This window comes from Ochrobactrum soli, from assembly GCF_003664555.1.
Taxonomy (GTDB): domain Bacteria; phylum Pseudomonadota; class Alphaproteobacteria; order Rhizobiales; family Rhizobiaceae; genus Brucella; species Brucella teleogrylli.
On the sequence record NZ_RCHH01000025.1, the window covers coordinates 1 to 41634 of the forward strand.

Genomic DNA, 41634 nt, shown 5'->3' on the forward strand with positions numbered 1-41634 from the left:
CCATTGCTTGAAAACTTCGCAGAAGACCGGCCAGCCGTCATCGACACCGAAATCCTTCGCGGCAATCTCGCGTTCGCGCGCGCCGGTGGCGGGCGTAATGCGATCCACCATCGAATTCGGGAAAGCGACATTGGCAGAAATCCAGTCGGCAAAGGCCGGGTCGCTCAGCTTGGCAAGCCCCGTCACGGCGTCTTCCGTCACATGCCCGTTGCCCGGAATGTTATCACAGGACATGACCGTGAAAGGCTGGACACCCGCCGCCTTGCGCAGTTTCAGCGCCTGAACGATCAGGCCGAACACGGTTTTCGGATGGTCCGGATGCGCGGCATCCGCCACGATATCCGGATGAGCCGGATCGAAGGTCTGGCTCGCCGGGTCGATATAATAGCCGCCCTCCGTGATCGTCATCGAAACGATGCGCGTATCGGCTGATGTCAGATAGGCCATCAGGGCCTTGCGCCCTTCCTCGGTCGAAATCGTCACATAATCGACCATCGATGCGGTGATGCGCGCGCCTGCATGATCGGCTTCCTGTTCCACAACGGTGGTCAGCCAGTCCTGGACTTTGAGCGTATCACGCATGGCATCGTCGCTACCACGCACACCGGCACCCACCAGCGCCCAGTCATGCCCCTCGCCGGTCGCAAACAGATCGTCCAGATAGACTGCCTGATGGGCGCGGTGAAAATTGCCGACGCCGAAATGCACGATACCCGGCTTCAACCCGGCAGGATCGTAGCCGGGCTTGTGCACCTTATCGAAGCTTTGAAGCGTTGCGCGCGATAGCTTGGTCATGACGGTATCCTCTATTCAATCGGGTACGAACTGGACTTTCATGGTCGCGGGATCGCCGCCATTTTTGGTGAAGAATGGCAGCATTTGCTCCAGCGGCAGCCGGTGGGAAATGAGCCGCGCCATAGAGCCACCGTTTGAAAAGTCCTGTTTCAATATGTCCAATGCCTGCGGAATGTTTCGGTTCAAAGAATGCGAACCGGCAATCCTGATCTGGCGACGGAAAATCTCGAAGGGTGCCACTGAAATTCGTGCGTCGGGCGCACAGACGCCAAATACCAGAACGGTTCCTCCATCGGCGGTGAAGCCGACCATGCTTTCGACCACCCCGGCTATGCCGGTGGCGTCGGCGACAAAATCAAAGCTGCGCTGGCGCCTGTCCAGCGCTTGCGAACCGGACACGACCGGCTCAAGCCCGAGGCTTTCAACGAAAGCCAGCCGGTGTTCATTGATGTCGGCGACCGCAACCTCGGACACGCCCTGCGCTTTCAGCGACAGGGCCAGCAACAGGCCGATTGGGCCTGCCCCGAAAACCAGCGCATTTTCAGTACCGTGCGGGCCAGTCTTCAAGCCTGCCGCGCCAAGCCCGTTCAGCACGCAGGCCAACGGTTCGGCAAGGGCCGCGATATCATAAGGCAGATCACCGATAGAATGGAGATGGCTGGCATTGACGAGGCTCATGCCAGCAAAGCCGCCATTATGGGTCACGCCATAAGCTTTCAGGTCGGAGCAGAGATTGGTCAGCCCCTTGAGGCAGGCGCGGCAGTGACCACAGGGAATATTCGGATCGACCGCAACGCGGTCGCCGACCTTCACATTGGTCACGTCTTCGGCGATGGCCATCACCCTGCCCGCATATTCATGCCCCGGCACCAGCGGAAAGGCACTCGACCCATAGCGGCCATGCAGGACATCAATGTCTGTGTGACAGAGGCCCGACGCCTTGACGTCGATCAGCGCGTGACCCGGCAGCAATGCCGGTTCCGGCAGATCGGCCATGCCTGCTTCGCCATGGCCGGTAAAATAGATCGCTTTCATTGCACTATCCCGGCCTCGCCTTACGCCATCCAGTTGCCGCCATCGACACCGAAGGTCTGGGCGAGAATATAGTCGCTGTCGGACGAGGCGAGGAACACCGCCATGCCGGTAATATCCTCCGGCGTCGCGAAGCGACCGATCGGCACCGACTTCGCCACGGCTGCTTTTTTCTCGCCCGGCTTCAGGCCCTCCCATTTGGCGAAATTCGCATCCACCACATCCCAATGTTCGCCATCGACCACCCCCGGCGCAATCGCATTGACGTTGATGCCATGCTTGACCAGAGCGAGAGCCGCCGACTGCGTGGCGGAGATGATTGCCGCCTTGGATGCGCAATAGAGCGTCACCAGCGCCTCACCACGGCGACCCGCCTGGCTCGCCATATTGATGATCTTGCCGCCGCGTCCGCGCTTGATCATCACATTCGAAACCGCCTTCATCATAAAAAGGGGGCCCTTGAGATTAATGCCCAAAACGCGTTCGTAGCTGTCCTCGGTCAGTTCATTGATCGGTGCCATGTCGAAGATTGCGGCATTGTTGACCAGAATATCGATGCCGCCATATTCGGCATCGATGGCGGCCACCACCTTGTCGATTGCGCCCAGATCGGTCACGTCCAGCCTCACCGCCTTCACGGATGGACCGATACCGCGCGCGGCTTCTTCCGCGCGCTCGATATTGATATCGGCAATGATGACCTTTGCACCCTCTTGCGCGTAGGCCGCCGCAAAGCCAAGCCCGATGCCACGCGCAGCGCCGGTGATGAGGGCAACCTTGTCTTTCAGTCTCATGGACTTTCTCCGATAATGTGATTGTTTTTCCTTACGCATTATCCGACGCAAAACCGCTTCGCGCTTTTGCTGGAAATGCTTCTTTAAAGATGCGTTTTCTTTTCAGACAGGATCAGCGGATGGCGGTCACGGCGCTGGAGCGACAGGCCATCGGGCGTAAAGAGATGCGCGTCGGCGGCATCAAAACCGAGCCGCGCCGTTTCATGCGCACGGGCCGTGCTGTTGCCGCCAGCTTCCGCCACGATCAGGCCGGAAGCGGCATCGTTTTGCACATAGAGATAAGTCTGGCCGCCAAGACGCTCGACCACCATGATCTCGCCTTCGAGAATGCCGTCATCCGCCGGATGCAGATGTTCCGGGCGAACGCCCAGCACAAGCGGCGCACCGGCGCTCACCCCTTCACCGGCAACCGGCACCTTGACCGAACGCCCATTGGCAAGCTGCACCGTCACGCCATCGCTATCGACGGCGCCCGCCTTGACCTCGATGAAATTCATGGTCGGCGATCCGATGAAACCCGCCACAAAGCGATTGACCGGGTGGTGATAAAGCTCCAGCGGTGAACCGACCTGTTCCAGCTTGCCATCGCGCAGCACGACGATCTTGTCGGCCAGCGTCATGGCTTCCACCTGATCATGCGTGACATAGATCATCGTCGCATTCAACCGGTCATGCAGGCGCGCCAATTCGATGCGCATCTGCACGCGCAGCGCCGCATCGAGATTGGACAGCGGTTCATCGAACAGGAAAATCTTCGGCTCGCGCACCATGGCGCGCCCAATGGCGACGCGCTGGCGCTGACCGCCCGAAAGCTGGCGCGGCTTGCGGTCCAGCAATTTGTCCAGCTGCAATGTCCTGGCAACACCTTCCACCTTGCGGTCACGCTCGGCCTTGCCCACACCTGCCAGCTTGAGCGCGAAACCCATATTGTCGCGCACATTCATATGCGGATAGAGCGCATAAGTCTGGAACACCATCGCAAGCCCGCGTTCATCCGGCGGCGTATCGTTGCACTGCTGCCCGTCGATCAAAAGATCGCCGCTGGTGATTTCTTCCAGCCCCGCAATCATCCGCAAAAGCGTGGATTTGCCCGAACCGGACGGCCCGACGAAGACCACGAATTCGCGGTCTTCGATGGCTAGGTCCACACCCTTGATGACATCGATATTGCCGAAGGACTTGGTGGCGTTATGAAAAGAAAGCGTAGCCATGGGGTTCCCTTTACTTCACGGCGCCGAAGGTGAGACCGCGCACCAGCTGGCGCTGCGTAACCCAACCGAAGACGAGGATCGGCGCGATGGCGAGCGTGGACGCTGCCGAGAGTTTTGCCCAGAAAAGCCCTTCCGGTGACGAGAAGGACGCGATGAATGCCGTGAGAGGCCCGGCCTGCGAGGCCGTGAGATTGAGGCTCCAGAAGGCTTCGTTCCAGCACAGGATGATGGAAAGAAGCGCCGTCGATGCAATGCCGGGCAGGCTTAGCGGCAGGAGCAGATAGCGTATCTGCTGGCCGACCTTCGCCCCGTCCATGCGGCTCGCCTCAAGGATTTCATGCGGCACTTCCTTGAAGAAGGAATAGAGCATCCAGACCACAATCGGCAGATTGGAAAGGGTGAAGATGATGATCAGACCGGTGCGCGTGTCGAGAAGCCCGGTATCGCGCGCCAGAAGATAGATCGGCACCAGAACACCCACCGCAGGCAGCATCTTGGTCGAGAGCATCCACAACAGCAGATCCTTGGTGCGTTTTCCCGGAAAGAATGCCGCCGCATATGCCGCCGGAACGGCGATCAGCAGCGACAGGATCGTCGCGCCAAGGCTCTCGATCACGCTGTTCATGGCGTAGCGGAAATAGTCGGCGCGCTGATTGACCGCCGCGAAATTTTCCAGCGTCGGCTCGAAGAACAACTTTGGCGGGGCCACCGCGTCGATCTCTGTCTTGAATGCCGCAAGCAGCATCCAGAGGATCGGGAAGAACATCAAAAGCGCCACGATCCAGCCGATAATCCCGGCGGAGAGCGCGGCTTTGTCGAACTTGCGTTTTGCAGCCATCGTTCGTCTCCCCTAATTATCCAGATTGCGCGCCACGGTTCGGATGAGGAACGCGGCAACGATATTGGCGAGGATGATGGCGACGACACCGGCAGCGGAAGCGCCACCGATATCCCACTGAAGGAGCGCCTTCAGATAGATGAAATAGGTCAGCGTCGTCGTGGCAATACCCGGTCCACCGGAGGTAGTGACGAGGATTTCCGCGAAGACCGACAGGAGAAAGATCGTCTCGATCATGATGACGACCGAGATCGGGCGCAGCAGATGCGGCAGGACGATATAAAAGAACATCACCGGCCCTTTGGCGCCATCAAGCCGCGCCGCTTCCATCTGCTCGCGGTCGAGCGACTGCATGGCGGTCATCAGGATAAGCGTCGCGAAAGGCACCCACTGCCAGGATACGATCATGATGATCGACGCCATTGGAAACTGTCCGAACCAGTCAATGACAGGCAGTCCGAGACTGCGCGAGATAAAGGCGAACAACCCGTTGACCGGGTGCATCAGAAGGTTTTTCCAGATCAGCGCCGACACCGTCGGCATGACGAAGAACGGCGCAATGACCAGAAGTCGCGCAATGTTCTTGCCCCAGAAATCCTGATCGAAAATCACCGCAAACAAAACACCCAGCACCACCGAAATGGCCAGAACCGAGCCCAACAGAATGAGCGTCTTCGTGATGGCCGACCAGAGCCCCGGATCGGACAGCAGGAACTTGTAATTCGAGAAACCGGCAAAACCGGTCACGAAGGGATTGATGAGATTGTAATACTGAAACGAGAACCAGAGCGTCATCGCCAGTGGAACGATCATCCATAGCAAGAGCAGGATGACGGCGGGTGCAAGCAGAGGTCCGGTGCGGACGCTGCGGCGCGATTTTGCGGCAAAGCGCGATTTGGTGCCTGTGGCCAAGGCCGGGTTTGCTGGCATGTCTGACGTTCCTCCCCTTCCCGCTTCAACATCCACCGCGCCCGAAAAGGTGCGGCGGATCGCGCGAAAATCGAGCCTGCTGCTCTCACTCAGGAGCGCAGCAGGCTGATGGTAACCGGATTACTTGATGTAACCGGACTGCGTCATGATCTGTTCGGCCTGCTTCTGTGCGCCATCGAGCGCCGCATCGACGCTTTGCTGACCGGCGACAGCCGAAGAGATTGCCTGACCGACAATGGTGCCGATCGCCTGGAATTCAGGGATCGCCACGAACTGGATGCCGGTATAGGGGACCGGGTCCTTGGTCGGCTTGGTCGGGTCGGCCGATTCAATCGCCTTGAGAACCGTCTCGGCGAAAGGCGCGGCCTTCTTGTACTCTTCATTGGCGTAGGTCGACTGACGCGTACCCGGCGGAACGGCAACCCAGCCTTCCGACTTGCCGACCAGTTCGACGTAGCCCTTCGAGGTCGCCCATTTCAGGAACGACTTTGCGGCTTCCGCCTTCTTGGTCGATGCCGGGATGGCGAGGTTCCACGACCAGGCCCAGGACGAGCCATTCGGCGTCACTTCGACAGGCGCCTTGGTGAAGGCCACCTTGTCGGCAACCTGGCTCTGCTTCGGATCGTAAATGCGGCCCGCAGCTGAGGTGGCGTCGATCCACATGGCGCAATGGCCGGTGGAGAACAGCGCCTGATTTTCATTGAAGCCGTTCGAGGTGATTCCGGGAGGGCCTGCTTCCTTCATCAGATCGACGTAGTAGTTGATGGCCTTTTTCCAGGTATCGGAGCTCATCTGCGGCTTCCAGCTCTCATCGAACCAGCTGCCGCCAAATGTGTTCACCAGGGTGGAAAGATAGGCCATGTTTTCGCCCCAGCCCGGCTTGCCGCGCAGGCAAAGACCGTACTGTTCTTTCGATTTGTCGGTGAGCTTGGTCGCGAATTCCTTGATCTCGGCATAGGTCGGCGCATCCGGCATTTTCAGGCCAGCGGCTTCGAACAGATCCTTTCGATAAAGGGTGAACGAGCTTTCCGCGTAAAACGGCACGGCATAAAGCTTGCCATCGACCGTCAGACCGGCGCGCACCGGCTTGATAAGATCGTCATAGTCGTAATCGTCGCCCAGATCATCGACCGCAAGAAGCCATCCGGCCTTGCCCCAGATCGGGGTTTCATAACCGCCGATGGTCATGATGTCGAACTGGCCGCTCTTGGTTGCGATGTCCGTCGTGACACGCTGGCGCAGCACGTTTTCTTCGAGCACCACCCAGTTGAGCTTGTTGCCGGTGGCCTTTTCCCACTCCGGCGAAAGCTTCTGCATGATGATCATATCGGCATTGTTGACCGTTGCGATCGTGAGCTCCTCCGCCCACGCCGAACCGGAAAACATTGCGACGCCAGCGGCAGACGCAATAAGCCCTGTCACATAAGTTTTGGTCCGCATTTCGTCTCCTCCTTTACGAATGCATAGCAAAATTCTTACATATGTAAAATTTATGGCGCGGCTCTCCGTAGCTTGTCAAGCACGGTTTTTGATTTTGATTTGCGCGCTGAAAAGACCATTCATTCGATTGTTTTCCTGGCCGAAACAACGGATTTTTCACCGCGCGATCTGACCCCGCGATTATCTTAGCACATTCAAATATGCGCTGCATCGTTCCAGATGTTCGTCATTGTTCGCTTGACCTTTGCTTCAGCCTTTGACAGTTTGACTTGGGCCCGCCGCGAAAAATTTCATGGCGGGTCTGGTTGGAGGAACATCCTGAAATTATTGGAAAACAAGCTGCAGACGATGTGTCGCGCATCTATGGGCCAGCGCATCTGGACCCGACCGATAGCAGGAGAATGTGAGCTGTCACTGCAAGAAATTGCAGCGGGCAGCTGACGGACAGGACAGAGAAACGTGCGCAAAACCATACGCACCATGGAAGACTTTTCGGAATTCGTCGGGCTGTCGCGCCCCACAGTTTCCAAATATTTCAACGACCCATCATCCGTCCGCCCGAAGACCCGCGAGATCATCGAAGCGGCCGTCAAGCAGTCCGGCTTTCGTCCCAATCTTTTCGCGGTGAACCTTAATCGTCGTCGCACGACAATTTTGGGAATCATCATTCCCAACCAGCTCGATCATTTCTACATGGCGATGACCCGCAGGCTGCAAACGCTGGCCGAGCAACGGGGTTATCTGACTGTCGTTCTGTCGTCGGATGGCAAGCCGGAACTGGAAAAGCGCGCGATTGAAACGCTTCGCTCGCTCAATGTCGCGGGCGCCATCATCGCACCGCTTGGCGAACAGTCGCAGCATTCCGCGCTGGCGCGTCTCGCCGACGACGTCCCCATCGTCTATGTGGATTCGCCGCTCGACAGCACCACGCCTTTCGTCGGCACCGACAACCAGAAATCCTTCCACCTGATCGTCGATTATCTCTGCCGTTCTGGCAGCGAGCCTTGCTATTTCTCGATGCCGATTGTGAACAACAACGCTCTCAAACGGCGCGAAGCCTATACGACGGCAATGGAAAAGCTCGGTCACGAGCCACGCATCATCGAACTGGAACCGAGCCGCAGCTGGGATTTCGAACAATATGCCTTTGAACAGACGGCGCGCATCATGCGCGAGAAGGCAAGTTTTCCGACCTCGACGGTGCTCTGCTCCAACGACCGCATCGCCTTTGGCGTTACGGGCGCGCTCTGGCAGGCGGGACTGAAAATCGGCAGGCTCAAGGATTGCGATATCCGCGTGGCCGGTCACGACAACAATCCGCTGTCGGAATATACCTGCCCGCCGCTCACTACGGTCGCACAGGATTATAACGAAATCGGCAGGCTGGCGATTGAGCTTCTGTTCCGTACATTGGGCGAAGATTCCGAAGATCGGCTCGAACTGCCCGAAAGCAACCGCATCCTGCTGAATGCTGAGATCAAGCTGAGAATGTCAGCTTGAATACGCAATTATCGGCAGCAATCACGCCGAACTGCGCATGATCAGATGGCTGTCGAGATAGCGAATATCCTCGCCGGTCGCGCTGCTGCTGTCCTGCTCATTGATGCGTGAAAACAGCATATCCAGACCAAGCTGCGCGATCTGGCGGTAATCCTGGGCAACCGTCGTCAGAGGCGGGCAGGTGAAGCGGCTCAGTGGGTGATCGTCGTGACCGGCGACACGCAGATCGCTGCCTTCCTCTCGCCCGACATGACGCCTGCGTTCAAAAGCTGCCGAAATCACGCCGAAGGCCAGACGATCATTGGCGCAGAGAACCGTGCGCGTCGGGAAACCGCCGCGGTCGAGAATACGCCCCGCCTCCTGATAGCCGAGCTCCTCGAAACTCCAGTTTTTCGGGGTCATCGGCAAAACGATGGGCTCGATACCGAGCCTTTCCATCGTGGCGATATAGGCTGCGCGGCGCTCCAGCGCGTTCTGGTTGACGGCAGGCATTTCCAGAAAACAGGGATGCTCGCCGGTCCTGCATAGATATTCGGTAATGTTGCCGATGCTGACGCGGTTGTCGGTGCCGACAAAGGGCTGGTCCTCGCCGATACGGCTATCCAGAAACACCACCGGCATCGAATCGGAAAGGCTGGACAGAAGCTTGGTGTCGGTTTCAAAACCGAGCGGCGCCATCAGGACACCGGCGATCTTAAGCGACATCAGCGAGCGCATGGCGCGTGCTTCAAGCTTGCGCTCGCCATGCGACGACAGAACGATGGTCCAATAACCTTCCGCAAGGCATCGCAATTCGATCTGGCGAATGATTTCGGCATAGAACGGATCGGAAATATGCGGAACGATGACGCCGATATTCTTCGGCTTCTTGCGGTTGAGGCTGACGGCGAAAATATTGGGCTGATAGTTGTAATCCTTCAGCGCCTTTTCGATGCGGGCGCGCGTGGAAGGCTTTACGCTTTCCGGATTATCGAAATATTTCGAGACCGTAGGACGCGACAAGCCGCTTGCCACGGCGAACTCCTCCATCGTCCTGATCTTGTTTTCAGCCATGCTCCGCTTTCCTCGGGCCAGTCCCGATCGGCGCCCACTCCACGCCTCAAGATTTTTCCATGCGTAAATTTATTTTTTCACAGAAGCAACCTGAATTTCACCGGTGCCAGCCCTTATTACCGCAGAAAATGCTGATATAAGGCAACACAACTGTTTTTCCCGCCGCTATTCGGGCGAAATTAAATCGTTATAATTTTTACACGTGAAAAATTATATATTGACACGTTGAACAAGCTCCATCATGTCTAATGAAGCTCGATAATGGGCTGAAGGCACCTGCCCTTCCGGGAGATTTGAAGACCGACGCAAAGTGCTGCGGTCCGATGAACCAGCAGGTAAGTCATCGTTCATGTCCCTGTTAGAAGGACCGCCCGGCAGACGCCGGTTCATACGGAGGAAATCATGTTTCGCACTTCTCTCGGCCGCATTCTCTTTTCCGGCGTCGCTCTGGCCATGATGGCGGGTTCTGCCTCTGCCGAAGGCGTTGGCGCATCGCTTCTCACCCAGCAGCATCCGTTCTACATCTCGCTCGCTGACGCGATGAAGAAGGAAGCGCAGGCAGAAAACGTGCCGCTCGAAATTTCTATCGCCAATCAGGACCTGAGCAAGCAGCTCGCCGATGTGGAAGATTTCATCACCAAGGGCGTCGATGTCATCATCATTTCGCCGGTTGACAGCAAGGGCGTGCGCTCGGCCATCAACAAGGCTGAAAAGGCTGGCATCAAGGTCATCACGGTCGATGTGCCTGCCAACAATGTGGACGTGACCTCCTTCGTCGGCACCGACAACTTTGCCGGTGGCGAACGCGCTGCCGAACTGATGGCCAAGACCATCGGCGAAAAGGGCAATGTCGCCGTCATCGATTACCCGACGGTTCAGTCAGTTGTTGACCGCGTTGAAGGCTTCAAGAAGGGCATCGCCAAGTATCCCGACATCAAAATCGTGGCGATCCAGCCGGGCATCACCCGTCCGGAAGCACTGGCGACCGCGCAGAACATCTTGCAGGCCAACCCGGATATCGTCGGCATCTTCGGCTTCGGCGATGATGCTGCACTTGCCGCCGCATCGGCTGTGAAAGCCGCCAAGCTTGAAAATCAGGTCAAGGTGATCGGCTTTGACGGCATGGAAGAAGCCCGCAACGCCGTGAAAAACGACCCGATCATGGTCGGCGTGATCGCGCAATATCCAGACCAAATGGGCAAGGTTGCGGTTGAAACCGCCGCCAAGGTCATCAAGGGCGAGAGCGTTCCGGCCAAGCAGCCAATCGTTCCGGGCGTCGTCACCAAGGACGGCGAAACCAAGTAAGACCGCGTGAAGCAGCGACACTCCTCCCAGTCGCTGTTTCCTTTTTGCGGTGGCGGCCCGGAAAGCCTCCCCTTTCCGGGCCGCCACCGCATCCCTTTAGACAGCACGGCTGTGCGGACCCGGCCATATCCGGTTCGTGGCAGACTGCAGCAAACGGAGCGTGGAGGCCTCAAAAGTGACAGATCCTGTGACAGCAACCCAATCCGAACAGAAGACGGCAGCGGATACGGTTCTGGAAATTCGCGATGTTGCGAAGTCTTTCGGCCCGGTCATCGCGCTGAAGCGCATGAACCTGACCGTGCGGCGCGGGCGCGTGCATACGCTGCTCGGTGAAAACGGTGCTGGCAAATCCACGCTGATGAAGATTCTGGCTGGCGTGTTCAAGCCGACCTCGGGCACGATTTTGCTCAAAGACGCGGCCTATGCGCCGAAGAACCCGCGCGATGCACGCGCCAGCGGGATCGCCATCGTCTTTCAGGAATTGAGCCTCTCCCGCAACCTGACCGTTGCCGAGAATATTTTCGCGAACCACGAGCCGAGCCGCTTCGGCTTCATCCGCGAGCGCGAGCTGAACGCGGAAGCGACCAGACTCGTTGCCGATCTCGGACTTCCGGTCGATCCGCGCGCCAAGGTCGGCGATCTTTCGATTGCCCAGCGTCAGCTCGTCGAAATCGCCAAGGGCTTGAGCCAGCCTGCCGATGTCGTCATTCTGGACGAGCCGACTTCATCGCTGTCCGACAGCGAGGCGGAAATCCTGTTTTCAATCATCGAGCGCCTGAAGGCCAAGGGCACTGCCGTCATCTATATCTCGCACCGCATGGAAGAAATCATGCGGCTTTCCGACGACATTACGGTTGTTCGCGATGGCGAATATGTCACGACCACCGAAAAGAGCGAGACCAGCATCGAGCGCCTGATCGCGCTCATGGTCGGTCGCGAGATGAACGACATTTACCCGCCGCGTGAAGCGCCGCGCCCTTCGGACGCCGTTCCGCCGATTCTCGCGACAAAGAACCTGTCCGTACCGGGCAAGTTCCACGAGGTCTCCATCGATGTGAAGCCCGGCGAAGTCCTTGGGCTTTTCGGACTGGTCGGTTCTGGCCGTTCGGATGTAATGAAGGCGCTGTTCGGGATGCTGCGGCCAACGGGCGAAATCAGGCTCGAAGGCGAAGCCATCACGCTTGCCTCGCCGACCGATGCCATTCGCCACGGCATTGCCTTCGTGACCGAGAACCGCAAGGAAGAAGGCCTTGTTCTTCCGCATAGCGTCGAGCGCAACATCAATATGGTGGGGCTCGGCCAGCTGGCGGGGCCTTTCGGCCTGATGCGTTCCAGCGCGGAACGCTCCGCCGCCAAGGCGGAAGTGCTGCGCCTTGCCATCAAGACCGCTTCCATCGACACGGTTGCCGGATCGCTCAGCGGCGGCAACCAGCAGAAGATCGTGCTGGCGAAGTGGCTGCAGACAAAGCCGCGCATCCTCATTCTCGACGAACCGACACGCGGTGTCGATGTCGGCGCGAAATTCGAAATCTATCGCATCATCCGTGAACTTGCCGCCAATGGCGCGGCGATTCTGATGGTTTCCTCCGAACTGCCGGAAGTGCTGGGCCTCAGCGACCGGGTGGTCATCATGCATAACAAGCATGTCGCCGCCATTGTCGATGCCGATGGCCTTACGCCCGAAACCGTCATGAGCTACGCAGCAGGAATGCACCTATGAGCAACGCCCAAAATATCCAGAAGAAAGCCGTGGACGCAGAAGTCCGCCGTTCGCTTTTCTCCTCCCCGCTGGTTCGCCAATATGGCGGCATCATTGTTTCGCTGGCCGTGCTTTGCGTGGTCTTCGCTGTGTTGAACCCGCGCTTTCTGGCTTTCAACAACTTCATGAACATCATGCAGCAGGTGGCGGTGATTGCCGTTGCCGCCTATGGCATGACCTATGTGATCCTGCTCGGTGAGATCGACCTTTCGATTGGCTCCATCATCGCCGTTTCCGGAATGGTGGCGGCGCAAGCCTTCTCCATGGGGTTCGGCTTTGTGCCAACCGTGGTTTTCACCCTTGCGGCGGGCGCCATCATGGGCGGCCTGAACGGAGTGCTTTCGGCAAAGCTGATGCTGCCCTCCTTCATCGTGACGGTCGCGACAATGGGCATCTATCGCGGCATGGTCAGCCTGCCGACCAATGGCGCGCCGGAAATCATCGAAAACGATACCTGGCTCGCCATCGGGTCGGAAAACTGGCTCGGCCTGCCGATCATCATTTGGATTGTCGGCGTCCTGTTCATTTTCAACTATATCCTGCTGTCGAAGACTGTGTTCGGTCGCCGCATCTATCTGTCGGGCGGCAACAAGGAAGCGGCGATTTATTCGGGCATCCGCGTCGACCGCATCAAGATCATCGTCTTCATGCTCTCCGGCGTCATGGCTGCGATCAGCGGCATTCTGCTCTCGTCGCGCCTGTCCTCGGCGCAGACTAATGCGGGCATGGGCTACGAACTCGACGCCATTGCGGCGGTCGTGCTGGGCGGCACCTCGCTTGCGGGCGGCGTCGGCACCATGGTCGGCACCATTCTCGGCGCGCTCATCATCGGCGTTATCAATAACGGCATGAACATGCTGTCTGTGCCTTATTTCTATCAGCTCATCGTCAAGGGCGTGGTCATTCTGGTCGCGGTCTGGCTCGATGTGCGCTCGAAATCCGTACGGACGTAATCGGTGCAGCATATGAAAAAGATCATCACTATCGGCGAAATCGTCGTCGAGATCATGGCCGTGGAAACCGGCAACGGTTTCAAATCCGCCATCCCGTTGATCGGCCCGTTCGCCTCCGGCGCGCCCGCGATCTTCATCGATCAGGCGGCCAAGATGGGCCAGCCTTGCGGCATGGTCAGCGCGGTCGGCAATGACGATTTCGGCGCGCTCAATGTCGAGCGCCTGCAAAACGACGGCGTGGATGTATCGGCCATCGGCGTGCATCCGACAGCCGCTACCGGCAGCGCCTTCGTGCGCTATCGCCCTGATGGCAATCGCGACTTCATCTTCAACATCAAGCACAGCGCATGCAGCGCGATTGGCCTGACACCAGAAGCTGAAACGCTGATCGAGACCGCCGATCATCTGCATATCATGGGTTCGGCCCTGTTCTCCGATGGCATCGTCTCGGCGATCCACGAGGCGACAATCCGCATCAAGGCGAAGGGCGGCACAGTGTCCTTCGACCCGAATATCCGCAAGGAAATGCTGGAATTGCCGGGCATGCGTCAGGCGCTGGCCCATGCTCTGGAAAACACCGACCTGTTCATGCCGAGCGGCCCGGAAATTTTCCTCTTCACCAAGGCGACCGAGGAAAAGGCAGCTGTGGAAGAGTTGCTGGCGCGGGGTGTCAAGGCCGTTGTGGTCAAGCGCGGCGCGGAAGGCGCCAGCTATTTCGACCAGTCCGGCGAAGTTTTCGCGCCTGCTTTCAAGGTCGATGAAATCGACCCAACCGGCGCGGGCGACAGTTTTGGCGCGGCATTCGTAACCTGCTGGCTGCGCGACATGGCCCCGAAGGAAGCTCTTGTCATCGCCAACGCCACCGGCGCACGCGCCGTCGGCGTCAAGGGACCGATGGAAGGCACCTCGACCATGGCTGAAATTGTTGCCTTTCTGCAGAAAAACGGAGTTCCAGCATGAGCGGCACGAACGTTCTGAGCGCACTTCCCGCCCGTTATGCAAGCGGCGTTCGCGGTGGCATCACGTCGATCTGTTCTGCGCATCCGCTGGTGATCGAAGCAGCCCTCCTCGAAGGCATCGCGACCGAGACCGACGTGCTGATCGAGGCCACCTGCAATCAGGTCAATCAGGATGGCGGCTATACGGGCATGACGCCTGCCGACTTCCGCCGCTTCGTGGAAGACATCGCCGCGCGCGTCGGCTTCGACACCAAGCGGCTTATTCTGGGCGGCGACCATCTCGGCCCCAACCCGTGGAAACATCTGCCAGCCGAAGAAGCCCTTGCGAAGTCGGATGTCATGATCGACGCCTTCGTGCGCGCAGGCTTCACCAAAATCCATCTCGATACGTCGATGGGCTGCGCTGGCGAGCCAGTCGCGCTGCCTGATACCGTCACCGCCGAGCGCGCTGCGCGTCTCGCCAAGGTTTCCGAAACGGCGGCCCGCGAAGCCGGATACGACCTGCCGGTCTATATCATCGGCACGGAAGTCCCGATTCCCGGTGGTGCGATGGAAGAAATCGAAGAGCTGGAGCTGACCAAGCCGGGCGCTGCCGTCGAAACCGTCGCCATTCACCGCAAAGCTTTTGCAGCACTCGGACTGGAAGACGCCTTTGCCCGCGCCATCGGCGTTGTGGTGCAGCCGGGTGTCGAATTCGGCAATGAGAATGTCGTCTTCTACAACAGCGAAAAAGCGACGGCTTTAAGCGCTGTTCTGAGCGAAATGCCGCAATTCGTGTTCGAAGCCCATTCGACCGATTACCAGCCGGTGGAAGCGCTTTCCGATCTCGTGCACGACGGTTTCGCTATTCTGAAAGTCGGCCCCGGCCTGACTTTTGCACTGCGCGAGGCTCTTTATGGTCTCGACCAGATTGCGGCATTCCTCGACAAGCTGCCGTATGAAGAAACCCTGCGCGGCAAGATGGAAGCGCTACTTCTGGCCGAGCCGAAGAACTGGGAAAAATATTACCACGGCGACGCGGAAGAGCTGCGGCTGCAACGCCATTTCTCCTATAGCGACCGCATTCGCTATTACTGGCCGCACCCGGTGGCAACCGCCGCCGTCGATTCGCTTTTGAAGCGCCTGGAAGGTCGCAAGATACCCGAAACGCTGATCAGCCAATATCTCGGCACGCTTTATCCGGCTGTCGCCTCGGGTGCGGTCGAAGCCACGCCGCATGCGCTGATGGTCGAAGCCGTCCGCAATGTCGTACGCACTTACGGCAAGGCTGTCGCCTAATTCTCGGAACAGCTTGCGCCTTGCGGCGCAAGCTGTTGGTCTATTTTCCCGGCGCAAGCCGCGCCAGAAAATCGTCGCACCAGCGTGTGACGTCATGGGTTTTGAGAAAATCCATCATGTCGTTATAGCGTTCCTGCCGTTCTTCCAGCGGCATGGACAGCGCCCGCGCAATCGCATAGGCAACGGCTTCCGTATCATAGGGATTGACCAGAACCGCACCATCCAGTTCCTGCGCGGCACCGGCAAAGCGTGAAAGCACAAGCACGCCGGGATCATCCGGGTCCTGCGCCGCGACATATTCCTTTGCCACGAGGTTCATGCCATCGCGCAGCGGCGTGACCAGCCCCACTTTCGCCAGACGATAAAGCCCGGCCAGCACATCGCGATTGAGAGACCGGTTGATATAGCGGATCGGCGTCCAGTCGAAGGTGGCGTTCGCCCCGTTGATGCGCCCGGCCATTTCCGCCACTTCCCGCTGCATATCCTTATATTCCGGCACTTCGGTGCGAGACTTCGGCGTCACCTGCAAAAAGGTGACATGGCCGCGATTGACCGGATCGATTTTCAGAAAATTCTCGAAAGCTTCAAGCCGGTTGGTGATCCCCTTGGAATAATCCAGCCGGTCGACGCCGATGATCAGATCGCGCCCGCTCATGCTGTCGCGCATGCGCTTTACGGAACTGCTGTTTTGCGTCTTCATCGCAATCTCGGCAAAGGCTTCGGTTTCGATGCCGATACCAAAACTGTCCACGCTGAAGCTTCGCCCGAAAGCCTCGAACCGCCGGGGTTCAATCTGTTTGCCGATCTTTTCCCGCCGCAGACCCCCGATGAAATTCTCCACATCGTTTTCCGTCTGGAAACCGACGAGATCGTAATAGGTCAAACCGCGAATGATCGCCTCATGCACCGGAAGCGTCAAAAGCAGATCGGCTGGAGGCCATGGAATATGCATGAAAAAGCCGATGCGATTTTCCACCCCGCAGCGCCGCAATTCTTCGGCCAGCGGGATCAGGTGATAATCATGCACCCAGATTGTGTCGTCGGGCTCGATTAGCGGCAGCAATTGCTGCGCGAACAGCCGGTTGACCCGAAAATAGCCCGCCATATCCTTGCGGGTATAGTCTATGAGGTCCAGCCGGTAATGGCAGAGCGGCCATAGCATGCGATTAGCGAAGCCGGCGTAGTATTCGTCGATATCTTTCTTTTGCAGGCTTAGCAGCGCATAGCTGATCGGCCCGACCTGTTTCGTTTCCAGTTGATGTGTCTCTCTGCCGGACAGTGTTTCACCGGACCAGCCGAACCAGACACCCCCTCTGACATTCAAGGCCGCCTGCAAGGCGACGGCCAATCCTCCTGCCGGGGCTTTTCCCTGCTTATCCGGCAGGGGAACGCGGTTGGAAACCACGACAAGGCGTCCCACTCCATTCTCCTTTCATCGTGTTAGAGCGCGTTTCGATCTGATTGAAGCAGATCGGCGCTCTAACATTTTTGTTTTTACGCACATCTTATCCGAAAACCGTTTCACACTTTTCGGGATGTGCTCTATTGCGTTCCCGCCATTTTGATCACCCAAGCCCGCAAGGCTTTCGGCGAGGCAACCGCGTCCGTGGACAGGTCGCTGATCGCTTCGCCCACGGCAATGCCCATTCCGCCCAAATCCATCGCCGCTTGCAGCATCGGTATATCCGTCAGATCGTCCCCGAACGCGACCGGAAGACGCCCGGCAAAGGCCTTGCTCTGCATCAGGCGGCGCAGAGCGACGCCCTTGTCGCCATGACGCGAACGCAGTTCGAAAACGAATTTCCCAGCCTGAACCCGCCAGTCGGGACCGGCCAGTTTTTCCGCCGCATCGATCAATTCACGCGCAATGTCTTCCTTCTCGGGCGCAAGCCTGAAGTGAACTGCGATCGCATTGCCTTTATCTTCCAGCAGAAGCCCGGCAATACCGGATTGCGTCTCACGAATAAAATCCTTGGCGCGCGCGAATTCTTCGCCCGGCTCCAGCTTTTCGACCTGCCCCGACGGCAGCCGGAACTCGGTGCCGTGCAATGCCGCGATAGCGCCTGAATAGGAAGGGAAACGCTTTGCCACGAAATCCAGCGGACGGCCCGTCATCAGCGCCACTGCGCCGGACAAACGCTCGCGCAATTTTTCCAAGGCGGTCACCAACGCGGGATCGACAACGACGCCGTCCGGCGTTGGTGCGATATCCAGCAGAGTTCCGTCGATATCGAAGAAAAGCGCATAACCGGAATGCTCCGGCGATAATGCCGCAAGCGAAATTCTCTCTGAATGGATCGTGGAGAGGTGCATAGGTTCCAAACCGAATACCCCGTCAAAAGTTCCACAATTCCACAATCTTATCCGCTAGCTTATGCGGTTTTCCGATCACGCCATGCGCGGCGTTTTCCGTTTGAACAGCACGGCAGCCAGACCGAGGATCAGCGTGCCCGCGATGAACAGGAAGGCTGCGGCGGCAATCGCCGGGCTGATGTTTTCGCGGATGGTGGAAAACATCTGTCGCGCCAGCGTGCGCTGGTTGGGACCGGCGACGAACAGCGTCAGCACAACCTCATCCAGCGACGTGGCAAAGGCCAGCACCGCGCCCGAAACCACGCCCGGCATGGCGAGCGGCAACGTCACCCGGCGAAACACAGTCAGCGGCGATGCTCCGAGACTTTCCGCCGCAAGCTCCACTCGCCGGTCAATGCCCGCAAGTGCGCCGGTGACGCTCACCATCACAAAGGGGATCGACACCACCGTATGCGCGACGATGACCCCGAAATAGGAATTGGCGATGCCGAGCCGCACGAACAGCAATTGCATGCCGACGCCCATCACCACCGCAGGCACCACCATCGGGAGCAGAAACAGCGTGCGGATTGGACCGGACAGGAACAGCGCCCGATTGCGCAGGCCAAGGGCTGCCATAGTACCAAGAACCGTCGCCAGCGTCATGGTGCCAAAGCCGATGATCAGGCTGTTGACGATGGCGCGTCGCCAGGCATCGGCTGTTGCCAGTTCCTCGAACCAGCGCATCGACCAGCTTGGCACCGGATAGGTGAGGAACACGCTCGACGTGAAGGCCAGCGGCAGGATGGCGAATAAGGGCGCGACCAGAAAAAGGACAGCGGCCACGCCGAACACGATCTTGACGGAGCGTCCCATGGTTATGCCCTCCCCCGCTTTTCGTTGGTCAGGCGACCATAGACCGCATAGAGCAGCAGGCAGACAACCAGCAGCACCATACCCAGCGCGCCAGCCATGCCCCAATTGGCCGAGCCGGTGGCATAATAGGCGATGATCGAGCTGATCATCTGGTCGCTCGGACCGCCGATCAGTGCCGGTGTGATGTAATAACCAATGGCGCTCATGAAGACGAGCAACATGCCGGACAGGATGCCCCGCATGCTGAGCGGCAGCAGAACACGCAGGAACGCCCGCCATGGCGGCGCACCCAGCGAAGCGGCGGCAGGCATCAGATTGTTCGGGATGGACACCAGCACGCTGTAGATCGGCAGAACCATGAACGGCAAAAGCACATGCGTCATGGCGATGATCACGCCCATCCGGTTGAAGATCAGCGGCAGTGGCCCGTTGGTGAGACCGAGCCAGATCAGCGTGTCGTTGATCAACCCCTTGTCCTGCAACAGAATGAACCATGCTGCCGTGCGCACCAGAAGCGATGTCCAGAGCGGCAGAAGCACGGCTGCAAAAAGGGCGCTTTTCACCCAGCCCGTGGCGGAAGCCAGCAACACCGCATAGGGATAACCGATGGCGGCGCAGGCCAGCGTGACCAGTGCGGCGATCCAGAATGTGCGCAGCATGATGGCGCGATTGGCCGACGTGCCCGCGGCCATGGAAACAATCTCGCCTGAACTGTCGCGTTCCATATCCACCGCCGCCAGCAGATTGCGGTCTGTGGTGGGGGACAGCGCATTGGCAATGGCCCGCCAATATTGTGGCTGGCTCCAGCGTTTATCGACTGCTTCCAGATCTAGCGCCGGATCGTCTTTCTCGATGGCTGTAAGCGTCTTGCTCATCAATGTGCGAAAGCCCGACTGGGCGCTGTTCAGGCGCCGCACCATATCGCCGACCGCCTGCTGATCGGTGGATGCCCTGAGATCGGCAACCAGCGCCTGTTTCATCTCCGGTGTCGGACCCGATTGACCGTCCCAACCGGCGACGGCCTCCGCCGTTTGCGGGAGAACCCGCAGCACCGCCGTGTCGGAGATTGCCTGTTTCATCATCACGCCAAGCGGCCACAGGAAAAACAGCGCAATGAAGATCAAAAGCGGCGCGATGAGCAGAACCGAGCGTGTGCTTTTGGCGGAGAGAACCGTCATGCGACAATTGTCCAGCAATCGGCTGCATTGAAATGCGCCACCACATCGACGCCCGGTTGCCATTCGCGCGCCTTACGGTCGAGGCGCACAATGAAATGATGCGCCTTGTCATCCAGCTGGATGCGCAGATGATCGCCCTGATAAACACTATCGGTCACGCGTGTGCTGAGATTATTGTCGGCCTTGGCCTCGCCGCCCAGTTCGATCCGCTCCGGGCGGATGGAAAGCAGCACATCTTGCCCCGGCGTCAGCGCGCCGGATGATGAGGCGTTCAACTCGGCGCCGTTCTTGAGGCGGATCAACGTTTTCGTTCCATCGACACGCTCCACCTTGCCTTCGGCCAGATTGGTTTCACCAATGAATTCTGCCACGAAACGGGTCTTCGGCTCGTCGTAGATTTCGCGCGGCGAGCCGATCTGTTCGATCTGTCCCTTGTTGAACACGGCGATACGGTCCGACATGGTCAGCGCCTCGCTCTGGTCATGTGTCACGAAAACGATGGTCAAACCGAGGCGGTTGTGGAGCGCGCGGATATCGAGCTGCATCTGTTCGCGCAATTGCTTGTCGAGCGCGCCAAGCGGCTCGTCCATCAGCACCACGCCCGGTTCGAAAACCAGCGCACGGGCCAAAGCCACACGCTGCTGCTGCCCGCCGGAAAGCTGCGACGGCTTGCGCTCGCGCATGGTTGAAAGCTGCACCATATCCAGCACTTTTGCGACCTTGTCGGATATCTCCGCCTTGCCAAGCCCGCGCATCTGCAATGGGAATGCGATGTTCTCGCCGACGCTCATATGGGGAAACAGCGCATAGTTCTGGAACACGACGCCCATATTGCGCTTGTAGGACGGAACATCGTTGATCGACTTGCCATCGACGACAAGCTTGCCGCCGCTCGGGCTTTCAAAGCCAGCGAGCATCATCAAAAGCGTGGTCTTGCCCGAACCGGATGGCCCAAGCAAACTGACGAACTCGCCGCGTGCTATATCGAGGTTGAGCCCGTCTATGACTTTGAAATCGGCGTAGGATTTACTGATATTCTCAAATCGAATTCGATAGTCCGTCAATGAATCACTCCAGTTGCCGGCATCGGAATATCCCGTCCACCCGATGGAGCGGGTCCAGTTTTAACGGAACCGCTCTATCTCTTTGTTATCTCGGCAGACGGGATGGCGATGGGTGTTCTCAGGCTAACCCGTTTACTGCGCCAGCCAGGCGTTGAAGCGCTTCGTCAGCTCTTCCGAATTGTCGATCCAGAAATCGACATTGAGCGGAATCGCATCCGTCATATTGGCTTCCGCCGTTGGCAGATCGGCTGCGAATTCCGCCGGAACCTTGCTCGCGGCGTCCTTGTTCGGCAGACCATAGGCTACATATTTCGGCAGCTTGACCTGATTTTCCGGTTCGCTGGTAAACGCGATGAAATCCATGCCTGCGTCCTTGTTTTCGGCGTCCTTCAGGACGACCCAGCTATCGACGGCATAGATGCTGCCCGGCCATACAACCTTGAAATTCTTGCCTTCGGCGCGGTTGATGCCGGTGATGCGACCGTTATAGGCCGAAGCCATTACAACTTCGTCGGAAGCCAGCAATTGCAGCGGCTGCGCCCCTGCTTCCCACCACACGATATTCGGCTTCAGCTCTTCGAGCTTCTTGAAGGCGCGGTCAACGCCTTCTGGCGTGCCCAGCACATCATAGACTTCATCCTTCTTGACGCCATCGGCGAGTAGAGCGAATTCCAGCGTGTACTTTGCGCCCTTGCGCAACGAGCGCTTGCCGGGGAACTTCTTTACATCCCAGAAATCCGCCCAGGACTTGGGGCCGTCCTTCAGCTTGTCGCCATTATAGGCAATGGCCGTGGACCAGACGATGGCGCCAACACCGCAATCATTGACCGCGCTGTCGAGGAACTTGTCCTTGCCGCCAAGCTTGTCCCAGTCGATCTTTTCATAAAGACCATCGGCGCAGCCGAGCGCCAGTTCCTCGGCTTCCACCTGCACCACATCCCAATTGGGCTTGCCAGCCTTCACCTTGGCCTGAACGACACCGTAACCGCCGTCCCATGATTCATCGAGCAGCGGCTTTCCGGTCTTTTCCGAAAACGGCTTGAAATAGATTTCGCGCTGCGCATCCTGATAGTTGCCGCCCCAGGAGACGACGGTCAGATCGCGCGCGGCAGCAGGCGCGGCATGAAAACCGGCCACAGTTGCAAGAAGTGCACCGGCATAGGCAAGGCGTGCCATTTTCATAATTTTATTTCCCCATTTGTTTCGACAGGTTCATCCTGCCGTAGTTGTAATGGGAACCATGCTAGCCCGATCATTTGTTGCGGGCAATAAGCTATTATCAGCCATAAGCGAAAGTGTTACGCACCGCTGACCGTGGCCTGATCTATATCTTCTGCGCCAGAATCTTATCAATGCGCCGACCATCCATGTCGACAATTTCGAAGCGCCAGTCGTCATATTCGAAGCTGTCGCCGACGGACGGCAAATCGCCCAGCTGCAACAGCGCAAAACCGGCAATCGTGTGATAGCCGCGATCTTCCGGGATTTCCGTAAAGCCCAGCCGATGAAAGGCTTCATGGGCTGACATCAAACCGTCGATCAGAAGCGAACCGTCCGTGCGGGTCACGATATCCGGCTCTTCATCATCAATATCGGGTATATCGCCCGCGATGACTTCAAGCAGGTCAGACTGCGTGACAATGCCTTCGAGGATACCATATTCGTCAACCACCACGACCAGCCGTACCGGACTTTTCTTGAAGATTTCCAGCACGCGGAAAATCGGCGTTGCTTCGTGCACCACGACGAGTTCGCGGATCGCCTTCAGTGGATCGACCGCATGACCGTCGAGTACCTGATCCAGCAGGTCTTTCTTGAGAACCATGCCGATGGGTTCATCAATGCTCTGATGGGCGATCAGCAATTGTTCGTGGCGACAGTCGCGGATGGTCTTGAGCATTTGTTCCTGACTGTCATCGGCATCGATCCAGTCGATTTCGCGCCGTGGCGTCATGATATCGCCAACGCGACGATCACCGATGGTCAGCGCGCGCGCCACCACCTCGCGCTGTGTCATTTCGATCAGCCCGGCCTGCTGGCTGGCTGCAACGAGCAGCTTGATTTCTTCGGGAGAATGAGTCGAACCCTCTCCGTTGCCGGGCTGCAAGCCACACAGGCGCAGCACCAGATTGCCCAGAGCGTTAAGCGTCGAAATGGCGGGCCAGAAGATGAAGGTGAACGCGCCGAGCGGGCGGACGACAAAAAGCGCCGTGCCCTCGCTGCGCTGCAAGGCGAGGCTTTTGGGCGCAAGTTCGCCTAGCACGATATGCAGCGCCGTAATGATGATGAAGGAAATCGCAACCGCGATGGCATGGGAACCGAAGCTTACCCAGTTGGTTGGCAATGCGCCCAAAGCGGGTTCTATGAGATGCGCAAGCGCCGGTTCGCCGATCCAGCCAAGCGCGAGCGATGAAATGGTGATACCAAGCTGGGTGGCCGCCAGATTGGCGTCGAGATGATCAACCGCGCGCATAAGGGCAGAAGCGTTGGTGCGCTTTGCCGCGACCAGTTCAGCCACCCTGCTTTTACGGACCGCGACCAATGAAAATTCAGCGGCAACGAAGAAACCGTTAGCAGCCACCAGAAGAAGAACCGCTACGATACCGATAACATCAGCCCAATACATGCTTGTCCCTATCGCGGGTTGCGACTCTTATTTTTACAGGAACACTATGCATGAGGCTGGGTCGCCGCTCAAGGAACGCTCGAATTTTACTGGCAATTCAATCAGGCGTCAGTCAACCACCGTCACGACTTTTGGCGCTCCGCCAATCGTGCCGATGATAGTTGCCGCCGGATAACCCGCAGAGTGGATCATTGCGAGAATGCGCTCAGCCGCATCCGGTGCACAGGAAACAAGCAGCCCGCCCGACGTTTGCGGATCGGTCAACAATTGCTGCTTCCAGAGCGGAGTATCGTCCGCCAGTCGCACGTCATCACCATAACTCGCCCAGTTGCGGGTCGAAGCGCCGGTGATGAAACCTTGTTCCGCAAGACGTGCGGCTTGAGCCAAAAACGGAAGATCACTGTATCGAAGCGTGATGCCGACATTGGACCCCCGCGCCATTTCAAGCGCATGACCGAGAATGCCGAAGCCCGTCACATCGGTGACCGCGTGCACAGCTTCATCCTTGCCAAGTTCCGCGCCGACCCGGTTCAACAAAGTGACGGAGGCCATCATCTCATCGTAACCGGCACCATCAAGAACCTGTTTCTTGAACGCTGCGGAATAGATGCCGACACCGAGCCCCTTGGTCAAAATGAGCGCATCGCCCGGCCTCGCGCCGCTATTCTTGCGCAGATTGGCAAGCTTGCAAGTGCCAACCACCGCCAGCCCGTAGATCGGCTCCGGCGCATCGATCGAATGGCCGCCCGCCACCGGAATTCCGGCTTCTGCGCAGATGCTGGAACCGCCTTTCAGAATATGGCGGATCATTTCGGCAGGCATTTGATTCACCGGCATGCCGAGGATCGCCAGCGCCATGATGGGCGTTCCGCCCATCGCGTAGACGTCGGATATGGCATTGGTTGCCGCAATACGCCCGAAATCGACCGGATCGTCCACCATCGGCATGAAGAAGTCGGTGGTGGCGATCACACAGTTCTCATCGTCAAGCTGCCAGACCGCTGCGTCGTCGCCGGTCTCGGTGCCGACCAGCAGCTGCTTGAAAGGTTGGATGGCGGGCTGATCAGCAAGCAGATTTTGCAACACGGCAGGCGCCAGCTTGCAGCCACAGCCGCCGCCATGCGCCAGAGTGCTGAGACGGATGGGCGATGCGATATCCATAGGTCCTCCTGAACCGAAAGCGGTTCCCGTGATGCTATTTCGTATCAGATCGTGATCTCGCGCGCCGTCATGCTATAACGGAAAGCGTCCGCGTCGAGACAATCGAGCCGCATGCTGGCGACCTCGGCTTGCGGATACATCAGGAAGCCAAGCTCCCCGCTCTGCGCAGATGGCAAATCGATATCGCTGCCATCATTGAAGGCAATCCAGTTGCCTTCCCATGCGCCGAAGAGCTTTTGACGAACGGCAACCACACGCGGATCGTCCGCTGTCAAACCGTCCTTCTCTTCTTCAAGCATGACCTTTCGCACATCGGCCGGATCGGTCGCCACCCAGCCGACGCCATCGAGATAGATTTCAGCACGACAATGTTGCGACTTGGTGATGACCTCGTTCTTTGCGCCAAGGCTCTTGTAACCGAAAGCGGACGGCGCCACCCGCACCCCGTAAAGGTCACGCGCGGGAATGCCAACAGAGCGCACCAGCGCCACGAACAGCGGGTTGAGATCGGCGCATTTGCCGCCAAGATCACCGCTCCTCAACATGGCGACGATATCGCCGTCGCCGCAGCCGCGCGTGGACGCGCGCCGATAGGTGTTGGCGACAACCCAGTCATAGATGCGGCGGGCCTTATCCTGATCACTTGCGGCGTCGCCGACAATCTTGTTTGCGGTCTCCCGAACAATGCCATCCACTGGTGCCAGCCGTGTTCCAGCCAGATATTTTGCGCGCTCGGCCTGTGTCAGCGGCACGGCGGTCGCCGATGCCTCAAGGCTGCTGGCGCGGTCACGGGTCGAGATGAGACTAATGATTTCCGCAGTCGGCGTTTCTTCACCCGGCGCCCATTCGAGATAGAGGAGGCCTACCCCGCTGCGTGGATCGCGATTGATCTGCGCAACCCTGGCATTTGTCGTCCACCGATTGCCTTCCGGGCGGTTCCAGTCATCCGCCTGAAAACCGGCCAAAGGCACCCATGCCCGAATGACATCCTTGGATGCGGTCGGGCTCACAGTTGTCCTGATCTCGAAACTGCGCCAGTTCGATGGCTTGGGCGTAAACGTGCCGTCATCGGCAAAGGCAGGGGCCGTGGCGAAGCTCGGCAGAAGGCTGAGGGCGGCGCAGGCCGCGCCGGATTTGAGGAGTTCCCGACGATTCATGACGATCCCCTTTCGTGGCCCCTCTTTAGGAGCCATGAGCTCTGTTTCTTACGAATATGCGGAGAAAGCGCTGCTGTTGCGCCCGACCTCGAAAGACCAGCGCATGCCAGGAATGATCTGTGATCAAGGCCCCGAAACTCGGGAGCAGCGGAAGAAGTCACACGCGCAGTCTGCCGTGTTTGTTTAACTCCGTCAATCAACCATCGAACAAGAGAAAGTCATCGTGAAGATTACATTCATGTATTAATACTTGAGTACGCCTGTCATGTTATATATAAATGGGCTTTGTTATTATATTTTTCGCCCTTCGGTTCGGTTGACAACTTCGTCTTATTGCGGTGAACTGCCAAAGTGAAAGTCAAGCCTGCCCGACAACGTGACCGGGAAAATTTCCCCTGCACGTCGGTTCTAATCATCAGGGAGGTATCGCACGATGAATGTGGAGCTCTCACGCCGCCAGTTTCTGGGCGGAACGGGAGCGGTGGTAGCGGCTTCGGCGCTCGGTTCTTTCGGCTTCGGTGCGGTGGAAACCGCCTATGCCGAATCCATCCGCCCCTTCAAGCTGGCCAATACGACCGAAACCCGGAATACCTGCCCTTACTGCTCCGTAGCCTGCGGCATCATCCTTTATTCCAAGGGTGATCTGCGCAAGGGCGAGAAATCCGACCTGATCCATATCGAGGGCGATACGGACCACCCGACCAATCGCGGCACGCTGTGCCCCAAGGGCGCGGCGCTCAAGGATTTTGTCAAGGCGGAGACACGCCTGAAATATCCGATGGTGCGCGAACCGGGCACCAGTGCATTCAAGCGGATATCATGGGAGGACGCGCTGGACCGGATCGCGCGCCACCTCAAAGATGACCGTGACGCGAATTTCATCGCGAAGAACGAGGCGGGCGTCACCGTCAACCGCTGGACGTCGACGGGCTTTCTCGCCGCATCCGCAACCACCAACGAAACAGCGTTTCTCACCTACAAGGTGGTGCGCAGCACAGGCATAGTCGCATTCGATAATCAGGCACGCGTCTGACACGGCCCGACGGTGGCGAGTCTCGCCCCATCATTTGGCCGTGGCGCAATGACCAACGCCTGGACAGACATCAAGAACACTGATCTCATCGTCGTCATGGGCGGCAATGCGGCGGAAGCGCATCCGTGCGGCTTCAAATGGGTGACGGAGGCCAAGGCCAACCGTGGCGCCCGGCTGATCGTCGTCGATCCGCGTTTCACGCGCACGGCATCGGTGGCGGATTATTATTCGCCGATCCGTCAGGGGTCGGATATCGCCTTCCTGCTCGGCGTCATCAACTACTGCATCCAGAATGACAAGGTGCAGTGGGAATATGTGAAGCATTTCACCAATGCCAGCTACATCGTCAAGGATGGCTTCGAATATAAGGACGGACTTTTCAGCGGCTATGACGAGGAAAAACGCGACTATGATCGCTCAAGTTGGGATTATGTGATCGGCGATGACGGCTATGCCGTTGTGGACGATACGTTGCAGCATCCGCGTTGCGTGTGGAACCTGCTGAAGCAGCATGTGTCCATCTACACGCCGGAAATGGTCGAGCGCATTTGCGGCACGCCGAAGGAGAAATTCCTGAAAGTGGCCGAGATGATCGGCGAATGCTCCTCGCCGACCAAGACTATGACATCCATGTATGCGCTGGGCTGGACGCAACATTCCAAGGGCGCGCAGAACATTCGCGGCATGGCGATGCTGCAACTGATCCTTGGCAATATCGGCGTGCGGGGCGGCGGCATGAATGCGCTGCGCGGTCACTCCAATATTCAGGGTCTGACCGATATCGGCCTGATGTCCAATCTTCTGCCGGGCTATATGAATATCCCGGTCGAGAAGGAGATCGACCTCGACACCTATATGTCGACGCGCAGCTTCAAGCCGCTGCGCCCGAACCAGACAAGCTACTGGCAAAACTACAAGAAGTTCTTCGTGAGCTTCCAGAAGTCCATGTGGGGGAGCGCCGCTGTAGCAGAAAACGACTTTGCCTATGACTGGCTGCCGAAGCTGGACGTGCCGAATTATGACGTGTTGCGCATCTTCGACATGATGAACAATGGCAAGGTCAACGGTTATGTCTGTCAGGGCTTCAATCCGCTGATGGCTGTGCCAAACCGCAACAAGCTGACCGCGGCCCTATCGAAGCTGAAATTCCTCGTCACGATGGACCCGCTTGAAACGGAAACATCGCGCTTCTGGGAAAATCACGGCGAGTATAACGACGTCGATACCGCATCAATCCAGACGGAAGTGTTCCAGCTGCCATCCACCTGCTTTGCAGAGGACGAAGGTTCGCTGACCAATTCCGGACGCTGGCTGCAATGGCACTGGCCGGGGGCGACACCGCCCGGTGAGGCGAAGACCGACAACTGGATCATGGCGCAGATCTTCATGCGGCTGAAAGCGCTTTATAGCAAGGAAGGCGGCGCACTCCCCGATCCAATTCTCAATCTGGTCTGGGAGTACAAGGACCCGGAAGAACCGACCGCCGAAGAACTGGCAAAGGAGCTCAACGGCAGCGCCCTGACCACGCTGATGGACCCGACGGACCCGAGCAAGGTGGTGCTGGAGGCAGGAAAACTGCTACCCGGTTTTGCCGTGCTGCGCGATGACGGTTCCACCGCGTCGGGCTGCTGGATCTATTCGGGTTGCTTCACCGAGGCTGGCAACAACATGGCGCGCCGCGACAATCACGATCCTGACGAGACCGGTGCCTATCTCAACTGGTCGTGGGCGTGGCCTGCCAACCGGCGCATCCTCTACAACCGTGCCTCCGCCGATCTCAACGGCAAGGCATGGGACCCGAGCCGTAAGCTCATCGAGTGGGACGGAACCAAATGGACAGGCTATGACGTGCCGGACATCGCGCCGACCGCCAAGCCACAAGAAGTCGGTCCTTTCATCATGAATGCGGAAGGCTCGTCGCGCCTGTTCTGCCGTGGCATGATGCGGGATGGTCCGTTCCCGGCCCATTACGAGCCGTTTGAATCGCCGATCGCCAATGTGGTTGCGCCAAATGTCCGGGGCAATCCGGTGGCCCGCGTCTTCAACAACGACTTCAAGCAGTTCGCCGATACCGCATCCGAGGAGTTCCCCTATGCGGCGACCTCCTATCGCCTGACCGAACACTTCCACTACTGGACCAAGCATGTGCATGTGAATGCCGTGTTGCAGCCGGAATTCTTCGTGGAAATTTCGGAAGAACTGGCCAAGGAAAAGGGCATCGCCAAGGGCGACTGGGTGCGCGTCTGGTCTAAGCGCGGCTCGGTCAAGGCCAAGGCGGTGGTGACCAAACGCATCAAGCCGCTCATCTGCGACGGCAAGACGGTGCATGTGGTCGGCATTCCGCTGCACTGGGGCTTCATGGGCGCTGCCCGCAAGGGCTTCGGCCCCAATTCACTGACCCCGTTCGTCGGTGACGCAAACATCGAGACGCCAGAATTCAAGGCGTTTTTGGTCAATATCGAGCGCAGCAGCGCGCCTGTTGCTTAGAAGGGATTGAAGAATGTTTCCACCCGTTCCCAATCCCAGTGTCCAGCCGCAAGCTCCGCGCTTCGGTGACAGTGACCTGATGCGGCGGTCGGCGTCATCCGTGACGCCACCTGCTGAACGCCAGACAGAAGTGGCCAAGCTGATCGACGTGTCGAAATGCATCGGCTGCAAGGCGTGCCAGTCGGCCTGTGCCGAATGGAACGATACGCATGAGGAGGTGGGCATCAATGTGGGGGTCTATGACAACCCGCATGATCTGACGCCCAACACCTTCACGCTGATGCGCTATACGGAATGGGATAATCCCGACACCGGCAATCTGGAATGGCTCATTCGCAAGGATGGTTGCATGCATTGTGAGGACCCCGGCTGCCTCAAGGCCTGTCCGGCGCCTGGCGCCATCGTGCAATATTCCAACGGTATCGTCGATTTCATCCACGATAATTGCATTGGCTGCGGCTATTGCATCAAGGGCTGTCCGTTCAACATCCCGCGCATCTCGGAAGTGACCCACAAGGCCTATAAATGCACGCTGTGCTCCGACCGCATTGCGGTTGGACAAGGCCCGGCCTGTGCAAAAGCATGCCCTACTCAGGCCATCGTCTATGGAACCAAGGACGAAATGAAGGAATGGGCCGATAGACGCATCAAGGATCTGAAATCCCGTGGCTTTGAAAATGCCGGGCTTTACGATCCGCCGGGAGTCGGCGGCACACACGTCATGTATGTGCTGCACCACGCCGACAAACCGGAAATTTACGCCAACCTGCCGAACAATCCGCGCATCAGCCCGGTTGTCGAAGTCTGGAAAGGCGTCTCCAAATATGCAGGCATGGCGGTAATGGGGCTGGCCGTCGCCACCGGCTTCCTGCATTATATTTTCAAGGGTCCGAATGTCGTGACCGAACATGATGAGGAAGAGGCCGAAAAGCTCACGGGAGAAAAAAGCTCATGAGCAAGACCGACTTTGACGATGTTTCCGCCAGCGATGACATAGAACCGGGCAAGCCGGTCCGCGTGCATCGCTATTCCGGCGGCGCGCGCATCAATCACTGGATCACCGCCATCAGCCTCGTGCTGCTGGCGCTTTCCGGGCTTGCCATGTTCCACCCTTGGCTGTTTTTCCTGTCCGGTCTTTTCGGCGGCGGTCAGTGGACGCGCACGATTCATCCATGGATCGGCGTCGTGCTGTTCTTCAGCTTCTTTGGTCTTTTCGTGCGTTTCTGGAGCGCCAATCTCTGGAAGCGCGAGGACACGCGCTGGCTCGGTCAGGTCGATGATGTGATCGCTGGCAATGAGGAGAAACTGCCCGAAATCGGCAAATATAATGCCGGGCAGAAGCTCGTTTTCTGGTCAATGTCATTGCTGATCATCATCCTGATCGTCTCAGGCCTCGCCATCTGGAACGAATATTTCGGCTTTATCGTCAGCATCGACCAGCAACGCTGGGCATTGCTTATCCACTCCATGGCCGCCGTCATCGCCATCTGCGTCTGGATCGTGCATGTCTATGCCGCAATCTGGATCAGAGGCACGTTCAGCGCCATGACGCGCGGCACGGTGACCGGCGGCTGGGCATGGCGGCACCATCGCAAATGGCTGCGCGAGTTGAACGCCAAGCGCAAGGCGAAGCAGGCAAGCGGCAAACCGGCAGCATGATTTTACGCATCGCCGGGTTGAAAAATCTGGCGATCGACCGAGAATGAATATGGTTGCACTGGTCCACGTGGCCCGGCGGGTTCGTGAGGGAGTAGAATGGCAGGTAAGACAGATCTAGCGCCGGACCCGACGGCGATTGGCGAAATATCGTCTCCACCCTTTGTACGATTGCCTGATCCCGACGACCTGTTTTCCCGAAGAGCCGCGCGCCTGCGGCTGCTGGGTTCGGTCAGCCCACTCAAACCCTATCTCGAATTTTTGGCCGATCTGAGCGGTGCGCAGGCTGCGGTTCAAAAAGAGCTCGGCCCGGTTTCGCCAAGCGACACCAGCCGGAAACCTGAAATGCCCTGCATTGACCGCGATGTGGCAGCATCGGATGGCACCCTGAATTCAACCTTCGACAACTTGTTTGATCGCGTGCACCATATCGTCAAACCGCAAGATGCCGCCGATGCCTTGGCACGTGTGGCCGCAGCCAGCCCGGCAGAGCGCCGCAGCATGATTGATGCGGTTTTTACCGGTATGCTGCCGCCGGATGCGATTGCCGAACATATCTATATCTGGGCAGGGCTTCAGTTGCATTTCACGCGGCTTGCATCCGCGCTTGATCCGAAAGCCGTGCTGCCCGTTGCCGATGGCGTCTGCCCCACTTGCGGCAGCATGCCATCCGGGTCAATCGTGGTGGGCTGGAAAGGCGCACATGGTGCGCGCTTTTGTTCCTGCTCGGTTTGCAACACGCTCTGGCACTATGTCCGCATCAAGTGCGTCTGCTGCGGCTCCACCAAGGGCGTCGGCTATAAGGAAGTTGAAGACGGCGGCGGCGTCATCAAGGCGGAAACCTGCGACGAATGCCAAAGCTGGACCAAGATCATCTACCAGCAGCAATCCACCGATGCAGACCCGATGACCGACGATGTGGCAAGCCTCGGCCTTGATATGCTGATGCGCGAAACGCCCTATCGACGCGGCGGTTTTGCGGCCTTGCTTGCAGGATTGTGAGGCACGATGGATCAGACCCGGTCTCACCTGCGGCAGTTGCCCTCCGTCGATGCACTCCTGCAAATGCCGGAACTTGGTCCCGGGCTCGAACGCTTTGGTCGCCCGGCGCTGACCGAAGCCATCCGCACTGTTCTGACCGAAGTGCGCGAAGCCGTGAAATCCGGTGCTGCACCGTCCTACAGCGCAGAGATTACCCAACGCGTTATTGATTTGCTTGAAGCCTCGGAGCAATCGAGCCTGCGCCCGCTGTTCAATTTGACGGGAACGGTTCTGCATACCAATCTCGGACGCGCCATATTGGCCGAAGCGGCCGTCGAGGCTGCGACGGCAGCCATGCGCGAAGCCGTTTCGCTGGAGTTTGATCTTTCCACCGGTGCACGCGGCGAACGCGACGACCATTTGCGCGCTTTGGTCTGCGAACTAACCGGCGCGGAAGATGCGACCATCGTCAACAACAATGCCGCCGCCGTGCTGATCGTGCTAAACAGCCTTGCGGCGGGCAAGGAGTCTGTCGTTTCACGCGGCGAACTGATCGAAATCGGCGGCGCGTTCCGCATGCCGGATATCATGACCCGCGCAGGCACCAGACTGGTTGAGATTGGCACCACCAACCGCACCCATCCTCGTGATTATGAAGGCGGCATTGGGCCGGATACGGGGCTGATCTTGAAGGTCCACACCTCCAATTACCGCATTGAAGGCTTTACGCGGGAAGTAACGGCGGCGGAGCTTGCCGCAATCGCCAAGGCGCGCGGTGTGCCGCTGGTCAACGACCTTGGGTCCGGCACACTCGCCGATCTGACGGTTTTCGGTCTGGCGCATGAGCCGACCGTGCGCGAAGCGGTGGCCGAAGGGGCCGATATCATTACCTTCTCCGGCGACAAGCTGCTCGGCGGACCGCAGGCCGGGTTCATCGTCGGCCGGCGCGATCTGATCGCCCGCATCAACAAAAACCCGATGAAGCGCGCCCTTCGCGTGGACAAGATCAGGCTCGCCGCGCTGGAAGCAACGCTGAAGCTCTATCGCAATCCCGAACGTCTGGCCGAAAAGCTGCCGACGCTGCGCTATCTGGCGCGGTCGAAAAGCGACATTGCCATTCAAGCGACCCGATTGCAGCCGGAACTGCAAAAGGTGCTCGGTTCAGCTTTTGATGTGACAGTGACGAATTGCGCCAGCCAGATCGGCTCCGGCGCTCTGCCATTATCAACCGTCCCAAGCGCCGGATTGTCCATCGCCCCGAAAAACGGCAGTGGCTCCGCGCTCACCTCTTTGGCCACCGCGCTCCGACAATTGCCGCTGCCGGTGATCGGGCGCATCGAAAAAGGCGTTTTCATTCTCGATCTGCGCTGCCTTGATGATGAGACCCGCTTCGTCAGGAACCTGGCTTCCTATGCGGCTCGCTGATCTTTTCTCCCGCAAGCCAAAGCCAGACAGTGACGCGCAGTCGCTGGAACAGGCGCTTGTCGCGGCGAAATCAGGGGACTACGCCACCGCCCTGTCGATATGGGAACCGCTGGCGCGCAAGGGCAATGCCCGCGCCCAGAACAATATCGGTGCCTGTTTTGCGGGCGGCATGGGGGTCGAAAGAAATATCGATCTCGCGCATCAATGGCTGGCCTTGTCTGCAAAGGCGGGTGACGCCTCCGGCCAGCGCAATCTCGCCTCGCTTCTGTTCAAGGGCGAGGACATCGACCCCAACTATCCCGAAGCGGCAAGACTCTATCGGCTGGCTGCCGAACAGGGCGACGCGCAAGCGCAGGACATGCTGAGCTGGATGCTGCTGGAAGGCGACGCCATTGTCGCCGACCCGGTGGAAGCACGCGAATGGGCGCTGAAAGCCGCCGAAAGCGGTGTTGCCGCCGCCATGACGCGGCTTGGTATGATCTATCATAACGCACTCGGTGTGCCGCGCGATCCAGCGCAAGCCGTGTTCTGGTGGCGCAAGGCGGCGGACGCTGGCGATGCCGATGGCGAAGCCATGCTGGGTGCCGCGCTTCATCTCGGCATGGGTGTGGAGCGAAATGCTTTGTCGGCTTATGAACACCTGTTACGCGCTCGTTCCCAAGGCAGCGCCCTTGCCGAGCCCTTTCTGCAAGCGGCTCGCGAACAGCTGGATGACGATGAGCGCAGAACAGCCGAAACGCGCGCTGCCGGAGGCCGCCGCCCATGATTATCGGCACGGCTGGACATATCGACCACGGCAAGACGTCCCTCGTCCGTGCGCTCACGCAAATCGACACTGACCGGCTCAAGGAAGAAAAGGCACGCGGCATTTCCATCGATCTTGGCTTTGCCTATCTGCCCCTGACAGGCGACGAACAGGAAATCCTCGGTTTCGTCGATGTGCCGGGGCATGAAAAATTCGTGCATACCATGCTGGCGGGCGCGGCCAGCATCGACTTCGTTCTGCTGGTGGTGGCGGCCGATGACGGCATCATGCCGCAAACACGCGAACATCTGGCCATCGTCAATCTGCTTGGGATCAAACGCGGCATCGTTGTGATCACCAAGTGCGATCTTGTCAAAGCCGCGCGCGTGAGTGAGCTGGAAGCCGACATCCGCAACATTCTGGCCGCAACACCGCTTGCCGATGCTGTCATATTGCCGGTGTCCACGGTGACTGGCGAAGGACTGGACCAGCTTAAAGCGACGCTCGAAACCGAGGCGCGAAGCTTTCCGCATCGCCCTGCCGATGGACGCTTTCGCCTTGCTGTGGATCGGTCCTTCACCATCCAGGGCGCGGGGACTGTCGTGACAGGCACCGTCCTTTCCGGCACGGCCAGGATCGGCGATCAACTGACTATCAGCCCTTCGCGAAAACCGGTGCGCGTGCGCACAATCCATGCGCAAAACCGGCCACGCGAAACTGCACAGGCGGGCGACCGTTGCGCGCTCAATCTGGCAGGCGAGGGCATCTCCAAGGACGCTGTCAGTCGTGGCGACATGGTGTTGTCGCCCGACTTGCACCTGCCGACAGATCGTATCGACGCCTCGCTTTCAATCCTGCCATCGGAACGCAAGCCGATAGACCAGTGGTTTCCAGTACGGCTGCACCATGCGTCGGCGGAAGTGGGTGCGCGCATCGTGCTTTTGCAGGACGAGGCGCTCGCGCCGGGCGCGCATGGACGTGTGCAACTGGTGCTGGATCGCCCGATTGCAGCCGCATCGGGTGATCGTTTTGTCGTTCGCGATGTCTCCGCGCAGCGGACAATCGGCGGTGGTCGCTTTCTTGATCTGCGCCCGCCGCAGCGCAAGCGCCGTAGCCCTGAACGCATGGCGCAACTCGACGCCCATGCCATTGATGACCCAGTACAAGCGGCCCGGGCGCTGCTGTCCGTCGATCCGTTTTATCTGGATGCAACCGCTTTTCTGCGCGACCGTGCTTTGAGCCATGGACCGCAATATCTGGCGCAAGCGCTCGATGCGACGGTTCTGCCGCAAGGACAGGCGCGGTTGCTGCTGTTGCCGGAGCGCTGGGATGCATTGCGGAATGCCATTCTTGAGCGGCTCGGCATTTTCCATGACGAGAACCCGGACCTGATCGGCATGGGCGTGGAAAGACTGCGTCTGCTTTTAAAACCGCGCCTGCCTGCAAGCGCCTTCCGGGCTGCGATAGCCGCGTTGACGGATTTGCAACTGGTGAAGCTCGACGGCGCTTGGCTTCGGCTCAGCGAGCATGAGGTGACGATGAGTGACGCCGACGCGGTACTGTGGGAGCGGATCGCGCCGATGCTTGGCGGCGAAGCGCGCTTTCGCCCGCCGCGCGTGCGCGACATTGCCGGTTTGGTGGGCGAAAAGGAGGAAGACATCCGCCGCATTCTCAAGCTTGGCGGTCGGATGGGTCGTGTGCATGAAGTGGCGCACGATCATTTTTTCAAGCGTGATACGATTGCCGAGATGATCGGCATACTCTCGGTGATGGATGAAGAATTCGACAGCGGCTGGTTTATCGCCGCGCGTTTTCGCGATCGTGTGGACAGTGGCCGCAAGGTGGCGATCCAGATCCTTGAGTTCTTTGATCGCAACAGCGTCACAATCCGGCGCGGAGATTTGCGGCGGCTAAACCGTCGCAAGCTGGACTTGTTCGGCGATTTCGCTGAGACCCGACTCACGGATGAATGCCCCGCCTGAACGGGGCAAACCATCCGCCTTAAAAGATAAAGCGCTTGCCACCGGTCGATGTGGAAACGCGACCCAATTTGCCTGGGCCACCTGCCACCACCGGACCGGATGTCTGATCTTGCTTGATAGTCTGCTTGGTGGTCGACACAGCGGGCGCTGACGCAAATGCTGTTCCCGACACCATGAATGCCCCAATCGCTAACACGGCTATGGTCTTCATCATTCCTCCTCTACTGGTCTCGCCAGTATGGACGCCGAAATTTGATGAGATCATGCAGGCGTTGTTACACAATCCCCCATCAGGAAACGGTAGATTTTGCCCGGGCGCTATACGGCATCTGTCGTATTTCGGGAGGGCTGAGCGCTCTGGACGCAGAAAATCCGCGCCCTAGTTAATTTTTACCCACTGATGCGTTCCAAAACGACGCAACAACAGGGCGCAACGAGGAGACGCCTTCATGCCTGAACCGAAAGAAGACGGCCAATCAGCGGAGGTCCTGAAGGAAAGTCTTCCCTCCAAAGCCGCTGCTATTCATGAACTCATTCGCCGCGAAGGCGAAAAGGAAATGAACAGAGAGGCGATGGCGCTGTTCTGGTCGGCAATCGCCGGTGGTATTTCGATGAGTACCTCGATGATCGCCCGAGGCATTCTGGAGGCCTACCTTCCCGACGGGAACCTGTTCTTTCTGCTCAGTTCAGCCGGCTATACCGTTGGCTTTATAATTGTGATCATCGCCAACCAGCAATTGTTCACCGAAAACACGATCACCCCGGTTCTGCCTTTTATGACAGAGCCGACTGCGTCTCACTTTTTCAAGATGATAAGGCTGTGGAGCATCGTTCTTTTGGGCAATCTGATCGGAGGAGCGATTGCCGCCCTCGTCATAGTCTTGATGCCCATCTTCTCCGTTGAGGTTACGCGCACATTTACAGATATGGGCAAGCATCTTATGGAGAACACAAGTAATGAGCTATTCAGCAAAGGCATCATGTCTGGATGGCTGATTGCGACTTTGGTCTGGATGCTGCACAGCACCAAGCAAGGCCATATTTTTCTTATTTTCCTGATCACCTATCTCATTGCAATCGGTGATCTCACCCATATCGTGGTCGGGTCGATTGAAGTGCTCTTCTTGCTGTTCATCGGCGAAGTTTCCGCTTTCGACAGCATCTTCAAATTCGGTCTGCCCACGCTTTTTGGTAACATCGTCGGGGGCACATTCATCTTCGGGCTGATTTCGCACGCCCAAATCCGGGCCGACGAATAGCTGGGACCAAAAGGCGGGGAACTTTCGCGTGCGTCCGAAGTTCGGTGTCGTTGGTGTCAATTGCCGCTCAGACCAAGCTCGGGAAGTTGGCGCCCGCCCTGTCTTGCCCACGCAAGACAGGGCATTTTTAACGGAACCATTTTTGCTCTGGTGCATTCAATGGCCGTTTTACTGCATCTTGCAGGCTTTTGATTGGTGGCTGAAAGGAGGGTTCTATGCCGCTCTTCAATGAAGCGAGCCGTATATACGCGCCGGGAGAAGTCGATTTGATGCGCAGATGTTTTACCGAAGCCAGCGAGAAGCTCGAGGCAGGCGGCAACGCCTATTCAGCTTCGGACCTGGCATCCAGTATCATCAGTCTCTACCAGAGCGGATTGCGTAATCAGACATATATCGCTGATCTGGCAGCGGGCATTGCAAGCGCCAGATATCTGTCCCGACAACAAGAAGTCGACGTCAACCGGCAAGACCAATGACCCAGGAGGGAAGAAAATGGCACAAAAGCGAAATCCGTGGTCCGACCCGGATCTGGTACGAGAGAAAGAAGCTATCGATCCATCTCCTGTTGAACCCAGTGACCATCAGGAAAAGCCCACTCATGAACAATCAAATGCGCCGGGCAACCCGCATATCCAGGTTCCCAAAGAACCTTATCCCGACCGTTCGAATGATTGAGTGAGTAACGCGCGGGACCCTTAAGCCAGACAATTCCATGCTGCGCGGATGCCATCAAGACTTGGTGGGAACGCTTGCTTGGTGTAGCGTTACGCCCAGTGTCAGCGAAGTCTGGCAATGAGGTTTGGCAACAATCCCCCCTAGCGATCATGAGTGACGAAACATGAAGACACTGGCGACAGCTATTTGCATACTGATCGTGGCGGCAGCCCTCACCGGTTGCGCCAATCGCTCGTGCCGCGATTGGCCGGGGACGTGCATCATTCAGTGATTGAGGTAAACCGGGCAGGCCCAGCTGAAGTGGGCGTTACGTCCCGCGTTTCTCGCTATTCTTCTTCTTTTTATCTTCGTCGTAGTGAAACTTGATGGCGAAGAACATAGCCACGCCCAACACGAGAACCTTGAACGCTATCAAGAATACAGGAATCCATTCCATCTTCTGAATATTCCATGCTGCTATCTATCGCGAAGGCACTAGCACAAATAGCACCCAACGCTGCGGCGCAGATTGACGCGGTGATAACCCGTTACTACAGTTAGCCCGTGCGAAAGTATGGGACGAATTCAATATCTGGAAGGGATGCATGCCCGGTGGCATGTCCGGACTTCAAATTCTAACGCCCATGTCTGCCGCTGTATCTGATCGTTGGCGATAATCCCGGATTATCAGGGTTTGCGGCAGACGCTTTCCTCATCTGTATGCGTTCATATTGGATCGTGCTACCGAGTTGGGTAGCAAAATGGTAGCAGCCTGTTCGCAGATTGTTCTTCAGGCTTGACCGCCCGTTACGTAGCTGCCAGCCTCCCCCATAAGAGGGAGGTACAAAGAATGACACATCAATACGCTTATCGTCCTGAAGACGTGGCGAAACTCTGGGGATGCTCATCCCGCCAGATACGGAACATGATCAATTCCGGACAACTCGAAGCATTCCGCGTCGGGAAGCTTCTACGCATAACTCCCGCCGCCGTAGAGGAATACGAACGGCGCAATACCGTCTCAGTCAAAATCGAAGAAGATACTGCACTGTCAGGTGAAAGGATGGCCCTCGCAGACGCTTTACGCATCAGACGACAAACCAGAGAAGATCGGTCGTAAAAAATGTCAAAAGCTCATTTCATCACTTCCAGCCAAATCACCGCTATCTGTAAGGGCGCTCAAAAAGCGGGTTTCGTCGCGGAAATTGAAATCGGCGATGTTCTGATACGGCTGATGCCTGCCGATGACTATAAAGAGAAGATCAAACCGGCTCGCACTGGCACTCCTTACGATGACGACATGCCAATCTTATAAAGCCTATTCGTCTTGACGTTGCGTCAAGGCTCTGCCAGCTTGCCTTAATTGGGGAAGCGAAAGGGGCTGGTTATGGCGAACAATCTTCATATTTCGTACGATTTGATGAACCCAGGTCAGAATTACGATGCGGTCATCGACGCTATTAAGGGGCTTGGAAGCTGGGCCAAAATTCACAAATCATTTTGGTATGTGAATTCTACGTATTCTGCCGCAGAGGCGCGAAATATCGTCTGGGGAGTTATGGACAGCAACGACAAGCTATATGTCGTGGATGCGACTAATAACGAGGCAGCGTGGGAAAATCTGTCTGATGAAGTTAGCAATCATATAAAAAATCAGTGGACTAAGTGATCGAGCAAAATAGATCAACAAGGGCGGCTATATGGGTATTTTCGCACAGATCATCGGAACGCTTGGAATGCTGTCCGGTGTGGTAGCCGGGGCGCTCGGCTTCACGCTGACCGGATCGAGTGGCTTCCTGCTTCTGCCTTATGGCGTCGGCCTATTCGTTTCCGGCATGCTGATTGTTTGCCTCGGTCTTATTGTCGAGCACGTGCACGGCATGAGAAAAGCCCAAGAGCGCACCCTTGAGCTTATGCAGTCTATGCAATCTGGAAAGCAAGCATGAACCGAGACGATATTGATGCCCTGAATGAGACAATCACTCTCTTGCACAATCGTCTTCTGGAAGTCGAAGGGCGCTTTCTAGCGCTGCATCAGGTAACAGCAAGACAAAGCCTTTTAATTCAAGGGCTTAATGAAGAGATGAAAGAAGTTTGGGACGCGACCATAGATCAAATGGTCTTGGCATATCGTGCAAGCTTGGATGGTGCGGACGAGAATACAACGCGGGTCTTTAATGCTGCAATCGAGACCTTGGAAACGCAACGGTCACGAGTTGTTGATGAACCTGCCCCCTTCACGCTTATCCAAGGCGGCCTAGAAGATTAGGCTATTGGGAAGGTGCCGGAACATCCCTGCACCTTCGTTATAGATTTCATCGCAACCTGTTTTTGAACACGATGAACTTGACCTTCAACGTCTGCGAGAACTTCTGCCCGGTCCCGCCTATCCAAATGGCATTGCTGGTAACAGCCGCTTGCATAGAAAACGGATATCTGTCTGTTTGGCCGTTGGCGTCCCACGGGAAAATGACGCGGTTATTCAGGCTGCTTTCGCTGTCTATACAGATCGTATAGAAGATGAACGGCTGATAACCTAAGTCTGGAAATGTCGTGTGATACGAATACCGATACCTGCCTTCAGCGCCGATAGCACCGTGATTGGTCATGTTCGCCCCAGCGGCAGGCGACCGAACGTGAACCCGCAAAAAATCGTTGTCGGATGAGAAGACCGCCGGTTCCGCCAAATTATCAGCATCGATCCCCGGCGGTGAAATCCTCATCAACATTCTCTCGCCAGTCTGAGGCGAACTGTGCTTTCCAATGAAAATACGCTTGCTCATGGTGGCCTCATGCCTGTTCTACGAGCGCGACGAAATGCAACACGCCATGCGAGGTTAAACCGTCAGGGTCTCGCATGGTCATTGTCTGCCGGTGTGTGAAATCCACAAGGCTGTTGACGGTTAGCTCTAGCTCCTCATTCAGCAATGCCCGCCTGACCAGATCGATAATCTGCCTGCATTCTGGAAAGCCTTGAGTGCGTGACCAGACATCAAGCTGGATGCTGATTTCAAAGCCGGTGATGCATGTGGCGTCATCGCTGGTTTCATCGACCGGGCCGAATGACACATAGGGGAACTGGGCTGACACCTGCCCGTTCTCCCTCGGCACCTGATCAGTAAGCGCTGTCCTGACCCCACCTTCCGGATCATCGCTTGATCATTGATGTTCAACCTCGAAAGAGGGCTAGGACATATGTCGATTTCAGAAC

41 protein-coding genes are annotated in these 41634 nt (G+C 57.8%); 21 read left to right on the forward strand and 20 right to left on the reverse strand.

The features are described from left to right. From D8666_RS22425 to D8666_RS22455, 7 genes are all read right to left on the reverse strand, one after another. A partial coding sequence (locus D8666_RS22425) for a mannitol dehydrogenase family protein (RefSeq protein ID WP_147438020.1) occupies window positions 1-795 on the reverse strand: 795 nt, incomplete at its 3' end. 15 nt (window positions 796-810) lie between these two features. After that, entirely contained in the window at window positions 811-1830 is a 1020-nt protein-coding gene (locus D8666_RS22430; RefSeq protein WP_109366950.1) for a zinc-dependent alcohol dehydrogenase family protein, read from the reverse strand. A 20-nt stretch (window positions 1831-1850) separates the two neighbouring features. Beyond that, complete coding sequence (locus tag D8666_RS22435; protein WP_109366949.1) at window positions 1851-2621, reverse strand: L-iditol 2-dehydrogenase; 771 nt, start codon at window positions 2619-2621, stop codon at window positions 1851-1853. 83 nt (window positions 2622-2704) lie between these two features. After that, the gene (locus tag D8666_RS22440) at window positions 2705-3832 is read right to left on the reverse strand and encodes an ABC transporter ATP-binding protein (protein ID WP_109366948.1); all 1128 of its coding nucleotides are present in this window, start codon (window positions 3830-3832) and stop codon (window positions 2705-2707) included. Between the two features lie 10 nt (window positions 3833-3842). Continuing rightward, window positions 3843-4670, reverse strand: coding sequence for a carbohydrate ABC transporter permease (locus tag D8666_RS22445; RefSeq protein ID WP_109366947.1), 828 nt, complete (start codon window positions 4668-4670; stop codon window positions 3843-3845). Between the two features lie 12 nt (window positions 4671-4682). Continuing rightward, window positions 4683-5600 (reverse strand): carbohydrate ABC transporter permease, encoded by a 918-nt coding sequence (locus D8666_RS22450; RefSeq protein WP_109366946.1) that lies wholly within the window; start codon window positions 5598-5600, stop codon window positions 4683-4685. Between the two features lie 120 nt (window positions 5601-5720). Continuing rightward, window positions 5721-7040, reverse strand: a complete 1320-nt coding sequence (locus tag D8666_RS22455; protein ID WP_167836167.1) for an ABC transporter substrate-binding protein — start codon at window positions 7038-7040, stop codon at window positions 5721-5723. A gap of 480 nt (window positions 7041-7520) precedes the next feature. Between D8666_RS22455 and D8666_RS22460 the strand changes: the two genes are divergently transcribed. Then, on the forward strand, window positions 7521-8540 hold the full coding sequence (locus D8666_RS22460) for a LacI family DNA-binding transcriptional regulator (protein WP_109366945.1): 1020 nt from the start codon (window positions 7521-7523) through the stop codon (window positions 8538-8540). 21 nt (window positions 8541-8561) lie between these two features. Here the strand turns inward: D8666_RS22460 and D8666_RS22465 are convergent, their stop codons facing one another. Next, a complete protein-coding gene (locus D8666_RS22465; protein ID WP_109366944.1) occupies window positions 8562-9593 on the reverse strand; it encodes a LacI family DNA-binding transcriptional regulator in 1032 nt (343 codons plus the stop codon). Window positions 9594-9995: 402 nt separating this feature from the next. On the opposite strand from D8666_RS22465, the gene D8666_RS22470 reads away from it, so the two are divergent. The 5 genes from D8666_RS22470 to D8666_RS22490 all read left to right on the forward strand — a co-directional run bounded on the left by D8666_RS22470 (window position 9996) and on the right by D8666_RS22490 (window position 15847). After that, the gene (locus D8666_RS22470) at window positions 9996-10898 is read left to right on the forward strand and encodes a substrate-binding domain-containing protein (RefSeq protein ID WP_109366943.1); all 903 of its coding nucleotides are present in this window, start codon (window positions 9996-9998) and stop codon (window positions 10896-10898) included. 175 nt (window positions 10899-11073) lie between these two features. After that, window positions 11074-12618 carry a sugar ABC transporter ATP-binding protein gene (locus D8666_RS22475; protein ID WP_109366942.1) on the forward strand — a complete coding sequence of 515 codons (1545 nt, stop codon included), beginning with the start codon at window positions 11074-11076 and terminating at the stop codon, window positions 12616-12618. Continuing rightward, window positions 12615-13610, forward strand: a complete 996-nt coding sequence (locus tag D8666_RS22480; RefSeq protein WP_167836168.1) for an ABC transporter permease — start codon at window positions 12615-12617, stop codon at window positions 13608-13610. Before D8666_RS22475 ends, D8666_RS22480 begins: the two co-directional genes overlap by 4 nt. Before the next feature lie 12 nt (window positions 13611-13622). Further along, window positions 13623-14570, forward strand: coding sequence for a tagatose kinase (locus D8666_RS22485; protein WP_109366941.1), 948 nt, complete (start codon window positions 13623-13625; stop codon window positions 14568-14570). Beyond that, entirely contained in the window at window positions 14567-15847 is a 1281-nt protein-coding gene (locus D8666_RS22490) for a D-tagatose-bisphosphate aldolase, class II, non-catalytic subunit (RefSeq protein WP_109366940.1), read from the forward strand. Before D8666_RS22485 ends, D8666_RS22490 begins: the two co-directional genes overlap by 4 nt. 40 nt (window positions 15848-15887) lie before the next feature. On the opposite strand, the gene otsA is transcribed toward D8666_RS22490, so the two are convergent. From otsA to D8666_RS22535, 9 genes are all read right to left on the reverse strand, one after another. Continuing rightward, window positions 15888-17267 (reverse strand): alpha,alpha-trehalose-phosphate synthase (UDP-forming), encoded by a 1380-nt coding sequence (otsA, locus tag D8666_RS22495; protein ID WP_109366939.1) that lies wholly within the window; start codon window positions 17265-17267, stop codon window positions 15888-15890. Between the two features lie 122 nt (window positions 17268-17389). After that, a complete protein-coding gene (gene otsB, locus D8666_RS22500; protein WP_109366938.1) occupies window positions 17390-18160 on the reverse strand; it encodes a trehalose-phosphatase in 771 nt (256 codons plus the stop codon). Between the two features lie 75 nt (window positions 18161-18235). Beyond that, window positions 18236-19015 carry an ABC transporter permease gene (locus D8666_RS22505; protein WP_121539506.1) on the reverse strand — a complete coding sequence of 260 codons (780 nt, stop codon included), beginning with the start codon at window positions 19013-19015 and terminating at the stop codon, window positions 18236-18238. A 2-nt stretch (window positions 19016-19017) separates the two neighbouring features. After that, window positions 19018-20193, reverse strand: coding sequence for an ABC transporter permease (locus D8666_RS22510; RefSeq protein ID WP_121539507.1), 1176 nt, complete (start codon window positions 20191-20193; stop codon window positions 19018-19020). Continuing rightward, window positions 20190-21257, reverse strand: coding sequence for an ABC transporter ATP-binding protein (locus D8666_RS22515; RefSeq protein ID WP_109366935.1), 1068 nt, complete (start codon window positions 21255-21257; stop codon window positions 20190-20192). Before D8666_RS22515 ends, D8666_RS22510 begins: the two co-directional genes overlap by 4 nt. Window positions 21258-21389: 132 nt before the next feature. Further along, window positions 21390-22439, reverse strand: coding sequence for an ABC transporter substrate-binding protein (locus tag D8666_RS22520; RefSeq protein WP_109366934.1), 1050 nt, complete (start codon window positions 22437-22439; stop codon window positions 21390-21392). A gap of 142 nt (window positions 22440-22581) precedes the next feature. Next, a complete protein-coding gene (locus D8666_RS22525) occupies window positions 22582-23883 on the reverse strand; it encodes a hemolysin family protein (RefSeq protein WP_121539508.1) in 1302 nt (433 codons plus the stop codon). Between the two features lie 108 nt (window positions 23884-23991). Then, window positions 23992-25044 (reverse strand): selenide, water dikinase SelD, encoded by a 1053-nt coding sequence (gene selD / locus D8666_RS22530; RefSeq protein WP_109366932.1) that lies wholly within the window; start codon window positions 25042-25044, stop codon window positions 23992-23994. A 44-nt stretch (window positions 25045-25088) separates the two neighbouring features. Next, window positions 25089-26201, reverse strand: coding sequence for a transglutaminase-like domain-containing protein (locus D8666_RS22535; RefSeq protein ID WP_109366931.1), 1113 nt, complete (start codon window positions 26199-26201; stop codon window positions 25089-25091). A gap of 433 nt (window positions 26202-26634) precedes the next feature. Here D8666_RS22535 and fdnG point away from each other — a divergent pair, with 433 nt between their 5' ends. The 7 genes from fdnG to selB all read left to right on the forward strand — a co-directional run bounded on the left by fdnG (window position 26635) and on the right by selB (window position 36510). Next, window positions 26635-29721: a formate dehydrogenase-N subunit alpha gene (gene fdnG, locus D8666_RS22550; protein ID WP_109366929.1), complete on the forward strand. Its 3087-nt coding sequence runs from the start codon at window positions 26635-26637 to the stop codon at window positions 29719-29721. 13 nt (window positions 29722-29734) lie between these two features. Beyond that, window positions 29735-30676: a formate dehydrogenase subunit beta gene (gene fdxH / locus D8666_RS22555; RefSeq protein ID WP_109366928.1), complete on the forward strand. Its 942-nt coding sequence runs from the start codon at window positions 29735-29737 to the stop codon at window positions 30674-30676. Continuing rightward, entirely contained in the window at window positions 30673-31380 is a 708-nt protein-coding gene (locus tag D8666_RS22560) for a formate dehydrogenase subunit gamma (RefSeq protein ID WP_109366927.1), read from the forward strand. Before fdxH ends, D8666_RS22560 begins: the two co-directional genes overlap by 4 nt. 96 nt (window positions 31381-31476) lie before the next feature. Continuing rightward, window positions 31477-32379, forward strand: a complete 903-nt coding sequence (gene fdhE, locus D8666_RS22565; protein ID WP_121539511.1) for a formate dehydrogenase accessory protein FdhE — start codon at window positions 31477-31479, stop codon at window positions 32377-32379. 6 nt (window positions 32380-32385) lie between these two features. After that, window positions 32386-33783: an L-seryl-tRNA(Sec) selenium transferase gene (gene selA / locus D8666_RS22570; RefSeq protein WP_109366925.1), complete on the forward strand. Its 1398-nt coding sequence runs from the start codon at window positions 32386-32388 to the stop codon at window positions 33781-33783. Beyond that, complete coding sequence (locus D8666_RS22575; RefSeq protein ID WP_109366924.1) at window positions 33770-34549, forward strand: tetratricopeptide repeat protein; 780 nt, start codon at window positions 33770-33772, stop codon at window positions 34547-34549. Before selA ends, D8666_RS22575 begins: the two co-directional genes overlap by 14 nt. After that, window positions 34546-36510 (forward strand): selenocysteine-specific translation elongation factor, encoded by a 1965-nt coding sequence (selB, locus tag D8666_RS22580; RefSeq protein WP_109366923.1) that lies wholly within the window; start codon window positions 34546-34548, stop codon window positions 36508-36510. The genes D8666_RS22575 and selB overlap by 4 nt, the downstream gene beginning before the upstream one ends. A gap of 19 nt (window positions 36511-36529) precedes the next feature. On the opposite strand, the gene D8666_RS22585 is transcribed toward selB, so the two are convergent. After that, window positions 36530-36724, reverse strand: coding sequence for a hypothetical protein (locus tag D8666_RS22585; protein ID WP_124915321.1), 195 nt, complete (start codon window positions 36722-36724; stop codon window positions 36530-36532). Window positions 36725-36959: 235 nt separating this feature from the next. Here D8666_RS22585 and D8666_RS22590 point away from each other — a divergent pair, with 235 nt between their 5' ends. The 8 genes from D8666_RS22590 (at window position 36960) to D8666_RS22625 (ending at window position 40692) form a co-directional block, all read left to right on the forward strand. Then, window positions 36960-37769, forward strand: a complete 810-nt coding sequence (locus D8666_RS22590; RefSeq protein WP_109366921.1) for a formate/nitrite transporter family protein — start codon at window positions 36960-36962, stop codon at window positions 37767-37769. A 215-nt stretch (window positions 37770-37984) separates the two neighbouring features. Beyond that, window positions 37985-38245 (forward strand): hypothetical protein, encoded by a 261-nt coding sequence (locus D8666_RS22595; RefSeq protein ID WP_109366920.1) that lies wholly within the window; start codon window positions 37985-37987, stop codon window positions 38243-38245. Between the two features lie 16 nt (window positions 38246-38261). Continuing rightward, a complete protein-coding gene (locus tag D8666_RS22600) occupies window positions 38262-38444 on the forward strand; it encodes a hypothetical protein (RefSeq protein WP_121539512.1) in 183 nt (60 codons plus the stop codon). A gap of 829 nt (window positions 38445-39273) precedes the next feature. Further along, entirely contained in the window at window positions 39274-39543 is a 270-nt protein-coding gene (locus D8666_RS24655) for a helix-turn-helix domain-containing protein (RefSeq protein ID WP_121539513.1), read from the forward strand. Window positions 39544-39546: 3 nt separating this feature from the next. Next, complete coding sequence (locus tag D8666_RS22610) at window positions 39547-39738, forward strand: hypothetical protein (protein WP_121539514.1); 192 nt, start codon at window positions 39547-39549, stop codon at window positions 39736-39738. A 72-nt stretch (window positions 39739-39810) separates the two neighbouring features. After that, complete coding sequence (locus D8666_RS22615) at window positions 39811-40092, forward strand: hypothetical protein (RefSeq protein ID WP_121539515.1); 282 nt, start codon at window positions 39811-39813, stop codon at window positions 40090-40092. 31 nt (window positions 40093-40123) lie between these two features. Next, on the forward strand, window positions 40124-40369 hold the full coding sequence (locus D8666_RS22620) for a hypothetical protein (RefSeq protein WP_121539516.1): 246 nt from the start codon (window positions 40124-40126) through the stop codon (window positions 40367-40369). Further along, window positions 40366-40692: a hypothetical protein gene (locus D8666_RS22625; protein ID WP_121539517.1), complete on the forward strand. Its 327-nt coding sequence runs from the start codon at window positions 40366-40368 to the stop codon at window positions 40690-40692. The genes D8666_RS22620 and D8666_RS22625 overlap by 4 nt, the downstream gene beginning before the upstream one ends. Window positions 40693-40738: 46 nt before the next feature. Here D8666_RS22625 and D8666_RS22630 read toward each other — a convergent pair whose 3' ends face one another. Next, window positions 40739-41206 (reverse strand): hypothetical protein, encoded by a 468-nt coding sequence (locus D8666_RS22630; RefSeq protein ID WP_121539518.1) that lies wholly within the window; start codon window positions 41204-41206, stop codon window positions 40739-40741. Window positions 41207-41213: 7 nt separating this feature from the next. Further along, the gene (locus tag D8666_RS22635; RefSeq protein ID WP_121539519.1) at window positions 41214-41534 is read right to left on the reverse strand and encodes a DUF3168 domain-containing protein; all 321 of its coding nucleotides are present in this window, start codon (window positions 41532-41534) and stop codon (window positions 41214-41216) included. Between the last annotated feature and the right edge of the window lie 100 nt (window positions 41535-41634).

What these genes read in the sequence shown, in the direction of transcription:
- D8666_RS22430 (WP_109366950.1), bottom strand. Translation starts at nt 1,830, where the DNA reads ATGAAAGCGATCTATTTTACCGGCCATGGCGAAGCAGGCATGGCCGAT.
- D8666_RS22435 (WP_109366949.1), bottom strand. Translation starts at nt 2,621, where the DNA reads ATGAGACTGAAAGACAAGGTTGCCCTCATCACCGGCGCTGCGCGTGGC.
- D8666_RS22440 (WP_109366948.1), bottom strand. Translation starts at nt 3,832, where the DNA reads ATGGCTACGCTTTCTTTTCATAACGCCACCAAGTCCTTCGGCAATATC.
- D8666_RS22445 (WP_109366947.1), bottom strand. Translation starts at nt 4,670, where the DNA reads ATGGCTGCAAAACGCAAGTTCGACAAAGCCGCGCTCTCCGCCGGGATT.
- D8666_RS22450 (WP_109366946.1), bottom strand. Translation starts at nt 5,600, where the DNA reads ATGCCAGCAAACCCGGCCTTGGCCACAGGCACCAAATCGCGCTTTGCC.
- D8666_RS22455 (WP_167836167.1), bottom strand. Translation starts at nt 7,040, where the DNA reads ATGCGGACCAAAACTTATGTGACAGGGCTTATTGCGTCTGCCGCTGGC.
- D8666_RS22460 (WP_109366945.1), top strand. Translation starts at nt 7,521, where the DNA reads ATGGAAGACTTTTCGGAATTCGTCGGGCTGTCGCGCCCCACAGTTTCC.
- D8666_RS22465 (WP_109366944.1), bottom strand. Translation starts at nt 9,593, where the DNA reads ATGGCTGAAAACAAGATCAGGACGATGGAGGAGTTCGCCGTGGCAAGC.
- D8666_RS22470 (WP_109366943.1), top strand. Translation starts at nt 9,996, where the DNA reads ATGTTTCGCACTTCTCTCGGCCGCATTCTCTTTTCCGGCGTCGCTCTG.
- D8666_RS22480 (WP_167836168.1), top strand. Translation starts at nt 12,615, where the DNA reads ATGAGCAACGCCCAAAATATCCAGAAGAAAGCCGTGGACGCAGAAGTC.
- D8666_RS22485 (WP_109366941.1), top strand. Translation starts at nt 13,623, where the DNA reads ATGAAAAAGATCATCACTATCGGCGAAATCGTCGTCGAGATCATGGCC.
- D8666_RS22490 (WP_109366940.1), top strand. Translation starts at nt 14,567, where the DNA reads ATGAGCGGCACGAACGTTCTGAGCGCACTTCCCGCCCGTTATGCAAGC.
- otsB (WP_109366938.1), bottom strand. Translation starts at nt 18,160, where the DNA reads ATGCACCTCTCCACGATCCATTCAGAGAGAATTTCGCTTGCGGCATTA.
- D8666_RS22505 (WP_121539506.1), bottom strand. Translation starts at nt 19,015, where the DNA reads ATGGGACGCTCCGTCAAGATCGTGTTCGGCGTGGCCGCTGTCCTTTTT.
- D8666_RS22510 (WP_121539507.1), bottom strand. Translation starts at nt 20,193, where the DNA reads ATGACGGTTCTCTCCGCCAAAAGCACACGCTCGGTTCTGCTCATCGCG.
- D8666_RS22520 (WP_109366934.1), bottom strand. Translation starts at nt 22,439, where the DNA reads ATGAAAATGGCACGCCTTGCCTATGCCGGTGCACTTCTTGCAACTGTG.
- D8666_RS22525 (WP_121539508.1), bottom strand. Translation starts at nt 23,883, where the DNA reads ATGTATTGGGCTGATGTTATCGGTATCGTAGCGGTTCTTCTTCTGGTG.
- selD (WP_109366932.1), bottom strand. Translation starts at nt 25,044, where the DNA reads ATGGATATCGCATCGCCCATCCGTCTCAGCACTCTGGCGCATGGCGGC.
- D8666_RS22535 (WP_109366931.1), bottom strand. Translation starts at nt 26,201, where the DNA reads ATGAATCGTCGGGAACTCCTCAAATCCGGCGCGGCCTGCGCCGCCCTC.
- fdxH (WP_109366928.1), top strand. Translation starts at nt 29,735, where the DNA reads ATGTTTCCACCCGTTCCCAATCCCAGTGTCCAGCCGCAAGCTCCGCGC.
- D8666_RS22560 (WP_109366927.1), top strand. Translation starts at nt 30,673, where the DNA reads ATGAGCAAGACCGACTTTGACGATGTTTCCGCCAGCGATGACATAGAA.
- fdhE (WP_121539511.1), top strand. Translation starts at nt 31,477, where the DNA reads ATGGCAGGTAAGACAGATCTAGCGCCGGACCCGACGGCGATTGGCGAA.
- selA (WP_109366925.1), top strand. Translation starts at nt 32,386, where the DNA reads ATGGATCAGACCCGGTCTCACCTGCGGCAGTTGCCCTCCGTCGATGCA.
- D8666_RS22575 (WP_109366924.1), top strand. Translation starts at nt 33,770, where the DNA reads ATGCGGCTCGCTGATCTTTTCTCCCGCAAGCCAAAGCCAGACAGTGAC.
- selB (WP_109366923.1), top strand. Translation starts at nt 34,546, where the DNA reads ATGATTATCGGCACGGCTGGACATATCGACCACGGCAAGACGTCCCTC.
- D8666_RS22585 (WP_124915321.1), bottom strand. Translation starts at nt 36,724, where the DNA reads ATGATGAAGACCATAGCCGTGTTAGCGATTGGGGCATTCATGGTGTCG.
- D8666_RS22590 (WP_109366921.1), top strand. Translation starts at nt 36,960, where the DNA reads ATGCCTGAACCGAAAGAAGACGGCCAATCAGCGGAGGTCCTGAAGGAA.
- D8666_RS22595 (WP_109366920.1), top strand. Translation starts at nt 37,985, where the DNA reads ATGCCGCTCTTCAATGAAGCGAGCCGTATATACGCGCCGGGAGAAGTC.
- D8666_RS22600 (WP_121539512.1), top strand. Translation starts at nt 38,262, where the DNA reads ATGGCACAAAAGCGAAATCCGTGGTCCGACCCGGATCTGGTACGAGAG.
- D8666_RS24655 (WP_121539513.1), top strand. Translation starts at nt 39,274, where the DNA reads ATGACACATCAATACGCTTATCGTCCTGAAGACGTGGCGAAACTCTGG.
- D8666_RS22610 (WP_121539514.1), top strand. Translation starts at nt 39,547, where the DNA reads ATGTCAAAAGCTCATTTCATCACTTCCAGCCAAATCACCGCTATCTGT.
- D8666_RS22615 (WP_121539515.1), top strand. Translation starts at nt 39,811, where the DNA reads ATGGCGAACAATCTTCATATTTCGTACGATTTGATGAACCCAGGTCAG.
- D8666_RS22620 (WP_121539516.1), top strand. Translation starts at nt 40,124, where the DNA reads ATGGGTATTTTCGCACAGATCATCGGAACGCTTGGAATGCTGTCCGGT.
- D8666_RS22625 (WP_121539517.1), top strand. Translation starts at nt 40,366, where the DNA reads ATGAACCGAGACGATATTGATGCCCTGAATGAGACAATCACTCTCTTG.
- D8666_RS22630 (WP_121539518.1), bottom strand. Translation starts at nt 41,206, where the DNA reads ATGAGCAAGCGTATTTTCATTGGAAAGCACAGTTCGCCTCAGACTGGC.